Origin of the sequence: Streptacidiphilus cavernicola (genome assembly GCF_042510955.1) — a bacterium.
In the GTDB taxonomy this organism is placed as follows: Bacteria; Actinomycetota; Actinomycetes; order Streptomycetales; family Streptomycetaceae; genus Streptacidiphilus; species Streptacidiphilus cavernicola.
Genome location: NZ_JBHFAB010000026.1, coordinates 1 through 56807 on the forward strand (window position 1 = coordinate 1; position 56807 = coordinate 56807).

The 56807-nt window shown below is 72.5% G+C and carries 54 protein-coding genes and 5 tRNA genes (1 of these 59 running past the window's edge); 38 read left to right on the plus strand and 21 right to left on the minus strand.

Translation table 11 applies throughout. The features are described 5' to 3' along the window. From ACEZDE_RS27610 to ACEZDE_RS27645, 8 genes are all read right to left on the minus strand, one after another. Positions 1–330 (minus strand): GTP-binding protein (locus ACEZDE_RS27610; RefSeq protein WP_380541523.1); only part of this gene is annotated, 330 nt, incomplete at its 3' end. Continuing rightward, positions 311–970 carry a DUF742 domain-containing protein gene (locus tag ACEZDE_RS27615; RefSeq protein WP_380541526.1) on the minus strand — a complete coding sequence of 220 codons (660 nt, stop codon included), beginning with the start codon at positions 968–970 and terminating at the stop codon, positions 311–313. The genes ACEZDE_RS27615 and ACEZDE_RS27610, both read right to left, overlap by 20 nt. An 81-nt stretch (positions 971–1051) precedes the next feature. Continuing rightward, positions 1052–1465, minus strand: coding sequence for a roadblock/LC7 domain-containing protein (locus ACEZDE_RS27620; RefSeq protein WP_370084116.1), 414 nt, complete (start codon positions 1463–1465; stop codon positions 1052–1054). Between the two features lie 11 nt (positions 1466–1476). Then, positions 1477–4485: a sensor histidine kinase gene (locus ACEZDE_RS27625; protein ID WP_380541528.1), complete on the minus strand. Its 3009-nt coding sequence runs from the start codon at positions 4483–4485 to the stop codon at positions 1477–1479. Between the two features lie 289 nt (positions 4486–4774). Next, complete coding sequence (locus tag ACEZDE_RS27630) at positions 4775–5386, minus strand: GTP-binding protein (protein ID WP_380541531.1); 612 nt, start codon at positions 5384–5386, stop codon at positions 4775–4777. Further along, positions 5367–5792: a DUF742 domain-containing protein gene (locus ACEZDE_RS27635; protein WP_380541534.1), complete on the minus strand. Its 426-nt coding sequence runs from the start codon at positions 5790–5792 to the stop codon at positions 5367–5369. The genes ACEZDE_RS27630 and ACEZDE_RS27635 overlap by 20 nt, the downstream gene beginning before the upstream one ends. An 85-nt stretch (positions 5793–5877) precedes the next feature. Further along, the gene (locus ACEZDE_RS27640) at positions 5878–6300 is read right to left on the minus strand and encodes a roadblock/LC7 domain-containing protein (protein ID WP_034090093.1); all 423 of its coding nucleotides are present in this window, start codon (positions 6298–6300) and stop codon (positions 5878–5880) included. Positions 6301–6305: 5 nt separating this feature from the next. After that, entirely contained in the window at positions 6306–9857 is a 3552-nt protein-coding gene (locus ACEZDE_RS27645) for a sensor histidine kinase (RefSeq protein WP_380541537.1), read from the minus strand. Positions 9858–10389: 532 nt separating this feature from the next. Between ACEZDE_RS27645 and ACEZDE_RS27650 the strand changes: the two genes are divergently transcribed. From ACEZDE_RS27650 to ACEZDE_RS27695, 10 genes are all read left to right on the plus strand, one after another. Next, entirely contained in the window at positions 10390–10590 is a 201-nt protein-coding gene (locus ACEZDE_RS27650; protein WP_380541540.1) for a hypothetical protein, read from the plus strand. A gap of 109 nt (positions 10591–10699) precedes the next feature. Continuing rightward, on the plus strand, positions 10700–11482 hold the full coding sequence (locus ACEZDE_RS27655) for a fumarylacetoacetate hydrolase family protein (RefSeq protein ID WP_380541543.1): 783 nt from the start codon (positions 10700–10702) through the stop codon (positions 11480–11482). Next, positions 11475–12989, plus strand: a complete 1515-nt coding sequence (gltX, locus tag ACEZDE_RS27660) for a glutamate--tRNA ligase (protein ID WP_380541546.1) — start codon at positions 11475–11477, stop codon at positions 12987–12989. Before ACEZDE_RS27655 ends, gltX begins: the two co-directional genes overlap by 8 nt. Positions 12990–13162: 173 nt before the next feature. Next, positions 13163–13234 (plus strand) — tRNA-Gln (locus tag ACEZDE_RS27665). Between the two features lie 11 nt (positions 13235–13245). Beyond that, positions 13246–13318 (plus strand) — tRNA-Glu (locus ACEZDE_RS27670). A 38-nt stretch (positions 13319–13356) separates the two neighbouring features. Beyond that, a tRNA-Glu gene (locus ACEZDE_RS27675) sits at positions 13357–13432 on the plus strand. Between the two features lie 67 nt (positions 13433–13499). Beyond that, positions 13500–13572, plus strand: a tRNA-Glu gene (locus tag ACEZDE_RS27680). Between the two features lie 127 nt (positions 13573–13699). Then, positions 13700–13771 (plus strand) — tRNA-Gln (locus tag ACEZDE_RS27685). A gap of 76 nt (positions 13772–13847) precedes the next feature. Then, complete coding sequence (locus ACEZDE_RS27690; protein WP_380541549.1) at positions 13848–14576, plus strand: ABC transporter ATP-binding protein; 729 nt, start codon at positions 13848–13850, stop codon at positions 14574–14576. After that, entirely contained in the window at positions 14573–16261 is a 1689-nt protein-coding gene (locus ACEZDE_RS27695; protein ID WP_380541552.1) for a hypothetical protein, read from the plus strand. The genes ACEZDE_RS27690 and ACEZDE_RS27695 overlap by 4 nt, the downstream gene beginning before the upstream one ends. Before the next feature lie 75 nt (positions 16262–16336). On the opposite strand, the gene ndgR is transcribed toward ACEZDE_RS27695, so the two are convergent. Beyond that, positions 16337–17050, minus strand: a complete 714-nt coding sequence (gene ndgR / locus ACEZDE_RS27700; protein WP_030263993.1) for an IclR family transcriptional regulator NdgR — start codon at positions 17048–17050, stop codon at positions 16337–16339. A 159-nt stretch (positions 17051–17209) separates the two neighbouring features. Here ndgR and leuC point away from each other — a divergent pair, with 159 nt between their 5' ends. The 4 genes from leuC to ACEZDE_RS27715 all read left to right on the plus strand — a co-directional run bounded on the left by leuC (position 17210) and on the right by ACEZDE_RS27715 (position 20580). Further along, the gene (leuC, locus tag ACEZDE_RS27705; RefSeq protein WP_380541555.1) at positions 17210–18634 is read left to right on the plus strand and encodes a 3-isopropylmalate dehydratase large subunit; all 1425 of its coding nucleotides are present in this window, start codon (positions 17210–17212) and stop codon (positions 18632–18634) included. Positions 18635–18639: 5 nt separating this feature from the next. After that, positions 18640–19236 carry a 3-isopropylmalate dehydratase small subunit gene (gene leuD / locus ACEZDE_RS27710; protein ID WP_380541558.1) on the plus strand — a complete coding sequence of 199 codons (597 nt, stop codon included), beginning with the start codon at positions 18640–18642 and terminating at the stop codon, positions 19234–19236. A gap of 181 nt (positions 19237–19417) precedes the next feature. Further along, positions 19418–19696 carry an SCO5555 family protein gene (locus tag ACEZDE_RS33780; protein WP_449341717.1) on the plus strand — a complete coding sequence of 93 codons (279 nt, stop codon included), beginning with the start codon at positions 19418–19420 and terminating at the stop codon, positions 19694–19696. 131 nt (positions 19697–19827) lie between these two features. After that, positions 19828–20580, plus strand: coding sequence for an HU family DNA-binding protein (locus ACEZDE_RS27715; RefSeq protein ID WP_380541561.1), 753 nt, complete (start codon positions 19828–19830; stop codon positions 20578–20580). A gap of 134 nt (positions 20581–20714) precedes the next feature. Here ACEZDE_RS27715 and ACEZDE_RS27720 read toward each other — a convergent pair whose 3' ends face one another. Both ACEZDE_RS27720 and cofC read right to left on the minus strand, forming a co-directional pair. Then, positions 20715–20918, minus strand: coding sequence for a hypothetical protein (locus tag ACEZDE_RS27720; protein WP_380541564.1), 204 nt, complete (start codon positions 20916–20918; stop codon positions 20715–20717). Between the two features lie 46 nt (positions 20919–20964). Beyond that, positions 20965–21600 carry a 2-phospho-L-lactate guanylyltransferase gene (gene cofC / locus ACEZDE_RS27725; RefSeq protein WP_380541566.1) on the minus strand — a complete coding sequence of 212 codons (636 nt, stop codon included), beginning with the start codon at positions 21598–21600 and terminating at the stop codon, positions 20965–20967. 119 nt (positions 21601–21719) lie between these two features. Here cofC and ACEZDE_RS27730 point away from each other — a divergent pair, with 119 nt between their 5' ends. The 3 genes from ACEZDE_RS27730 (at position 21720) to ACEZDE_RS27740 (ending at position 24764) form a co-directional block, all read left to right on the plus strand. After that, positions 21720–22499, plus strand: a complete 780-nt coding sequence (locus ACEZDE_RS27730) for a lysophospholipid acyltransferase family protein (RefSeq protein WP_380541569.1) — start codon at positions 21720–21722, stop codon at positions 22497–22499. Beyond that, positions 22496–23500 (plus strand): NAD(P)H-dependent glycerol-3-phosphate dehydrogenase, encoded by a 1005-nt coding sequence (locus ACEZDE_RS27735; protein ID WP_380541572.1) that lies wholly within the window; start codon positions 22496–22498, stop codon positions 23498–23500. The genes ACEZDE_RS27730 and ACEZDE_RS27735 overlap by 4 nt, the downstream gene beginning before the upstream one ends. Before the next feature lie 100 nt (positions 23501–23600). Next, entirely contained in the window at positions 23601–24764 is a 1164-nt protein-coding gene (locus ACEZDE_RS27740; protein ID WP_380541575.1) for a D-alanine--D-alanine ligase family protein, read from the plus strand. 21 nt (positions 24765–24785) lie between these two features. Here ACEZDE_RS27740 and ACEZDE_RS27745 read toward each other — a convergent pair whose 3' ends face one another. Beyond that, positions 24786–25307 carry a DUF3515 family protein gene (locus ACEZDE_RS27745; protein WP_380541578.1) on the minus strand — a complete coding sequence of 174 codons (522 nt, stop codon included), beginning with the start codon at positions 25305–25307 and terminating at the stop codon, positions 24786–24788. 19 nt (positions 25308–25326) lie between these two features. Then, a complete protein-coding gene (locus ACEZDE_RS27750) occupies positions 25327–25560 on the minus strand; it encodes an Lrp/AsnC ligand binding domain-containing protein (protein ID WP_380541581.1) in 234 nt (77 codons plus the stop codon). A gap of 209 nt (positions 25561–25769) precedes the next feature. On the opposite strand from ACEZDE_RS27750, the gene ACEZDE_RS27755 reads away from it, so the two are divergent. The 3 genes from ACEZDE_RS27755 to thiD all read left to right on the plus strand — a co-directional run bounded on the left by ACEZDE_RS27755 (position 25770) and on the right by thiD (position 28676). Next, positions 25770–26735, plus strand: a complete 966-nt coding sequence (locus ACEZDE_RS27755) for a thiamine-phosphate kinase (RefSeq protein ID WP_380541584.1) — start codon at positions 25770–25772, stop codon at positions 26733–26735. An 87-nt stretch (positions 26736–26822) separates the two neighbouring features. After that, positions 26823–27848, plus strand: coding sequence for an ATP-dependent 6-phosphofructokinase (locus ACEZDE_RS27760; protein ID WP_380541587.1), 1026 nt, complete (start codon positions 26823–26825; stop codon positions 27846–27848). A gap of 24 nt (positions 27849–27872) precedes the next feature. Next, the gene (thiD, locus tag ACEZDE_RS27765; protein ID WP_380541590.1) at positions 27873–28676 is read left to right on the plus strand and encodes a bifunctional hydroxymethylpyrimidine kinase/phosphomethylpyrimidine kinase; all 804 of its coding nucleotides are present in this window, start codon (positions 27873–27875) and stop codon (positions 28674–28676) included. A 91-nt stretch (positions 28677–28767) separates the two neighbouring features. Here the strand turns inward: thiD and rpmB are convergent, their stop codons facing one another. Beyond that, a complete protein-coding gene (gene rpmB, locus ACEZDE_RS27770) occupies positions 28768–28953 on the minus strand; it encodes a 50S ribosomal protein L28 (RefSeq protein WP_380541593.1) in 186 nt (61 codons plus the stop codon). A 247-nt stretch (positions 28954–29200) separates the two neighbouring features. Here rpmB and ACEZDE_RS27775 point away from each other — a divergent pair, with 247 nt between their 5' ends. The 12 genes from ACEZDE_RS27775 (at position 29201) to ACEZDE_RS27830 (ending at position 40787) form a co-directional block, all read left to right on the plus strand. Beyond that, on the plus strand, positions 29201–30844 hold the full coding sequence (locus tag ACEZDE_RS27775; RefSeq protein WP_380541596.1) for a DAK2 domain-containing protein: 1644 nt from the start codon (positions 29201–29203) through the stop codon (positions 30842–30844). A 46-nt stretch (positions 30845–30890) separates the two neighbouring features. Further along, a complete protein-coding gene (recG, locus tag ACEZDE_RS27780; protein ID WP_380541598.1) occupies positions 30891–33113 on the plus strand; it encodes an ATP-dependent DNA helicase RecG in 2223 nt (740 codons plus the stop codon). Between the two features lie 130 nt (positions 33114–33243). After that, positions 33244–33759, plus strand: coding sequence for a hypothetical protein (locus tag ACEZDE_RS27785; protein WP_380541601.1), 516 nt, complete (start codon positions 33244–33246; stop codon positions 33757–33759). A gap of 101 nt (positions 33760–33860) precedes the next feature. Beyond that, entirely contained in the window at positions 33861–34445 is a 585-nt protein-coding gene (rsmD, locus tag ACEZDE_RS27790) for a 16S rRNA (guanine(966)-N(2))-methyltransferase RsmD (protein WP_380541605.1), read from the plus strand. A gap of 30 nt (positions 34446–34475) precedes the next feature. Next, a complete protein-coding gene (coaD, locus tag ACEZDE_RS27795) occupies positions 34476–34958 on the plus strand; it encodes a pantetheine-phosphate adenylyltransferase (RefSeq protein WP_380541781.1) in 483 nt (160 codons plus the stop codon). Positions 34959–35025: 67 nt separating this feature from the next. After that, positions 35026–36126, plus strand: coding sequence for a DivIVA domain-containing protein (locus ACEZDE_RS27800; RefSeq protein ID WP_380541608.1), 1101 nt, complete (start codon positions 35026–35028; stop codon positions 36124–36126). Positions 36127–36358: 232 nt separating this feature from the next. Beyond that, positions 36359–36916 (plus strand): YceD family protein, encoded by a 558-nt coding sequence (locus ACEZDE_RS27805; RefSeq protein ID WP_380541611.1) that lies wholly within the window; start codon positions 36359–36361, stop codon positions 36914–36916. Between the two features lie 2 nt (positions 36917–36918). Further along, a complete protein-coding gene (gene rpmF / locus ACEZDE_RS27810) occupies positions 36919–37092 on the plus strand; it encodes a 50S ribosomal protein L32 (RefSeq protein ID WP_380541614.1) in 174 nt (57 codons plus the stop codon). Between the two features lie 19 nt (positions 37093–37111). Beyond that, entirely contained in the window at positions 37112–37951 is an 840-nt protein-coding gene (gene rnc / locus ACEZDE_RS27815; RefSeq protein ID WP_380541784.1) for a ribonuclease III, read from the plus strand. An 8-nt stretch (positions 37952–37959) separates the two neighbouring features. Then, entirely contained in the window at positions 37960–38847 is an 888-nt protein-coding gene (gene mutM / locus ACEZDE_RS27820) for a bifunctional DNA-formamidopyrimidine glycosylase/DNA-(apurinic or apyrimidinic site) lyase (RefSeq protein ID WP_380541617.1), read from the plus strand. Positions 38848–38901: 54 nt separating this feature from the next. Continuing rightward, on the plus strand, positions 38902–39402 hold the full coding sequence (locus ACEZDE_RS27825; protein WP_380541620.1) for a GNAT family N-acetyltransferase: 501 nt from the start codon (positions 38902–38904) through the stop codon (positions 39400–39402). A 92-nt stretch (positions 39403–39494) separates the two neighbouring features. Next, complete coding sequence (locus ACEZDE_RS27830) at positions 39495–40787, plus strand: protein kinase domain-containing protein (RefSeq protein ID WP_380541623.1); 1293 nt, start codon at positions 39495–39497, stop codon at positions 40785–40787. On the opposite strand, the gene ACEZDE_RS27835 is transcribed toward ACEZDE_RS27830, so the two are convergent. Continuing rightward, positions 40777–41862 (minus strand): aldose epimerase family protein, encoded by a 1086-nt coding sequence (locus ACEZDE_RS27835; RefSeq protein ID WP_380541626.1) that lies wholly within the window; start codon positions 41860–41862, stop codon positions 40777–40779. The two genes, ACEZDE_RS27830 and ACEZDE_RS27835, sit on opposite strands and share 11 nt — an antisense overlap. A gap of 105 nt (positions 41863–41967) precedes the next feature. On the opposite strand from ACEZDE_RS27835, the gene ACEZDE_RS27840 reads away from it, so the two are divergent. Then, positions 41968–42990 carry a LacI family DNA-binding transcriptional regulator gene (locus ACEZDE_RS27840; protein ID WP_380541629.1) on the plus strand — a complete coding sequence of 341 codons (1023 nt, stop codon included), beginning with the start codon at positions 41968–41970 and terminating at the stop codon, positions 42988–42990. 17 nt (positions 42991–43007) lie between these two features. Here the strand turns inward: ACEZDE_RS27840 and ACEZDE_RS27845 are convergent, their stop codons facing one another. From ACEZDE_RS27845 to ACEZDE_RS27865, 5 genes are all read right to left on the minus strand, one after another. Further along, on the minus strand, positions 43008–44015 hold the full coding sequence (locus ACEZDE_RS27845) for an ABC transporter permease (protein ID WP_380541632.1): 1008 nt from the start codon (positions 44013–44015) through the stop codon (positions 43008–43010). Continuing rightward, entirely contained in the window at positions 44012–44986 is a 975-nt protein-coding gene (locus ACEZDE_RS27850; RefSeq protein ID WP_380541635.1) for an ABC transporter permease, read from the minus strand. Before ACEZDE_RS27850 ends, ACEZDE_RS27845 begins: the two co-directional genes overlap by 4 nt. After that, positions 44983–46623 carry a sugar ABC transporter ATP-binding protein gene (locus ACEZDE_RS27855; protein WP_380541787.1) on the minus strand — a complete coding sequence of 547 codons (1641 nt, stop codon included), beginning with the start codon at positions 46621–46623 and terminating at the stop codon, positions 44983–44985. Before ACEZDE_RS27855 ends, ACEZDE_RS27850 begins: the two co-directional genes overlap by 4 nt. Positions 46624–46748: 125 nt before the next feature. Beyond that, positions 46749–47864 carry an ABC transporter substrate-binding protein gene (locus ACEZDE_RS27860; protein ID WP_380541638.1) on the minus strand — a complete coding sequence of 372 codons (1116 nt, stop codon included), beginning with the start codon at positions 47862–47864 and terminating at the stop codon, positions 46749–46751. A gap of 394 nt (positions 47865–48258) precedes the next feature. After that, positions 48259–49266 (minus strand): glycosyltransferase family 2 protein, encoded by a 1008-nt coding sequence (locus tag ACEZDE_RS27865; RefSeq protein ID WP_380541641.1) that lies wholly within the window; start codon positions 49264–49266, stop codon positions 48259–48261. A 123-nt stretch (positions 49267–49389) separates the two neighbouring features. Between ACEZDE_RS27865 and ACEZDE_RS27870 the strand changes: the two genes are divergently transcribed. Then, positions 49390–50646 (plus strand): hypothetical protein, encoded by a 1257-nt coding sequence (locus ACEZDE_RS27870; RefSeq protein WP_380541644.1) that lies wholly within the window; start codon positions 49390–49392, stop codon positions 50644–50646. Next, on the plus strand, positions 50646–51092 hold the full coding sequence (locus tag ACEZDE_RS27875) for a GtrA family protein (RefSeq protein ID WP_380541647.1): 447 nt from the start codon (positions 50646–50648) through the stop codon (positions 51090–51092). Before ACEZDE_RS27870 ends, ACEZDE_RS27875 begins: the two co-directional genes overlap by 1 nt. A 34-nt stretch (positions 51093–51126) precedes the next feature. Here ACEZDE_RS27875 and ACEZDE_RS27880 read toward each other — a convergent pair whose 3' ends face one another. Continuing rightward, the gene (locus tag ACEZDE_RS27880; RefSeq protein ID WP_380541650.1) at positions 51127–51972 is read right to left on the minus strand and encodes a CAP domain-containing protein; all 846 of its coding nucleotides are present in this window, start codon (positions 51970–51972) and stop codon (positions 51127–51129) included. Between the two features lie 145 nt (positions 51973–52117). On the opposite strand from ACEZDE_RS27880, the gene ACEZDE_RS27885 reads away from it, so the two are divergent. The 3 genes from ACEZDE_RS27885 to ACEZDE_RS27895 all read left to right on the plus strand — a co-directional run. Further along, positions 52118–52396 carry an acylphosphatase gene (locus ACEZDE_RS27885; RefSeq protein WP_380541654.1) on the plus strand — a complete coding sequence of 93 codons (279 nt, stop codon included), beginning with the start codon at positions 52118–52120 and terminating at the stop codon, positions 52394–52396. Between the two features lie 313 nt (positions 52397–52709). Next, a complete protein-coding gene (locus ACEZDE_RS27890) occupies positions 52710–52913 on the plus strand; it encodes a hypothetical protein (RefSeq protein ID WP_380541657.1) in 204 nt (67 codons plus the stop codon). A gap of 228 nt (positions 52914–53141) precedes the next feature. Next, positions 53142–56807, plus strand: partial view of a chromosome segregation SMC family protein gene (locus ACEZDE_RS27895; RefSeq protein WP_380541660.1) — the 5' portion only. 267 nt of this gene lie beyond the right edge of the window; 3666 of the gene's 3933 nt are visible here — the first part of the coding sequence; the start codon lies at positions 53142–53144; its stop codon lies beyond the right edge, outside the window.

The window sequence follows — 56807 nt, forward strand, 5'->3', positions numbered from 1 at the left end:
GCGGACCAGGTCGTCCCACATGAACCAGAAGCGGTCCTGGCCGGGGGTGCCGAAGAGGTAGAGGATCAGGTCCTCGTCCAGGGTGATCCGGCCGAAGTCCATCGCCACCGTGGTGGTGGTCTTGTCGGCGACATGGCTGAGGTCGTCGATCCCGGCCGAGGCGGAGGTCATCACGGCCTCGGTGCGCAGCGGGTTGATCTCGGAGACCGCGCCGACCAGGGTCGTCTTGCCCACGCCGAAGCCGCCGGCCACGACGATCTTGGCCGAGGTGGTCGTACGGCGGGCTCCGGTGGCCGCCGGTGGAGCGGGCCTAGAGCTTGCGAAGTCCACTGAGCACCCTTTCGAGCAGTGTCACGTCTGGCGTGCCACCGGATTCGCCTCCGGCGGCGGGTTGGTGAATCGCGACCAGGCCGGATTCGGCGAGGTCGGCGACGAGGATGCGGGCCACGCCGAGCGGCATGGAGAGCAGCGCGGAGATCTCCGCCACGGACTTGATGTCCAGGCAGAGGTTGCAGATGCGCTGGTGTTCGGGCAGCAGCGAGACGACCCGCTCCGGCGAGGCGGTGGTGGAGACCAGGGCCTCGATCGCGAGCTGGTAGCGCGGACGGGTCCGGCCGCCGGTCATCGCGTACGGGCGGATCAGCGGCTCCTCGTCCGGCTCGGCCTCGGGGACCGGCTGGTGCTTCCAGTCGTCCGCGTACGAGGGCCGGCTGGGGTAGCCGGAGCCGGTGCCGCTGGTGGTGGGGGCGTTGGGTGCCGGATTGGCGGTGCCGCCGTTGGCGTACGGGTTGTCCTGGTACGCGGGGTTTCCATAGCCGTGGCGCTGGTCCTGGTCATGGCCCTGGTAGCTGCCGGAGTATCCGGGCACCGACGGGTAGCCACCGCCGCCGCCCGGACCACCGAACGCGTCGTGGCCTGTACCGGGATAGCCGGTGCCGTACTGACCGTTCTGGTCCTCGGGCGGTGTCACGGTTCCTCCTCACAGTGGAGCGACAGGGGCGTTGCGGCTCTTGCTGGTGGTGCGGCGGAAACTGGGCGGACGGGCGGGGCCCTAGTGAAGCAGGCTGCCCTGGAGCTCCGCGCGGAGTGCGGGGGTGAGTACCGTTCCGGCGCGGTCGACCAGGAGGGCCATTTCGTAGCCGACCAGGCCGATGTCGCTGTCGGGTGAGGCGAGGACGGCGAGGGAGGAGCCGTCGGAGACGGCCATGATGAACAGGAAGCCGCGTTCCATCTCGACCACGGTCTGGGTGACCCGGCCGCCTTCGAAGATGCGCGAGGCGCCCTGGGTGAGCGAGGTCAGCCCGGAGGCCACGGCGGCGAGCTGGTCGGCACGGTCCCGGGGGAAGCCCTCGGACATGGCGAGCAGGAGGCCGTCGGCGGAGACCACCACCGTGTGCGACACCCCGGGGGTGTTGTCCACGAAGTTGGTGATCAACCAGTTGAGGTTCTGTGCCGCCTGGGACATCTGACTCACTGCTAACGCTCCGGGTGGTTCGGGCTGCCGAAGAGGTCGGCGCCGCCGTGCTGGTCGGGGGAGGGTGCGTCGCCCGCGTTGTGTCCCTGCTGGATGCCGCGGCGCAGGTTGGTGAGCCGGCCGCGGACCTCCTCGGGGGATCGGGACAGCTGCGGGGAGACGGCGGGTCCTGCGTTGCTGGGCTCCGCGACGTTGCCGGGGAGCAGGTTCTGCCGGGGCACCCGGCGCGGGAGCCCGGCCTGGGTGGTCCCCCCGGTGGCCGGCTCCGCGGGCGCGGCGGGCGCGTACGCCGGAGCGGCCGGCTCGGCGGGGGTGTGCTGGTCCCCCTCCTCGCGGGCGCCGGTGAACCAGTTGGGACGCTCGCCGGCCTCGCGGTCGCCGATCGCCCGTCCGCCGCCGAGGGCCTGGCCGGGACGGCGGGTGGGCAGTGCGCCGAAGTCGTTGGCTGCCGGGGCGGGCGCGGGGGTCGGCCGCTGCGGCAGCGCGGGCGGGGTGGTGGAGGCGGGTCGGGGAGCGGGGGGCTGGGGGGCCACGGGCGCCTCGGGTGCGGGTGCGGACTGCTGGGGCTCCGAGTAGTACGGGTGGCCGTACTGGGGCTCGGATTCGGGCTGGTACTGCCGGTACTGCTCGTGGCCGTACTGCTCCGCGCCGTACTGCTGGGCGCCGTACCCCTGCGCGGGGTACGGGTCCTGGGGCGCGAAGGGGTCGTGGGCGCCGGGCTGGTCGTAGCCGGCGGCGGGGTAGCCGGGAGCGGGCTCGGGGTAGCCGCCCTGCTGCGGGCCGCCGAAGGCCTGGTCGAACGCCCGCTGGTCGAACTCGGGGACGTAGGACTGCTCGTCGAACTGGGCCTGGGCGGGCTCCGGCACCGGCGGCTGCTCCGGCGTCGGGGGCTCCAGCGCCACCTGCTCGCGGCGCTGGCCGAGCCGCATGGTGCGCTGCATCAGGTCCGGTCCCGAGCCGATCTCGGCCGCGGGCCGGTCGTAGCGGCTGTCGTCGAAGCCCAGCTCGCTCGCGGTGCGGTTGTCCGGGTCGGAGTAGGTGCCGTTCTCCGGCTCGCCGTAGATCCGGGAGACGGTGAACTGCTCCTCCGGCTCGGTGATCCGCGGCAGTTGGGTGAGGTGGTCCGGGATCATCACCAGCGAGGTGGTCCCGGCCGACTCGCCGGAGGGGCGCAGCTGGACCCGGATGCCGTGCCGCTCGGCCAGCCGGCCGACCACGAACAGGCCCATCTGCCGGGAGACCGAGGCGTCCACGGTCGGCGGGTCGGCCAGCTTGCTGTTGATCGCGGCGAAGTCCTCGGCGGTGAGGCCGATGCCCTTGTCGTGGATCTCGACCAGCACCCGCTGATCCGGCAGCCGGGTCGCGGTGACCTTCACCCGGGTCTGCGGGCTGGAGAAGGTGGTGGCGTTCTCCAGCAGCTCGGCGAGCAGGTGCACCAGGTCGGTGACGGCGGGGCCGATCACGTCGGTCTCCGGGATGCCGCTCAGCTCGATCCGCTCGTACTGCTCCACCTCGGAGGCCGCCGCGCGGAGCACGTCCACCAGCGGGATCGGGTCGGTCCAGTCGCGTCCGGCCGACTCGCCCGCGAGGACCAGCAGGTTCTCGCCGTTGCGGCGCATACGGGTGGCCAGGTGGTCCAGCTTGAACAGGCTCTCCAGCTGGTCCGGGTCCGCCTCGTTGTTCTCCAGGTCGGTGATCAGCGCCAGTTGGCGTTCGATCAGGCCCTGTGAGCGGCGCGAGAGGTTGGTGAAGATCGCGTTGACGTTGCCCCGCAGCAGGGCCTGCTCGGAGGCCAGCCGGATCGCCTCGCGGTGGACGTCGTCGAAGGCCCGCGCCACCTCGCCGATCTCGTCCCGCCCGGTCAGCGGGATCGGGCGGACGGTGGTGTCGACCTGCTCGGGGTCGGTCTTGGAGAGCTTGCGGACCAGGTCGGGCAGCCGCTCGGCGGCGATGTCCTGGGCGCTGTCGCGCAGGGTCCGCATCCCGCGGACCATGGAGCGGCTCATCAGGTAGACCAGGATGCCGGCCAGCAGGATCAGCGCCAGCGCCTCGGCGGTGATGGTCAGCGCCTGCCGGTTGGCGTCGCTCTGCGCCTGCTTGGCGTCGGCGACGATCTGGTCGGTGACGGTCGTCTCGACCTTGCGGATCTGCTTGGTGCGCACGGTGGCGGTGGCGTACCAGGACGCGGCGGTGATGCCGGAGGGCTTCAGCGACTTGGCGTTCATCATGCCGACCAGGGTGTTCTCCTGGGCGTCGATGTCCTGGCCGATGACGGTCCTCTTGTAGAGCGCCGCGTCCGCGGGATTGGCGGCGAGCTGGAACTGGCCCACGGTGGTCGCGGTCAGCCGGTTGGCGACCTGGATCGCCACCGACAGGTCGGCCGGCATCTTGTCGTACATCAGCGCGATGGTGACCAGGTTGCGCTCGGTCGCGGTGGACTCCTTGCCCAGGGACAGGGTGTAGAGCTCACGGCCGCGGCTGTTGATGTTCTTGTCGCCGAAGCCGAGCTCGTTGTCCAGGCCCAGCAGCCCCAGGTAGATGTTGGAGTACAGCACCTCGGTGTCGACCGGGTCGTAGGTCGTGCTGCGGACGTTGTTGCCCTTGCTGCGCAGATCGCCGAGGTTCTTGGTGACCTGGTCGTTGAAGGTGCTCAGGTCGGCGGTGATCTGGTGGTCCGGCTTCACCTTCGCGGCGTCGGCGTTCATCACCCCGATGTCGGCGTTGGTCTGCTTGCGCGCGGCCAGCACCTGCGGGTCGTCCTGGATGCCCTGCATCTGCGGGATGACCGCGAGGTCGCGCTCGGTCTGCATGTCGTCCGCGACCGTGGTGGCGTCGCGCACCAGCACGGCGACCTTCTCGTTCGCAGCGGCGGCGCTGGCCAGGTCCAGCTGGTCCTTGACGCGCAGCCCGGCGAAGGCGGTCCCGGTGATGACCGGGACGAGGACGATGGCGGTCAGCCGGGTGGGCACCCTCCAGTGCCGGAGCCCCCAGCGGGAGCCTCCGTCGTCCACGGGGAGGGGAACGGCCTGCCGCGGTCCGGGGTCTGCCTTCTTCTGCCTCACTCGACAACAACCTCTCGGCCGGGCGGCCATTTCTGACGTGCTACTGATCTGCGCGGATCGCTGGAATTTCAGCACGTGCGCGCTGTGCGGGCCAAACACCCCTGGGGGACCCGCATCCTGACAATAAATGGGACATAAAGCCCCACCTGCGGCGAATGCCCTCACAATGGTGAACACTGTGTGCGCATCCGCTCACAAGGGGTGAAACTCGTGGAGGAAATGCCTGTCGAAATGTTATCTAGCGCAGTCGTGCCAGCAGTGCGTGTTCGACCAGGGTGATCAGGGCGGACTTGGCGCTGTCGCGGCGGCGGGCGTCGGTGGTGATGACGGGGGTGTCGGGGCCGAGTTGGAGTGCTTCGCGGACTTCTTCGGGGTTGTGGGTCTGGTTGCCGTCGAAGGCGTTGAGGGCGACGACGAAGGGCAGGCCGCTGTTCTCGAAGTAGTCGATGGCGGGGAAGCAGTCGGCGAGGCGGCGGGTGTCGACCAGGACGACGGCGCCGATGGCACCGCGGACCAGGTCGTCCCACATGAACCAGAAGCGGTCCTGGCCGGGGGTGCCGAAGAGGTAGAGGATCAGGTCCTCGTCCAGGGTGATCCGGCCGAAGTCCATCGCCACCGTGGTGGTGGTCTTCCCGCTGATGTGGGTCAGGTCGTCGATCCCGGCCGAGGCGGAGGTCATCACGGCCTCGGTGCGCAGCGGGTTGATCTCGGAGACCGCGCCGACCAGGGTCGTCTTGCCCACGCCGAAGCCGCCGGCCACGACGATCTTGGCCGAGGTGGTGGCCCGCCGGGCGGGCTCGGGCGGCCCGGGGGCGAAGGGCGACGCGGGCCTAGAGCTTGCGAAGTCCACTGAGCACCCTTTCGAGCAGTGTGACGTCCGGTGTCCCGCCGGTCTCGGAGGCGGCGGCCGGTTGGTGGATCGCGACCAGGCCTGCTTCGGCGAGGTCGGCGACGAGGATGCGGGCCACCCCGAGCGGCATCGGCACCAGGGCCGACACCTCCGCCACGGACTTGACCTCGCGGCACAGTTGGACGATCCGGGCGTGCTCGGGGAGCAGCGACCCGGCCCGGTCGGCCTGCGCCGTGGTGGAGATCAGCGCCTCGATCGCGAGCTGGTAGCGCGGACGGGTCCGCCCTCCGGTCATCGCGTACGGCCGGACCAGCGGCTGTCTCGCGGGGTTCTGCGCACTGGCGTGCGAACCGCCGCTGCCGTACGCGTTGCCGTACGGACCGGTGGAGCCTTGGGGCGGGGTCATCTGTCCTCCTTTGAGCTGCAGCGGTCCGTCGTGCCACTCCGCGGCTGGATGGTGGTGCGGTGAGGGTGTGGTGCGGTGGCGCGGATCAGTGGAGCAGGCTGCCCTGCAGCTCGGCCCGCAGGGCCGGGGTCAGGACGTCGCCCGCGCGGTCGACCAGGAGGGCCATTTCGTAGCCGACCAGGCCGATGTCGCTGTCGGGTGAGGCGAGGACGGCGAGGGAGGAGCCGTCGGAGACGGCCATGATGAACAGGAAGCCGCGTTCCATCTCGACCACGGTCTGGGTGACCCGGCCGCCTTCGAAGATGCGCGAGGCGCCCTGGGTGAGCGAGGTCAGCCCGGAGGCCACGGCGGCGAGCTGGTCGGCACGGTCCCGGGGGAAGCCCTCGGACATGGCGAGCAGGAGGCCGTCGGCGGAGACCACCACCGTGTGCGACACCCCGGGGGTGTTGTCCACGAAGTTGGTGATCAACCAGTTCAGATTGTGTGCCGCTTGGGACATCTGGCTCATCTGACTCAACGCTCCTGGGGGTTGCTGCCGTACGGGCCACTGCGCTGGTTCGGCTGGTCGGCCTGGTGGTGGGGGTCACTTCCTGCCTGGCGGCCCTGCTGGATGCCGCGGCGCAGGTTGGTGAGCCGGCCCCGGACCTCCTCGGGCGAGCGTGACACCTGGGCCTGCGGGCCCTCGGCGGGGGCGGACTCGGCGGTGCCGGGGACCAGGTTGGCCTGCGGCACCCGGCGCGGCAGACCGGACGGCAGCACGCCGCCCGCGCTGGGCTCGCGCACCTGCTCGGCCCTGCGCCACACCTCGTCGTTGGCCGAGGCACGCCACGGGCTGGCGCCGCCCGCCGGAGCGGACGCACCGTCGGGAACGCCGCGCTGCGGCATCGGGCGCTGCGGGGGAGCACCGAACAGCGACTGCTCCTGCTGCGCCCCCGGCGCCGGAACGGCCGAGGTGGACGGGCGCTGTGGCTGGTACGGCTGCGGCCGCTGCGGCGCGGGCTGCTGCCCCCGCTGCGGCGGCTGGCCCTGGGCCTGGCCTTCGGCGGGGTTCGCGGAGGCGCCGTAGACCTGCACGGCGCGCATCCGGTCGGCCCGTCCGCTGCGGAACCAGTTGGACTCCATCGCCTCGAAGATCGGCGAGCTGCCGGCTCCGGCCTCGGCCGGCGGCAGGGCCCGGGTCAGCGGGTGGTTCGCCGGGTCCTGCGGGGCCGACGGCAGGGCCATCGGCTGCTGCTGCGGCATCGGCTGCTGCGGCGGCCGGACCTGCTGGGGCTGCTGCGGGGCCATCGGCTGCTGCGGCATGGGCTGCTGCGGCAGCGGGGGCATCTGCGGGGTGTAGCCCTGCGAGGCCTGCTGCGGGGCCGGACGCGGCGGCAGCGGCCGGGCCGGCTCCTCGTCGAAGTGCGGCCGGGCGAACTGCGCGGTGCTGTCCAGGGCGTCCGCGGGCTGCGGGCGTCCGGGCGCGGGGGAGCCGTGCTGGGGCTGCTCGGCCCACAGCTGGCGCTCGTCCAGCGGGGCGGCCGGCTGCTGCCGCGGGCTCTGCTGCGGACCGGTCGGGGCCTGGGCCTGCATCGGCTGCTGCGGTGCGGGGGCCTGCGGCTGGCGCGGGCCGCCGGGCTGGCCGCCCTGCTGCGGGCCGCGGGGTCCGCCCATCGGCGAGGAGCCCTGGGGCAGGCCGGGCGCGGTGTCCCGGCGCGGGAGGCCGGCCTGCTCGGACTGCTGCGGCGGCAGCGAGGGCCGCGGGTCGCCGCCGGGGCCGCCGCTCAGCGGGGTACGGCCGGGGGCCTGCGGCATCGCGCCGCGCTGCTGCGGACCGCGGACCGGCGGGGCGCCCTGCGGCGAGCCCTGCATCGCGCCCTGCTGGCCGGGCCCCTGCGGGCGCTGCTGGCCCGCCTGGCCCGGGGTGGCGCCGCCGCGGCGCTCGGCCGCGTTGGTGACGTCCACCGGCAGCATGACCAGCGCGGTGGTGCCGCCGGAGTCGCTGGGGCGGAGCTGGATCCGGATGCCGTGGCGGAGCGAGAGCCGACCGACCACGAACAGGCCCATCCGGCGGGAGACGGAGACGTCCACCACCGGGGGGTTGGCGAGGCGCTCGTTGATCTCGGCCAGGTCGTCGGGGGAGAGGCCGATGCCGGTGTCGTGGATCTCCACCAGCACCCGGCCGTCCGGCAGGGCGTGCCCGGTGACCCGGACCCTGGTCTGCGGGCTGGAGAACGACGTGGCGTTCTCCAGCAGCTCGGCGAGCAGGTGGACGAGGTCGTTGACGACGCGTCCGGCCACGTCCGCGGTGGGCACCGAGGCCAGTTCGATCCGCTCGTACTGCTCCACCTCGGAGGCGGCGGCGCGGAGCACGTCGACCAGCGGGACCGGGCGGGTCCACCGGCGGCCCGGGTCCTCACCGGCGAGGACCAGGAGGTTCTCGCCGTTACGGCGCATACGGGTGGCCAGGTGGTCCAGCTTGAAGAGGCTGGCCAGCTGGTCCGGGTCGGCCTCGCGGCTCTCCAGCTCGGAGATCATCGACAGCTGACGCTGGATCAGGCCCTGCGAGCGGCGCGAGAGGTTGGTGAACATCGCGTTGATGTTGCCTCGGAGCAGGGCCTGCTCGGCGGCCAGGCGCACCGCCTGCGCGTGGACCTGGTCGAACGCGCGGGCCACGTGGCCGATCTCGTCGGTGGTGTTGATGCCGATCGGCTCGACCGAGGTGTCGACGTCCTGCGGGTCCGACTCGGAGAGCACCCGGACCAGTTCGGGCAGCCGGTGCTCGGCGACGTCCTCGGCGGCGGACTGCAGCGTGCTCAGGGTGCGCACCATGGAGCGGGCCACGATGGCGGCGCCGATCACGGCGACCAGCAGGACCAGGGCGATCAGCGCCGCGTTCAGGATCACGTCCTGCTGGGCCTGGTCCTTGAGGGCCTTCACCTTGGCGTTGAGCTGCTCGACCAGGATCGACTCGTCACTGGTCATCGCGGTGATCTGGGCGGTCGCCAGGCCGTCCCAGGTGGTGAAGGACGGCGGGGCCTCGTTGCTGCCCCAGCCGGTCTGCGCGGCAGTGATGTTGGAGACCAGCTCCTTGGCGCGGGTGATCTGGATGTTGCTGGTCCAGGCGCCTTCCAGGGCCGCGGCGCCGGAGCCGTAGAGGCGGTCGAAGGTGGTCTTGGTGCTCTTGGCGTTGTTGAAGGCCGAGGCGGTGTACGCCCGGTCGTCGGCGCTCAGCGAGGTGGCCGGACCGCCGCCCTTGACCGACTTCTGGGAGCTGGCCAGACCCGCCGAGACCACCGCGCGGATGACCGACTGGTCGTCCTTCCACTTGGAGAACTCCTGCAGCGAACGGGTCGCCTGGACCAGTTCGGTGTTGCTGGAGGCGAGGGCCAGGTCCTGGGAGAGCGCCAGCAGCGGCTGGATCAGGTTCTCGTAGGCGTTGACCGAGGCCAGCGCCTGCGCGTCGGAGCCGCCGACCTGCGCGAACGCGTTCTCGCGGACCGACTGCAGGGTGTTGAGCTTGGTGTTGATGTCGAGGATGTCCGCGCCGTGGCCGGGCAGGTTGGCCAGCGTCAGCTGCTCGGTCAGCTTGGTGAACGCGGTCATCTTCGTGGTGGTGGTCTTCTGGTCGTGCACGATGGTGTCGTCGCTGCTGTCACCGTTGTAGGTGATCGTGCCGGCCATCGCGTCGCGCTCGGTCTCCAGCGCGGTCGCGAGTTCGGTCGCCGACTGCGCCACGTCACCGAGCTGGGCGACCTTGGTCAGCTGGTTCTGGGTCTCCAGCGAGGTCTGGATCCGGAACCCGCCGAGCACGATGGCGGCTGCGACGGGCAGCACCAGCAGCGCCAGCAGACGGGTCCGGATACGCCAGTTGCTCAGGGCGTAGCGCTTCGCGCCGGAGACCCGCTTCGGGGCGAGGCGTCCTATTCGGGCCTTCGCGGCGTCCGCCGACTTCTGCCGGCTGTCCGTCGCGCCGTCCCGACCGGTGTCGTTCGGGGGCGTCGCCGATGACTGCCGGCGAACGGCCGCTTCGCGGTCCGCCGGGTCGCCCGGGCCGCCGCCACCCCTCTTGATACGTCCCTGCACTAGCGTCGCAACCTCTGGACCAGGCGCCCCCCCGCGAGAACGCGGACAGGACGGTGTCGAGTTTCGGGCGGGCATGGATCCTGATCTGGACCCTGTTGAGTGCCCGTGTGCCGCCTGTGGAGTGGGCCCCGGCGCCGGCAGTGGCGCAGTGGAGGGGTGGCCTCCGGCGGTCCGTGGAATTTCAGCACAGTGCCGGACCAGCAACAAGGGGCGACACAGGGTAGCCGCTTCCGCTACTCTCCGCATCGCCCTCTTGACAGGCTGTGCGAAATGGCCCCCGGAATACTGCACCTTTCGGACAGGCGGCCGATCCGCGCACGCCAGGGCAGGTGACGCCCTGTGATGATTTTGTCCGGTCTGCGTAAGTTGTCGGACTTTTCGGACAGGCCACAATGTCGTAACTGTCGGAACTCACCCCCACATAAGTGACCAAAATCACAGGAGGGTGGGTAGTGCGAGATGGTCCGGATGTGGAATGAGATCCTGATACGCAACCTGTCCGCACCCCTCTGCCCCCTGTGAGGTAGTCCGCGTGTCCTCCAAGACGACGATGAGCTTCCGTCCGACCGCCAACCCGCGCCGGACGACTCTCGCCTCCCTGCCCGCCGACGGGGCGCCCGCCCCGCACAGCTCCGCCGCCGCCCCGGCCGAGCTGCCCCGGCAGACCGCGAACCCGCGGCGCACCAACCTCATGGTGGCACCGGAGCGGGAGGCCGTCGCCGGAACGGTCTGAACGATTCCGGACACGGGCCCTGCCGGGGATATCCGGCAGGGCCCGCGCCGTGCCTGCGGATAGGCTGGCCGTGCTCCACCAGCCAGCGAGTCCGAGGGGACGGCAACACGTGCGTATCGCCAGGTTTTCCAGCGAGGGGACCGTTTCCTTCGGCGTCGTCGAGGGCGACGCCGCCCAGCCCGAGGCGCTGACCCTGCACGTCCTCTCCGGTCACCCGTTCGGCGAACTGCAGCCCACCGGCCAGGTACTGCCGGTGAAGGACGTCCGGCTGCTGCCGCCGATGCTGCCCAACAAGATCGTCGCGGTCGGCCGCAACTACGCCGCGCACGCCGCCGAGCTGGGCCACGAGGTGCCCGAGGTGCCGCTCACCTTCTTCAAGCCCTCCACCGCGGTCGTCGGCCCCACTGAGAACATCGCCTACCCGCCGTTCTCCAGCGACGTCCAGTACGAGGCGGAACTGGCCGTGGTGATCGGCCGGATGTGCCGCGAGGTCCCGCTGGAGCGGGTCCCCGAGGTGGTCTTCGGCTACACCTGCGCCAACGACGTCACCGCGCGCGACGTGCAGCAGCGCGAGGGCCAGTGGGCCCGCGCCAAGGGCTTCGACACCTCCTGCCCGCTCGGCCCGTGGATCGAGACCGACCTCGACCCGGCCGACCTGGCCGTCACCTGCACCGTCAACGGCGAGCTGCGGCAGGCCGGGCGCACCTCGCAGATGATCCGCTCGGTCGGCGAGCTGATCGTGCACATCACCGAGGCGATGACCCTGCTCCCCGGGGACGTCGTCCTCACCGGCACGCCCGCGGGCGTCGGACCCCTGAACGTCGGCGACGAGGTCGCCGTCTCCATCGAAGGCATCGGCACTCTCAGCAACAGGGTGATCAAGCGTGGCTAACACCGCCCCCACCGAGCTCGACCCGGCCGTACGGGTCCGCTTCTGCCCCTCCCCGACCGGGAACCCGCACGTCGGCCTGGTCCGCACCGCCCTCTTCAACTGGGCCTTCGCCCGCCACCACGGCGGCACGCTGGTCTTCCGGATCGAGGACACCGACGCGGCCCGCGACTCCGAGGACTCCTACAACCAGCTGCTCGACGCCATGCGCTGGCTCGGCTTCGACTGGGACGAGGGCCCCGAGGTCGGAGGACCGCACGCGCCGTACCGGCAGTCGCAGCGGATGGACCTCTACGCCGACGTCGCCGCCAAGCTGCTCGCGGCCGGCCACGCCTACCGCTGCTACTGCTCCACCGAGGAGCTGGACGCCCGCCGCGCCGCCGCCCGCGCCGCGGGCAAGCCGTCCGGCTACGACGGCCACTGCCGCGCGCTGACCGCGGAGCAGGTCGCCGGGTACGAGGCGGAGGGCCGCGCGCCGATTGTCCGCTTCCGGATGCCGGACGGCGCGATCACCTTCACCGACCTGGTCCGCGGCGAGCTGACCTTCACCCCGGACAACGTGCCCGACTACGGCATCGTCCGGGCCAACGGCGCACCCCTCTACACCCTGGTCAACCCGGTGGACGACGCACTGATGGGGATCACCCACGTGCTCCGCGGCGAGGACCTGCTCTCCTCCACCCCGCGGCAGATCGCGCTCTACGCCGCGCTCGCCGAGATCGGCGTGGCCACCGGCCCGGCCCCGCAGTTCGGACACCTCCCCTATGTCATGGGCGAGGGCAACAAGAAGCTGTCCAAGCGTGACCCCGAGGCCTCGCTCAACCTCTACCGCGAGCGCGGCTTCCTGCCCGAGGGCCTGCTCAACTACCTGGCGCTGCTGGGCTGGTCGCTGGCCGAGGACCGGGACCGCTTCTCCATGGACGAGATGGTCGCGGCCTTCGACATCGGCAAGGTCAACGCCAACCCGGCCCGCTTCGACCTGAAGAAGGCCGAGGCGATCAACGCCGAGCACTTGCGTGCTCTGGCCCCGGCCGAGTTCGTCCGCCGGCTGGTCCCGTACCTGGTCGCCTCGGGCCACTTCGCGGCCGAGGGGCCGACCGACGCCCAGCTCGACCTGCTGATCGCCGCCGCGCCGCTGACCCAGGAGCGGATGGTGGTGCTCGGCGAGGTCTCCGGGATGCTCGGCTTCCTCTTCGTCGCCCCCGAGGACTTCGCCCTCGACCCGGCCGACGCGGAGAAGGTGCTCACCGCCGACGCCGCCCCGGTGCTGACCGCCAGCATCGCCGCGCTGGACGCGCTGGAGGGCTTCGACCCCGACGACATCCAGGCCGCGCTGCGCACCGCGCTGGTCGAGGGCCTGGGCATCAAGCCCAAGTTCGCCTTCACTCCGCTGCGGGTGGCGGTCACCGGCCGCCGGATCTCCCCGCCGCTGTTCGAGTCGATGGAACTGCTCGGCCGGGACGAGACCCTGCGCCGCCTGCACGCGGCGCTGGAGCGGACGGCGGGCTGACCGCGGCCCCGGGAGAGAAGGGGGCCTGCTCCGCGCGTCCGACGCCCGGAGCAGGCCCCCTTTATCGATTTTGGTGCGATGCCCGCCATCAGGTAATGTTCTTCTTGTTGCGCCGCCCGGGAGGGACGGGGAGAGAACCAGAAACTCTCACCAAGATCACCTGGACAGGCCGATGGGGTATGGTGTAATTGGCAGCACGAGTGATTCTGGTTCATTTAGTCTAGGTTCGAGTCCTGGTACCCCAGCGTAAGATCTCGCCCCCGTTGTGTAGCGGCCTAGCACGCTGCCCTCTCACGGCAGTAGCGCCGGTTCGAATCCGGTCGGGGGTACGCAGTAACCGCAGGTGGAAGTAACAGCAGTACGACAAGCCCCCGTTGTGTAGCGGCCTAGCACGCTGCCCTCTCACGGCAGTAGCGCCGGTTCGAATCCGGTCGGGGGTACCAGATCCTCCACCCTCACCATCGGGTCGAACGACTCCCCGAGGCGACGAAGCAGGATCACCAAAAGCTTGCCCCCGTTGTGTAGCGGCCTAGCACGCTGCCCTCTCACGGCAGTAGCGCCGGTTCGAATCCGGTCGGGGGTACGTGACGACAGGCCCCCGGCTCAGGCCGGGGGCCTGTCGCGCTTCACCGCCCAGCGGTGTTAGGGATCATGTCGCTGATCAGGTACTGTTCTCCCTGGAGCAGCCACCGGGAACGGTGGATTTTCCTTGGGGTATGGTGTAATTGGCAGCACGAGTGATTCTGGTTCACTTAGTCTAGGTTCGAGTCCTGGTACCCCAGCAGCAACAAGCCAGTGTGGCAAGCAAAGTGAAGGCCCGAGAGGGCCTTTTCGTGTTTTGAGAGGCCGGCAGCGCGCATGGCTAAGGGCAAGAAGGTCGCACGTCCGTCCCTGCTGGCGCTGCGTCAGGTCAGCCGCCACTACGGCGGCCGGGTGGCGCTGCATCCGATCGACCTCGACCTCGCCGCGGGCGAGTGCGTCGCCCTGGTCGGCCACAACGGCTCCGGCAAGTCGACGCTGCTGCGCCTCGCGGCCGGCCGGGACACCCCCACCAGCGGCACGGTGCGGCTCGACGGCGCGCCCCTGGACGAGAACGACCCCCGGGTCCGGGCCAGGCTCGCCGTGGTCGGCGACCTCTCGGCCTGCTACCCGGATCTGACGGTCCGTGAGCACCTGGCCCTGGTCGCCGTCTCGCACGGCGTGGAGGAGCCGCTGACCTGGGTCGACCGCGCCCTCGCCGACCGCGGCCTGGCCGAGCACGCCGAGGCGCTGCCCAACTCGCTCTCCTCGGGCCAGCTCCAGTCGCTGCTGCTGGCCTGCGCCCTGGTCCGCCCGCGCGACCTGCTGATCCTGGACGAGCCGGAGCAGCGGCTCGACCCCGGCGCCCGGCAGCGCCTGGCCGACCTGCTCAAGGCCGAACTCGCCGACGGCGTCGCGGTGCTGTTCGCCACCCACCACCCGGACCTGGCGCTGCACGTCGCCGACCGGGTGATCCTGCTGGAGGACGGCGTGCTGCTGGCGCAGGGCGCCCCGGAGGCCGTCCTGCCCACCGCGTTCCCCGGGCTGGCCGCGGGGAGCGCGCGGTGAGCCTCGCCGACGAAGCCTCCCCGGGCGACCCGCCGCAGCAGGAGCTGCCGGCCGAGCCGGAGCCGTGGACCGACTGGACCGACGACACCCTGGCCCTGCTGCGCGCCCTGCGCGCCCCGCACCGCCGGTCCCGGGCCGGCCAGATCGGCTACACCGTCTACGTCGGCATGATGCTGGTGCTGGCCTGGGGCGGGATGTTCTCGCTCGGCGCGTTCGCCAACGCCTCGATGGGCGCCGACTACACCGGCCACGACACCCAGCTGCTGGCCGCGCTGCCGGCCGGGGTCTGCGCGGTCAGCCTCGGCCTGATCCTGGTCGTCGCCAGGGACGCGCTGTGGCGCGGCCCGGTGGTGGCGCCGCGGGCCACCGTGGACTGGCTGCTGAGCCAGCCGGTCCGGCCGGGCCCGGTGCTGCGGCCCTGGTTCTGGGTCTCCTGCGCGATCGCGCTGGTGCCGGGGCTGCTGGCGGCGGCCGGGGCCGGGGTCGCGCTCGGCCTGGTCGACAAGGCGGGCTTCCTGCCGGCCTTCGGCTGGGCCCTGGTCGGCGGGGTCTGCGTCCCGCTGCTGGCGACCTGCTGCGGGGTGGCGGTCGAGCGCTACGCCGGGGCGGCCCGCTTCGTCCGCCGGGCCACCCCGTTCGTCGCGGTGCTGGTGCTGCTGCTGGCGGCGCAGAGCGTGCTCGGCTGGACCGGCCACGACTTCGGCGCGCTGCGCACCGCCGAACTCTGGTCCGGGCCCTGGGGCTGGGCCGCGCTGGTCGGGCTGGTGCCCAGCAGCGCCGCGGTGCACGGCGGCGCGCTGGCGGCGATCCCGCTGGTGGCGCTGACCCTGGTCGCGATGGTGCTGGCCTACCGGGGCGCGGCCGGTATCCGGCTCGGCAGCCTGCGGCAGCGGGCCAGGACCGCGGCCGGGGTGGCCGCCGCGCTGCGCACCGCCGAGCTGCGGTCGGCCCGGATGGTGCTGGCGCAGTCCGAGCAGCGCAGCCGCCGGGCCCGGCTGCGGATCCCGCCGCCCAGCCGGGCCTGGCTGGCCGTCCCCTGGCGGGACGCCACCGCGCTGCTGCGCGCGCCGTCCCGGATCGGCCGCGCGGTGCTGTTCTCGGTGCCTGCGCTACTGCTGGTGCCCGCGGCCTCGGCGGCCAGCGGGATCGACCGGCTGCTGCTGACCGCGGTCGCGGTCTGCTTCGGCTACCTGTCTGCGACCCAGCTCGCCGAGCCGGCCCGGGTCGAGGCCGACGACCCGCGCCGGGCGGGCTGGTCCCCTTACCCCTACGGCGAACTGATGCTCCGGCACGCCGTGCTGCCCGCGCTGGCCAGTGCGCTGCTGGCGGCGGTCGGCGCGGGCGTCGCGGTGCTGCTCGGCGCCGGTCCCGCGGTGTGGCTGGCCCCGGTGGCAGCGCTGCCGCTGACCGCCGCGGCGATGGTGAACGCCTGCCGCGGGCCGTCCCGGGTGGAGCTGATGTACAGCCCGACCGGGATGGGCAGCATGGGCCCGTTCATCTTCCTGGCCTGGTACGCGGCCGGTCCCGTGGTGCTGGTCCCGTCGATGGCGCTGGCGCTGGGCCTCGGCCACGGCCCCAGCCCGGTGACCGGGGTGCTGTGGTGCCTGCTGTTCGCCGGGGTGCTGCTCTACTGGGCCTACCAGCGGGCGCTGACCCTCTCCGGCCGGCACCGCCCCAAGGACTGACCCGGCCAGCGGCAGACGTGATTGAGGGCCCGTCCGCAGCCGGACGGGCCCTCGTGGTCGTGAGTGGTCGGTTTCTCAGGCTCTCCGCAGGGCCTCGGTCAGTCTGCCCGCGGCCTCGATGATGGCCTGGGCGTGCAGCCGTCCCGGGTGCCGGGAGAGCCGCTCGATCGGTCCGGAGACCGAGACCGCCGCCACCACCCGGTTGGACGGGCCGCGGACCGGCGCCGAGACCGAGGCCACCCCGGGCTCGCGCTCGCCGATGGACTGGGCCCAGCCGCGCCGCCGGACGCCGGACAGCGCGGTCGCGGTGAACCGGGCCCCCTGCAGGCCGCGGTGCAGCCGCTCCGGCTCCTCCCAGGCGAGCAGCACCTGCGCGGCGGAACCGGCCTTCATCGGCAGGGTGCTGCCGACCGGCACGGTGTCGCGGAGCCCGGAAAGGCGCTCGGCGGCGGCCACGCAGATCCGCAGATCGCCCTGGCGGCGGTAGAGCTGGGCGCTCTCGCCGGTGACGTCGCGCAGGTGCGTCAGCACCGGTCCCGCGGTCGCCAGCAGGCGGTCCTCGCCCGCCGCGGCGGAGAGTTCGGAGAGTCGGGGGCCGAGGATGAAACGGCCCTGCATGTCACGGGTCACGAGTCGGTGGTGTTCCAACGCGACGGCCAGTCGGTGCGCGGTGGGCCGCGCGAGACCGGTGGCGGCCACCAGTCCGGCCAGGGTCGCGGGGCCTGACTCCAGCGCGCTCAGCACCAGAGCAGCCTTGTCGAGAACGCCGACGCCACTAGAGTTGTCCATGCGCTGATATTGCAGTCTCAGATCGCGAGACGCAAGTTCAATCTTCTGGGATCTGCGCCACTCTTGGCTGTGCAGCCCGATGACGTCGCCGCAAGACGCCGTCCGGAGGCGGCCAAAACGACACGTAGACCGACATAGTTGCCGGTCGGAGGGATTGTGATGGGACGCACACTCGCGGAGAAGGTCTGGGACGACCATGTCGTCAGGCGCGCCGAGGGCGAGCCGGACCTCCTCTTCATCGATCTGCACCTGCTGCACGAGGTGACCAGCCCGCAGGCGTTCGACGGCCTGCGGCTGGCCGGGCGCAAGGTCCGCAGGACCGATCTGACGATCGCCACCGAGGACCACAACACCCCCACCCTGGACATCGACAAGCCGATCGCGGACCCGGTCTCCCGGGTCCAGCTGGAGACGCTGCGCGCCAACTGCGCCGAGTTCGGCGTACGGCTGCACTCGCTGGGCGACGTCGAGCAGGGCGTGGTGCACGTGGTCGGCCCGCAGCTGGGCCTGACCCAGCCCGGGACCACGGTGGTCTGCGGCGACTCGCACACCTCCACCCACGGCGCGTTCGGCGCGCTGGCGTTCGGCATCGGCACCAGCCAGGTCGAGCACGTGCTGGCCACCCAGACGCTGCCGCTGGCCCCGTTCAAGACCATGGCGATCACGGTCGAGGGCGAGCTGCAGGAGGGCGTGACCGCCAAGGACCTGGTGCTGGCGATCATCACCCAGATCGGTACCGGCGGCGGCCAGGGCTACGTCCTGGAGTACCGCGGCTCGGCGATCCGCAGCCTCTCCATGGAGGCACGGATGACCATCTGCAACATGTCGATCGAGGCCGGCGCCCGCGCGGGCATGATCGCGCCGGACCAGACCACCTTCGACTACCTGGAGGGCCGCGACCACGCGCCCAAGGGCGGCGACTGGGACGACGCGGTGGCCTACTGGAAGACCCTGGGCACCGACGAGGACGCGGTCTTCGACGCCGAGGTCTTCATCGACGCCAACGCGCTGACCCCGTTCGTGACCTGGGGCACCAACCCCGGCCAGGGCGCCCCGCTGAGTGCGAACGTGCCCGACCCGGCCTCCTTCGAGGACCCGCAGGAGCGCATCGCCGCCGAGAACGCGCTGCGCTACATGGGCCTGACCGCCGGCACCCCGCTCCGCGAGGTCCAGGTGGACGCGGTGTTCGTCGGCTCCTGCACCAACGGCCGGATCGAGGACCTGCGCGCCGCCGCCGCGATCGTCGAGGGCCGCAAGGTCGCCGACGGGGTACGGATGCTGGTCGTCCCCGGCTCGGTCCGGGTCGCCCTGCAGGCGATCGACGAGGGCCTGGACAAGGTCTTCACCGCCGCCGGCGCCGAGTGGCGGCACGCGGGCTGCTCGATGTGCCTGGGCATGAACCCGGACCAGCTGGCCCCGCAGGAGCGCTGCGCCTCCACCTCCAACCGCAACTTCGAGGGACGGCAGGGCAAGGGCGGACGCACCCACCTGGTCTCCCCGCAGGTGGCCGCCGCCACCGCGGTGCTGGGCCGTCTGGCCTCGCCCGCCGACCTGTCGACCGCCCGTACGACCGTGGAGGTCTGAGCACCATGGAGAAGTTCACCACCCACACCGGCCGGGCCGTCCCGCTGCGCCGCAGCAACGTCGACACCGACCAGATCATCCCGGCGCACTGGCTGAAGAAGGTCACCCGCACCGGTTTTGAGGACGGCCTGTTCGAGGCCTGGCGCAAGGACGCGGACTTCGTCCTCAACCAGCCGCAGTACGCGGGCGCGTCCATCCTGGTCGCCGGGCCCGAGTTCGGCACCGGCTCGTCCCGCGAGCACGCGGTCTGGGCGCTGGAGAACTACGGCTTCCGGGTCGTCGTCTCCTCCCGCTTCGCCGACATCTTCCGGGGCAACTCGCTGAAGAACGGCCTGCTCACGGTGATCCTGCCGGTCGAGACGGTGGAGCGGATCTGGGCCCTGGTCGAGGCCGACCCGAGCACCGAGATCACGGTCGACCTGGAGGCCCGCGAGGTGCGCGCCGACGGCGTCACCGCCTCCTTCGAGTTGGACGAGAACGTGCGCTGGCGGCTGCTCAACGGCCTGGACGACATCAGCATCACGCTGTCCCAGGACGCGGAGATCGCCGCCTACGAGGCGCGCCGCCCGGCCTTCAAGCCGAGCACGCAGCCGGTTGCCTGAGAGAACGACGAAAAGCCCCCGCGGACACGGTTGAGAGAGCGTCACCAACCGTTCCGCCCACGGCCCCCCGCCCGGTCAGAGGACCTGGGAGGGGGGCCGCTGTCATTCCCGATGTGACTCTGTGTAAGGTCGAGGGAAGTGTGCGGAGGGTGCAACTCACCGCAGATGGCACAATCAGTACATGAGCCCGACTCTTCCTCCGCCTCCCGCACCCCCCTCGGGGGAGCCCGGGGAGCCTACGGAGGTCGAGCTCTACGCGCTTGTGGCCGCACGGCTGAAGGAGGCGCACGCCCGAGTGCGTGCGCTGGACGTGTCGGCCGCTACCCGGGCCTCGCTGACCCGTTCGTTGCTCCTGGTAACCGAGGCGGCGAAACGCGATCTCCCGGAAGCAGCAAGGAGGTTGGCGATTTTCGTGGACCGCCTCGACGGTGGGGACCACCCTCCGTCGAAGGCGCACTGAAAGCCGAATCCATTGCGACACAAGGGTGATTCGGACGTTTGGTATTTGAATTGCCGCATATACATGCCTAACGTGCGAAAAGCCCGGATCGAAACAGAATCGTCCGGGCATGGGTTTCCGAAGGGGAAGACGTGAACAAGGCGCAGCTTGTTGAAGCGGTGGCCGAGCAGCTGGGTGGCCGCAGGGCCGCCGCAGAGGCAGTGGACGCTGTGCTCGACACCATCGTCCGTGCCGTGACCGCCGGAGACCGGGTATCGGTCACGGGTTTCGGCACCTTTGAGAAGGTCGACCGCTCAGCGCGGTTCGCCCGCAACCCCCAGACCGGGGAGCGGGTCAAGGTCAAGAAGACGGCGGTCCCGCGGTTCCGTCCGGGGCAGGGCTTCAAGGACCTGGTCAGCGGCTCCAAGAAGCTGCCGAAGACCGGCCCGTCGGTGAAGAAGGCCCCCAAGGGCTCGCTCACCCCCGGCAAGAGCGGGATGGCGGCCCCGGCCGGCTCCCCGGCCGCGAAGAAGGCCGCCGCGAAGAAGACCACGGTCAAGAAGGCCACGGCCACGGTCAAGAAGGCGGCGGCGAAGAAGACCACCGCTGCCGCCGCGGTGAAGAAGACCGCCACGTCGCCGGTGAAGAAGGCCGCGGCCAAGAAGACGACGGCCAAGACCGCCGCTGCCAAGCGGGCTCCGGCCAAGAAGGCCGCCACCACGGCGGTCAAGAGCACCGCCAAGAAGACCACCGCCAAGAAGACCTCGGCCGCGGCCAAGTCCCCGGCGAAGAAGACGGTCACCGCCTCGACCCGTCCGGCCGCCAAGAAGGCCGTCACGGCCGTGAAGAAGACCGCGGTCGCCAAGAAGGCTCCGGCCAAGCGGGCCACCGCCAAGAAGGCCTGACCCGCCGTAGGCACCGCAGGACCGCACCACCCGCAGGACCGCACCACCCGCAGGGCGCTGGCGAACGGGCCGGGTGCCGGGAGCTCTCCCGGCACCCGGCCCGTTCGTCCTCTTCCGGATCGGTCGGCCCCGGATCAGAAGGTCTGCAGGGTCACCAGGAGCACCCGGCGCTCCGCGCCGTCCCCCGCGGTCTCGATCCGCACCCGCTGGCCGGGGCGCAGCAGCCGCAGCCCGCCCGCGTCGAACGCGGCGGCGTCGAAGGGCAGCGGGGTGCCGTCGTCGAGCAGCACCGAGCCGCTGCGGGTCTCGGGGGAGTACGTGAACGCGGTGGCCTGCATGCGCCCAGGCTAGGGCCTGCCGGCGGCTCGGCCCGCCACCGGGCCGCTACGGGGCCACCAGGCCGGCCAGCGCGGCGGTCCGCGGCCCGGTGCCGAGCGCGAGCGCCGCGCGGAGGTCGTCCGGGGTGTCCACGTCCCTGCGGACCGAGGGGACGTCGTCCAGGGCCAGCTCGTGCGCGCCGGAGGCCGCGTGGCGCAGCCGGGAGCCGCCCTCGAAGCGCGGGCCCAGCGCCGACCCGGCCGCGGCGGCGAGCAGCGTGGTGCCGATCCGCTGGGTGTCGGCCAGGAACGCCCGCGGGTGCGCCGCGGCGGCCAGCAGCACCCGTTCCAGCTCGGACGGCCGCAGCGCGGGCAGGTCGGCCGACATCGCCGCCACCCGTCCGGCGCCGTAGCGGGCCCTGGCCACCTCGGCGCCGTGCGCCAGCGCCGCGTTGAGGCCCGCCCCCGGCCGGTCCTGGACCGGCTCCGCGCCCAGCGCCGCCAGTTCCGCCGCCGCCGCGCGGTCGTCGGTGACCACCAGCACCCGCGCCACTTCCGCACAGGCCAGCGCGGCGACTACGGTGTCCTGCGCGAACGCCAGTGCCAGCTCCGGCCGGAGGGCTCCGGCCGCCCCGGCGAGGCGGCTCTTGGCCTCCGCCAGCGGCTTCAGCGGTACCAGCAGGGTCCAGCGGGGAAGGCTCACGGGACGTCATTCTGCCCCCTCCGCGAACCCCTCGGCGGGGGTGCCTCGACAGTGCGTCCGGGCCCGGGAGACACTTGTACGGTTCGGACCAGGTGAGATGTGTGCAAGGAGGAGTGCGCGTGCCAGGCAGGAGTACGAAGGCGGACCGTCGCGGATACGGCTTCTGGTACCGCCTCGCGGCGGCCATCGGCAAGCCGCCGCTGTTCCTGCTGACCAAGCGCGACTGGAGCGGGACGGAGAACCTGCCGGAGTCCGGCGGCTTCCTGACCGTGATCAACCACAACTCCTACCTGGACCCGCTGGTCTACGGCCACTTCCAGTACGACTCCGGCCGCCCGGCCCGGTTCCTCGGCAAGGCCGGGCTGTTCAAGGTCCCGGTGATCGGCCGGATCCTGCACGGCGCGGGCCAGATCCCGGTGTACCGGGGCTCCTCCGACGCCGCCCACGCCTTCCGGGCCGCGGTGGCGGCGGTGAACAACGGCGAGTGCGTCGCCTTCTACCCCGAGGGCACGCTCACTCGGGACCCCGACCTGTGGCCGATGAACGCCAAGACCGGCGCGGCCAGGGTCGCGCTGATGACCGGGGCGCCGGTGATCCCGATCGCGCAGTGGGGCGCGCACGAGATCATCCCCCGCTACGCCAAGGGCGGGAAGGGCGACCGCAGGTTCCAGCCGTTCCCCCGGCACACCGTGCAGGTCAAGGCGGGACCGCCGGTCGACCTCAGCGCCTTCGCCGACAAGCCGATCACCGGCCCGGTGCTGCGCGAGGCCACCGACGTGATCATGGCCGCGATCACCGCCCTGCTGGAGGAGTTGCGCGGCGAGAAGGCGCCCCCCGTACGCTACGACGTGCAGCGCGCCGCGACCGAGCAGCGCCGGGAGAGGGAGGCCGGTCGGTGACGACCCGTTGCGCCGTGTTCGGAACCGGGTCCTGGGGAACGGCTTTCGCCATGATCCTTGCCGACGCGGGCTGCGAGGTCTCGCTCTGGGGACGCCGTCCCGAGCTGACCGCGACCATCAACAGGACCCGACGGAACCCGGACTACTTCCCCGACCTGGAACTGCCGCCCGGGGTGACCGCGACCAGCGACCCGGCCGAGGCCGCCGCGGGCGCGGAGTTCGCGGTGCTGGCGGTGCCCTCGCAGACGCTGCGGGCCAACCTGGAGGCCTGGAGCGGGGCCATCGACCGGAGCACGGTGCTGGTCAGCATGATGAAGGGGGTCGAGCTCGGCAGCGTCAAGCTGATGAGCGAGGTCATCGCCGAGGTCACCGGCGCGGGGCCGGAGCGGATCGCGGTGGTCTCAGGGCCCAACCTGGCCCCGGAGATCGTCCGCAGGCAGCCCGCCGCGAGCGTGGTGGCCTGCGAGGACGAGGCGGTCGCCAAGCGGCTCCAGGCGGCCTGCCAGACCGGCTACTTCCGCCCCTACACCAACACCGACGTGGTCGGCTGCGAGCTGGGCGGCGCGGTCAAGAACGTGATCGGGCTCGCGGTCGGCATCGCCGACGGGATGCGCCTGGGCGACAACACCAAGGCCTCGCTGATCACCCGCGGCCTGGCCGAGACCACCAGGCTGGGCCTGGCGATGGGCGCCGACCCGTACACCTTCGCCGGTCTGGCCGGGATGGGCGACCTGGTGGCGACCTGCTCCTCGCCGCTGTCCAGGAACCACACCTTCGGGGTGAACCTCGGCCGGGGGATGACGCTGGCCGAGACCATCGCCGCCACCAAGCAGACCGCCGAGGGCGTCACGTCCTGCGAGTCGGTGCTCGACCTGGCCCGGCGGCACGGGGTGGACATGCCGATCACCGAGACCGTGGTGGACATCGTGCACGGCGGGAAGCCGCCGCTGGTGGCGGTCAAGGAACTGATGTCCCGTTCGGCGAAGCCCGAACGCCGCTGAGGCGCCGTCGGTTCGGCCGGTCCGGCCGGGGGCGCGCCGGTTCGGCCGAATGCGCCCCGTGCGGCAACCGAAACACCCGAACGGTAGTCTCCATGGGGATATGAGCACTGAGCCCTTCTCCCCAGTCCCGGCTGCCGCTCCCGCCGCAGCCAGCAAGCCGCGTGTGGCGATCGTCTTCGGCGGTCGCAGCTCCGAGCACGCCATCTCCGTGTCCACCGCCGGAAGCGTGCTGCGGGCGATCGACCGCAGTGCCTACGAGGTGCTGCCGATCGGCATCACCACCGACGGCCGCTGGGCGCTCACCGCCGACGAGCCGTCCCGGATGGCGATCACCGACGGGCGGCTGCCCAGCGTCGAGGACATCGCCGAGTCCGCCGAAGGCCAGGTCACCCTGCCGATGAACCCGGTGGCCCGGGGCGAGGTCGTCTACACCGAGCCGGGCTCGGTGCCCAAGGCCCTCGGCGAGGTCGACGTGGTGCTGCCGCTGCTGCACGGCCCCTGGGGCGAGGACGGCACCGTCCAGGGCCTGCTGGAGCTGACCGGGGTGCCGTACGTCGGCTCCGGGGTGCTCTCCAGCGCGGTCGGCATGGACAAGGAGTACACCAAGCGGGTGCTCCAGTCCTTCGGCCTTCCGGTCGGCCCGTACACCGTGGTCCGCCCGCGGGAGTGGGCCGACGAGCCGCGTCGCGCCGAGGTCCGGGCCAGGATCGCCGAGTTGGGCTTCCCGGTGTTCGTGAAGCCGGCCCGCGCGGGCTCCAGTATGGGCATCACCAAGGTCTCCGACCCGGCGCTGCTGGACGCGGCGATCGAGGAGGCCCGCCGGCACGACCCCAAGCTGATCGTCGAGGCCGGCCTGACCGGGCGTGAACTCGAATGCGGCGTCCTGGAGTTCGAGGACGGGCCACGGGCCAGCCTGCCGGCCGAGGTGCTGGTCGGCGCGGGCTACGACTTCTACGACTTCGAGGCCAAGTACATCGACTCCAGCGATGTGCAGATCCCGGCCGACCTGACCGGGGACGAGACCGAGCGGCTGCGCGCCCTCGCGGTCGACGTGTTCGAGGCGCTGGCCTGCGAGGGCCTGGCCCGGGTGGACGTCTTCCTGCAGCCGGACGGCTCGTTCGTGGTCAACGAGATCAACACCATGCCCGGCTTCACCCCGATCTCGGCCTACCCGCGGATGTGGGAGGCCACCGGAGTCCCCTACCCGGAGCTGATCGACCGGCTGATCCAGGCCGCGCTGCGCCGCAGCACCGGGCTGCGCTAGCCCGGCCGGCCCGCCGAGCGGCTAGTCGCAGCTGAACGGCCGGCTCCGGTCGACCGGGTCGGTCCGCTGGATCGGCCCGGCCAGGCCGCCGATCGGCGACTGCAGGTGCGCGTACGCGCCCGGGACGGTCACCTCGACGTAGGCCTGCTGCTGCAGCGTGGTGTAGCGGAAGCCGCCGCCGTCGACCGGCTCCGAGGTCCAGCAGACGCCGTTGACCTCCTCGGCGTCGTGGGAGTCCATGTGCGGGTCGTACGCGGGGGAGTGCGGGTCCAGCACGTCCGGCTGAGGCACCCCGCAGCGCAGCACGATCGCCGGGTCGCCCCAGGCGGCGGCGGTGGCGGCGGCCGGGCTGGTGCCGCGGCGCTTCTTGCCGTCCAGGGTGGCCGGCAGCGCCGCCTTCAGCGCCGCGCACTGCTTCCCGGCGGCGCCGGTCGTCGCCGGGGCGGCGACCCGCACCGAGCCGCCCGAGCAGGCGGCCAGCAGCAGCGCCGCGGCCAGGGCGGCGGCGGACAGCAGGGCGTGGCGTGCGGGAGTCGGGGTCACCCGGCGATGGTAGACGCCGCTACAGATGGACCACCGGGCAGGTCAGGGTTCGGGTGATGCCCTCCACCTGGTGGATCCGGCCCAGCACCAGCCGGGTGAGGTCGTCGACGGTCTCCCCTTCGGCCCGGACGATCACGTCATAGGGCCCGGTGACGTCCTCGGCCCGGATCACTCCGGCGATATCGCCGATCACTTGACTGACAGCGGTCGCTTTTCCGACTTCGGTCTGGATGAGGATGTAGGCCTGGACCACGGTGGGACCTCCCGGCGGCTCGGGTACGGAGATCGTGCGAGGGCTTTGGTTCCCCGGTTGGGCGCCCCACAATCCCCCGCGGGGCGCCTGATTCGCGCCCGAGCAGCGAGGGGGACCCGTAGCGTACGGGCCGAGGGCGTACGCTGCGCGTGAAAGTTGGCATTGCTGGTGATGTCGGCTGGTGATGCCGGAAGGCCGGAAGGACACTCATGCAGGGCACCGTCGGCGAACTCGGCGAGTTCGGACTGATCCGCGAGCTGACCTCCCGGCTGCCGCGCACCGCGGCCGTGGAACTCGGCCCCGGTGACGACGCCGCCGTGGTCTCCGCGCCGGACGGCCGGGTGGTCGCCAGCACCGACGTCCTGCTGGAGGGGCGGCACTTCCGCCGGGACTGGTCCACCGCCTACGACGTGGGCCGCAAGTCCGCCGCGCAGAACCTCGCCGACATCGCCGCGATGGGCGCGGTGCCGACCGCGCTGCTGCTCGGCCTGGTCGCCCCGGCCGAACTGCCCGCCACCTGGGTGCTGGAGCTGATGGACGGCATCAGGGACGAGTGCCAGGTCGCCGGGGCCGCCGTGGTCGGCGGCGACGTGGTCCGCGGCGACACCATCACCGTCGCCATCACCGCACTCGGCGACCTGCAGGGCCGCGCCGCGGTGACCCGCTCGGCGGCCCGTCCCGGCGACCTGGTGGCGGTGACCGGCTGGCTCGGCTGGTCCGCGGCCGGGTTCACCGTGCTCTCCCGCGGCTTCCGCTCGCCGCGGGCCTTCGTCGAGGCGCACCGCCGCCCGGAGCCGCCGTACCACGCCGGCCCGGCCGCCGCGCGGCTCGGCGCCACCTCGATGATCGACGTCAGCGACGGCCTGGTGGCCGACCTGGGCCATGTCGCCGAGGCCAGCAACGTCCACATCGACCTGCGCGCGGCCGACTTCGACATCCCGGCGCAGATGGCCGACATCGGCCAGGCGGTCGGCGTCGACCCACTGACCTGGGTGCTCTCCGGCGGCGAGGACCACGCCCTGGTCGCCACCTTCCCGCCGGACACGCATCTGCCGTCGCGCTGGCGGGTGGTCGGCGAGGTCACCCGCCCGGCCGGGCTCTCCCGCACCGGGACGGTGACGGTCGACGGCGCCCGGTGGGACCGCGCGGGCGGCTGGGACCACTTCGGCGGCTGAACCGGGGCTCCGCCGACGGCGGGCCTGCGGCCGTGTCAGGGGTTGGACGAACCGGCGTGCGGCAGTGCTTCTGCATAGGCTTGGGCCATGCGAATCGGTGTGCTGACCAGCGGCGGCGACTGTCCCGGACTCAACGCGGTGATCCGCTCGGTGGTGCACCGCGCGGTCGCCGACCACGGCGACACCGTGGTCGGCATCGAGGACGGCTTCCTCGGCCTGATCGAGGGCCGGGGCCGCCCGCTCGCCCTGGACGACGTGCACGGCATTCTCACCCGCGGCGGCACCGTCCTCGGCTCGGCCCGGGTGGAGCGGGACCGGATGCGGGAGGGCGTCGCCCGGTCCGCCGAACTGGCCGAGAACCTCGGCATCGACGCGCTGGTCGCCATCGGCGGCGAGGGCACGCTGACCGCCGCCCAGCTGTTCAGCGACGCCGGACTGCCGGTCGTCGCCGTCCCCAAGACCATCGACAACGACATCGACGCCACCGACGTCACCTTCGGCCACGACACCGCCGTCCATGTCGCCACCGAGGCCATCGACCGGCTGAAGACCACCGCTGAGTCACACCAACGGGTGATGGTGGTCGAACTCATGGGCAGGCACACCGGCTGGATCACCCTGCACGCCGGGATGGCCGGGGGCGCGCACGGCATCCTCATCCCGGAACGGCCCTTCGACATCGAGGAGGTCTGCCGGATGGTCGAGGAGCGCTTCTCCCGCGGCAAGAAGTTCGCCATCGTCGCGGTCGCCGAGGGCGCCGCCCCGCTCCCCGGCACCATGCGCTTCGCCCACGGCGAGGCTGACGCCTTCGGCCACCAGACCTTCGGCGGCATCGGCACCCGGCTGGCCGGGGAGATCGCCCAGTGGCTCGGCAAGGAGTCCAAGCCGGTGATCCTGGGCCATGTGCAGCGCGGCGGGACGCCCACCGCGCAGGACCGGGTGCTCGCCACCCGGTTCGGCTGGCACGCCGTGGAGGCCGTCCACAAGGGCGCCTACGGCCATATGACCGCGCTGTGCGGCACCGAGATCCGGATGGTGCCGATCGTGGACGCGGTGACCCGGCTGAAGACCGTCCCCGAGGAGCGCTGGATCGAGGCCGAGGCGGTGCTCTGAGCGCCGACCGATAGGTTGGTGGCCATGTCGACCTCCACCATCGCCCCGCCCCGGGTGCTCACCGTCGCCGGCTCCGACTCCGGCGGCGGCGCGGGCATCCAGGCCGACCTGAAGACCATGCTCGCCCTCGGCGTGCACGGGATGAGCGTGATCGCCGCGGTCACCGCGCAGAACTCGCTCGGCGTCCAGGGCTACTGGGAGCTGCCCGCCGAGGCGGTCAGGGCCCAGTTCCGCAGCGTCGTCGACGACATCGGCGTGCAGGCGGTGAAGACCGGGATGCTGGCCTCGGCCGAGCTGGTGGAGACGGTCGCCGAACTGCTCGGCCCGGTCCCGGTCCCGGTGGTGGTCGACCCGGTCGGGGTGTCCAAGCACGGGGACGCGCTGCTCGCCGCCTCCGCGGTCTCGGTGCTGCGGGACCGGCTGCTGCCGGTCGCCACCGTGGCCACGCCCAATCTGCACGAGGTCGAGCAGCTCACCGGACGGTTGGTGACCCGGGAGAGCGAGATGCCCGACGCGGCGCGGGCGCTGCAGGACCTGGGCCCGGCCTGGGCGCTGATCAAGGGCGGCCACCTGGACGGCGAGGCCGCCGACCTGCTGCGCGGTCCGGACGGCGCCGAGCACTGGTTCCGCGCCCCGCGCCACGACAACCGGCACACCCACGGCACCGGCTGCACCCTGGCCAGCGCGATCGCCGCGGAACTGGCGCTGGGCCTGCCGGTGCCGGAGGCCGTCGCCGCGGCCAAGGAGTACATCACCGGCGCCATCGCGGCCGGCTTCGCGCTCGGCGCGGGCATCGGCCCGGTCGACCACGGCTGGCGCTTCCGCTAGGCCCGGGACCGGGCAGGCCCCGGGGCAAGACAGAAGCCCGGCCCACCGAGAGGTGGACCGGGCTCCTGGAAGCCTGAGCTAGGTGGCCGCGTCAGCGCGACACCTTGCCGGCCTTGATGCACGAGGTGCAGACGTTGAGCCGCTTCGGCGTACGCCCGATCGTCGCGCGCACCGTCTGGATGTTGGGGTTCCAACGACGACGGGTACGGCGGTGCGAGTGGGAAATACTGTTGCCGAAGCCCGGCCCCTTGCCGCAGACGTCGCAGTTGGCAGCCACGGGAGTCACTCCAAAGACTTCAGATGCACTTACGTTGACAACCCCTGGCACGAGGACCGTGCGGTGCACGGCTACCGAGGGGCGGCCCGGAGGGATCCGGGCAACCGGAGCAGCATACATCGGCTCACTCCGTACAACGAAACTACCACGGTGACCCCGATAGCTCCGCATCCTCTCCCCGCGGACGCTACGGATAACCTGCCAGCACACCTCGCAGCAACGCCGCGTACCCAAGGAGACAGCACAGGTGCTTGACACCCTCGACGCGCCCGCCGTGCGCACCTGGTGCCGCCTCTCCCTCGCCGCCCTCGGCCAGGCCCGCGAGGAGATCGACGCGCTCAACGTCTACCCGGTCCCGGACGGCGACACCGGCACCAACCTCTACCTCACCGTCGAGTCCGCCGCCGAGGAGCTCGACCCGCTGTTCGCCCCCGGCGCCGAACCCCCCACCCCGGCCCAGGCGCTGCGGGCGATGGCGCACGGCGCGCTGCTCGGCGCGCGCGGCAACTCCGGAGTGATCCTGGCCCAGCTGCTGCGCGGGATCGCCGCCTCGGTCGGGGACGCGCCCGCGGACGGCGCCGCGCTCTGCCGCGCCCTGCGCCGGGCCGCCGACGCCGGCTACGAGGCGGTCGCCAAGCCGGTCGAGGGGACGGTGCTCACCGTCGCCGCCGCGGCGGCCGAGGCCGCGGAGGCCGCCGCGGCGGCCGATCCCGGGCTCTCACTGGGCGCCGCCGCCGAGGCCGCCTACGAGGCGGCCAGGGTCGCACTCAGCCGAACCCCGCTGCTGCTCGAGGTGCTGGGCCGGGCCGGAGTGGTCGACGCCGGGGGCCGCGGCCTGGTCACCGTGCTCGGCGCGCTCGCCGACGCGGTCACCGGGCACACCCCGATGGGCCCGCTGGCCCTGGCCGGGACCCGCGCGGCGGCGCCCACCCCGTCCCACACCGAGGTGCACCTCGCCGCCGAGGGCGGACCCGGCTACGAGGTGATCTACCTGCTGGACGCCGAGGACGGGGAACTCCCGGCGCTGCGCGGGCGGCTGGCCGAGCTGGGCGACTCGCTGGTGGTGGTCGGCGGCGACGGCCTGTGGAACGTCCATGTGCACGTGGACGACCCCGGCGCCGCGGTCGAGGCCGGGATCGCGGCCGGACGGCCCTACCGGATCAGGATCACCCACTTCGCCTCCGCCGCCGCGACCGCCGCCGCCAACCCGGACGCCGACGCCCCGGACGGCTCGCGCGGGGTGGTCAGCGTGGTGCACGGCGCCGGCCTGGCCGGGCTGTGCACCGACGCCGGGGCCACCGTGCTGCTGGCCGACCCGGACCGGCCGCCGTCCAGCACCGAACTCGCCTCCGCGGTCCGCCGTTCGCACGCCCGCGAGGTGGTGCTGCTGCTCAACGACGCCGAACTGCGGGCGGCGGCGGGCGCCGCGGCCGAGCAGCTGCGCAAGGAGGGGGTGCGGGTCGCGGTGATCCCGACCCGCTCCCCGGTGCAGGGCCTGGCCGCGCTCGCGGTGCACGAGCCGGCCCGGCGCTTCGACGAGGACGTGGTCGCGATGACCTCCGCCGCCGGGGCCACCCGGCACGCCGAACTCGCGGTCGCCGAGGGGGAGTCCTGGACCATGGCCGGGGTCTGCCAGGCCGGGGACGTGCTCGGGCTGATCGACGGCGACGTCGCGGTGATCGGCGGCGAGACCGGCGAGACCGCCGCCGTGGTGCTGGACCGGATGCTCGCGGCGGGCGGCGAGATGGTCACCCTGATCCTCGGCGAGGGCGTGCCGGACGAGGTCGCCGACCGGCTGATCGCGCATGTGCGCCGGGCCCACCCGGTGGTCGACACCCTGGTCTACCGGGGCGGGCAGCCGCTGCTGCCGCTGCTGATCGGTGTCGAATGAGCCCGGTGGGCCCGATTGTCAGCCGCGTGGTGTAGGAGGTGGGAGCATGTCCACGCTCGACGAACCCCTGAAGAAGCTGGTGGGCGGCACCACCGCCAAGGTCCTCGGCGACAGCCTCGGCCTGCACACCAACGGCGACCTGCTGCACCACTACCCGCGCCGCTACGTCGAGCGCGGCGAGCTGACCAGCCTGGACGAGCTGGAGCTGGACGAGCACGTCACGGTGATGGCCAGGATCGAGAAGACCGAGGTGATCCCGTTCCGGGGCCGCAAGGGCAACCGGCTCCAGGTGGTGGTCACCGACGGCCGGGGGCGGCTCACCCTGGCCTTCTTCAACCAGGCGCACCGCGCCCACGAGTTGCGCCCCGGCCGCCAGGGGATGTTCGCCGGGAAGGTCGGCGTGTTCAACCGGGTCCGCCAACTCGCGAACCCCGACTACCAGTTGATGGACGATGAGGACGCCGGGGCAGCCGCGGACTTCGCCGGGCGGCTGATCCCGGTCTACCCCGCCTCGGCGAACATGCCCTCCTGGAAGCTCTCCAAGGCGGTGGACGCCCTGCTCGGCGGCCTGGACTGGACGCAGGTGCTCGACCCGCTGCCCGAGCCGCTGCGCGAGGCCAGGAAGCTGCTGCCGCTGCGGGACGCGCTGCAGCAGATCCACCGCCCGCGCACCAGGGCCGAACGCGAGGACGCCGCCGCCCGGCTGAAGTGGGACGAGGCCTTCGTGCTCCAGGTCGCGCTGGCGCAGCGCCGCGCCGCCGACTCGGCCCAGCCGGCCGTGCCCCGGCTGCCGCGCCGGGGCGGGGTGCTGGATGCGTTCGACGCCCGGCTGCCGTTCACCCTGACCGAGGGGCAGCAGCAGGTCTCCGCCGAGATCTTCGCCGACCTGGCCCGGGAGCACCCGATGCACCGGCTGCTCCAGGGCGAGGTCGGCTCCGGCAAGACCATGGTCGGGCTGCGCGCCATGCTCGCCGTGGTCGACACCGGCGGCCAGGCGGCGATGCTGGCGCCGACCGAGGTGCTGGCGCAGCAGCACCACCGGTCCATCGTGGAGATGATGGGCGACCTGGCCGACAGGGGGAGCCTGCGCGAAGCGCAGGCTGGCAAGGGTGGTGGTGGGCGACGGGAGGGCGGGATGCTCGGCGGGTCCGAGCACGGCACCAAGGTGGCGCTGCTGACCGGCTCGATGGGGGTCCCGGCCCGTCGGCAGACCCTGCTGGACCTGGCCGTCGGCGACGCCGGGATCGTGATCGGGACGCACGCCCTGATCGAGGACAAGGTGCAGTTCCTCGACCTCGGTCTGGTGGTGGTGGACGAGCAGCACCGCTTCGGCGTGGAGCAGCGGGACGCGCTCCGGGCCAAGGCCGAACGCCCGCCGCACCTGCTGGTGATGACCGCCACCCCGATCCCGCGCACGGTCGCGATGACCGTGTTCGGCGACCTGGAGACCTCGGTTCTCGACCAGCTCCCGGCCGGGCGCTCGCCGATCGCCTCCCACGTCGTCCCGGCCCTGGAGCGGCCCAACTTCCTGGCCCGCGCCTGGGAGCGGATCCGCGAGGAGGTCGGCAAGGGCCACCAGGCCTACGTGGTCTGCCCGCGGATCGGCGACGAGGACGAGAAGCCCGCGAAGAAGTCCGGCGACGGCGAGGACCGCCGCCCGCCGCTCGCGGTGCTGGACGTCGCCGCCGAGCTGGCCGCGGGACCGCTCACCGGCCTGAGGGTGGAGGTGCTGCACGGCAGGATGCAGCCGGACGCCAAGGACGACGTGATGCGCCGCTTCACCGCGGGCGAGCTGGACGTGCTGGTGGCGACCACGGTGATCGAGGTCGGCGTCAACGTGCCCAACGCCACCGTGATGGTGATCATGGACGCCGACCGCTTCGGCGTCTCCCAGCTGCACCAGCTCCGCGGCCGGGTCGGCCGCGGCTCCGCGCCCGGACTGTGCCTGCTGGTCAGCGAGATGCCGGCGGCCAGTGCGGCCCGGCAGCGGCTGGACGCGGTGGCCGCCACCCTGGACGGCTTCGAGCTGTCCCGGATCGACCTGGAGCAGCGTCGCGAGGGCGATGTGCTGGGCCAGGCCCAGTCCGGGGTGAAGTCCTCGCTGCGGGTGCTCTCGGTGCTGGAGGACGAGGAGGTGATCGCCGCCGCCCGGGAGGAGGCGGTCCGGCTGGTCGCCGCCGACCCGGCGCTGGAGGGGCAGCCGGGGCTGCTGAGCGCCCTGCGCAGCCTGCTCGCCGCGGACCGCGCGGACTATCTGGAAAAAGGTTGAACCCGCTGCTCCGCAGGGCCTCCCAGACCCCGGAACTGTCAGTGCCGCGCGCGACAATAGAGGTGTTCAGGACGCTGTTTCACCAGCACGTTTGTGGTGTTCAGTCCCAACGAGCACTGGGGGCACCCGTATGGCATTCCGTCACCTCAACGAACTTCCGCTCGGCGACAAGGTCTTCCGGATCGAACTCACCAGTGACGACGACCGCGAGGTCGTGATCGGCCTCACCGGTTGGCGCGAGGGCCACCCCGACCGCCCCATCGCCTCCGGCGAGTTCCGGCTGCCGGTGGAGGACGTCGCCTCGCTCCGGATCGCGCTCAACCGCGCGCTGCGGGCCCTGGCCATCGTCGCCGACGTCTCCGAGCCCATCCCCGACCGCGACGTGCTGCGCGAGCTCTACCCCGGACACGGCGCCCCCTGGGTGCCGGTGCACGAGGAGGAGCTGGTCCGGCGCTTCCACGACAACGAGACGGTGGCCCGGATAGCGGCGCGCTTCGGCCGCACCCCGGACTCCGTCCGCACCAAGCTGCGCGAGCTGGGCCACGACCCGCGCCGCCCCGAGTACTGCCCGCCCGACGGCTGCCTGTCCTGGTCCCGCTACGCCTCGCCGGCGCTGCTGGGCGCCAGCCCGGCGGTCGAGGTGTAGCCGCCGGTCGGCGGTCCCGTGCGGTCGCCCTCCCCGGCTCCGGCTAGCGTGGAGGGTGACCGTGCTCACCACCAGGCCCAGCGCCAGCAAGGACCGCACCCATGACCCGCGTCATCGCCGGATCGGCCCGTGGCCGCCGCCTGGCCGTCCCTCCCGGCGAGGGAACCCGCCCGACCTCCGACCGGGCCAGGGAGGGCCTGTTCTCGACCTGGGAGTCGCTGCGCGGCTCGTTGGCCGGGGCGCGGGTGGTCGACCTCTACGCCGGCTCCGGCGCGGTCGGCCTGGAGTCGCTGTCCCGCGGCGCGGCCACGGCGCTGCTGGTGGAGGGCGACCCGGCGGCGGTGAAGGCGATCCTGGCGAACGTCAGGACGCTGGCGCTGCCCGGCGCCGAGGTGCGCCCCGGCCAGGTCGAGAAGGTGGCCGCAGGGGCCGCCCCGGCGCAGCCCTACGACATGCTGTTCGCCGACCCGCCGTACGTCCTCGGCGACGCCGAGCTGGGCGAGATCCTGATCACACTCCGGGCCGGGGGCTGGCTCGCGGACGGCGCTGTCGTCACCGTGGAGCGCAGCACCAGGGGCGGGGAGTTCGCCTGGCCCGAGGGCTTCACGGCGCTGCGCGAGCGCCGCTACGGCGAGGCCACGCTCTGGTACGGTCGCGCCGCCGCCAACGACGACGGGAGCGAATGAGGCATGTCCGTGGAGCAGCAGAAGAGCGTCATCCGCCGTGCAGTCTGCCCGGGTTCCTTCGACCCGATCACCAACGGGCACCTCGACATCATCGAGCGCGCCTCGCGGCTCTACGACGTGGTCCACATCGCGGTCCTGATCAACAAGTCCAAGCAGGGCCTGTTCACGGTCGAGGAGCGGATCCGGATGATCGAGGAGGTCTCCGCCCGCTACGGCAACGTGGTGGTGGAGTCGCACCACGGCCTGCTGGTCGACTACTGCCGGGAGCGCGACATCCCGGCCATCGTCAAGGGCCTGCGCGCGGTCAGCGACTTCGACTACGAGCTGCAGATGGCGCAGATGAACATCGGCCTGTCCGGCGTGGAGACGCTGTTCGTGCCGACCAGCCCGACCTACAGCTTCCTGTCCTCCTCGCTGGTGAAGGAAGTGGCCGCGTACGGGGGCGATGTGTCCCATCTGGTCCCGGATCTGGTGCACCGCCGCCTGGTGGCCAGGATCGCCGAACGCCGTTAGTCGGGGCGGGTGGCAGTAGAGTGCAGCATCCAGTCCAATGCCTCCCCTCGGAAGACGTGAGCTACAGGTGGACGTGCAGCAGAAGCTCGACGAGATCACCGCGACGGTCGAGAACGCCCGCTCGATGCCGATGTCGGCATCCATCGTGGTCAACAAGTCCGAGCTGATCGCCCTGCTCGCGGAGATCAGGGAAGCCCTGCCGGGTGAACTGGCCCAGGCGCAGCAGACGGTGCAGCAGGGCGACCAGGTGGTCGAGGGGGCCCGCCGCGAGGCGGAGCGGATCGTCCAGGAGGCGCAGGGCGAGCGGGCCCGGCTGATCTCGGGCACCGACGTGGCCCGGCACGCGCAGGCCGAGGCGGACCGGATCCTGGCCGAGGCCAGGTCCGAGTCCGAGGAGGAGCGCCGCGAGGCCGACGACTACGTCGACAGCAAGCTGGCCAACTTCGAGGTGGTGCTCACCAAGACGCTGGGCGCGATCGGCCGCGGCCGGGCGAAGCTCAGGGCCGGCGGCGCCCCGGTCGAGGGCGAGGACGGCGAGGAGTTCGCCCAGGACGAGTTCCGCTCGCCCAGCCCCGAGGTGGACGAGTACGTCGACGTGAAGCTGGCCGCGCTGGAGACCGCGCTCAGCAAGACCCTGGACGCGGTCGGCCGGGGCCGGGACAAGCTGCTCGGCAAGGCCCCGATCGACGACCTGGGCGCCTACCTGGCCGCCGCGGACCACGCCTCGGGCGTGAACCAGGGCGCCGAGCGCGAGGCGGCCGTGGCCGCCGAGCTGGCCAGGGCCGGACTGCTGCCGGAGCAGCAGCGGGGCCAGGAGCAGCAGGGCCAGCAGTTCGCCCCGCCGGAGGAGCAGCCGCAGTACTGGCAGCCGGTCGAGGTGGACGCCAACGGCTACCCGTACCCGCCGCAGCCGGTGCAGCAGTACGACGCCTACGGGCAGCCGCTCCAGCAGCAGCAGTTCGACCCGTACGGCTACCAGCCGCAGCAGCTGGAGCAGCAGTACGACCCCTACGGCTACCAGCCGCAGCCGGTGCCGCAGCAGTACGACGCCTACGGGCAGCCGGTGCCGCAGCACGCGCCGCCGCAGGGCCTGGACGAGACCAGCTTCTTCGACACCGGTTTCATCGACGTCAGCAAGCTGCGCGAGCTGGGCGGCGGGCACCAGTAAGGTGCGCGAGTTGGGCTGCGGTCCGTGCGTCCGGTAGTCTGACCTCTCCGGCCTGTTCAGTGTCGGGGATTGTCGGCTGCCCGCAACGTTCCGTACCTGCGGCGCCGACGGCCAGACCGCATCGCAGCCGTCGCACGACGCGCGCCGTAGAGAGCAGGAAACCCTGAACCGCCTCGACCACCGTGACCCGCTTGTGTTTGACACACACGAGCTGGGACGTCGGCCTGGTTCGATGCGCAAGGTTTCCCGTTCCCTCCCGGCGCCGGAGGGCTTCGGCATCGAGGTGATCGGGGTCCCCGAGGGAAGCGCTGTCGAGCTGGACCTCCGTCTGGAATCGGTGGTCGAGGGCGTGCTCGTCACGGGCACGGTCGAAGCCGACCTCAAGGGCGAGTGCGTGCGGTGCCTGGAGCCGGTCGAGCAGTCGCTCGAAGCGGACTTCCAGGAGCTGTACTACTATCCCGAGGCCGACATGACCCGGTTCGGTCCCTCCACCAAGAGCGACGACGACGAGGACGAAGAAGCTTCCCGGCTCGAGGGCGACCTGTTCGACCTTGAGCCGGTGCTGCGTGACGCGGTGGTGCTCGCACTGCCGCTGCAGCCGGTGTGCCAGGACGACTGCCTGGGTCTGTGCTCCGCATGCGGGGCACGGCTCACGGACGACCCGGACCACCACCACGAGGCCGTCGACCCCCGGTGGGCGGCTCTGCAGGGACTCTCGGCACTCGGATCTGAGGCCGGAAGCGAAGACAGCGGTACCCGTGAGGGTGCCGCCGAGAACCAGGAGAAGTAGCCGTGGCTGTTCCGAAGCGGAAGATGTCGCGCAGCAACACGCGCCACCGCCGTTCGCAGTGGAAGGCTGCGGTCCCCGCCCTGGTGGCTTGCGACCGCTGCCACGAGCCCAAGCTGGGCCACCTCGCGTGCCCGAGCTGCGGCACGTACAACCGCCGTCAGGTCATCGCGGTCTGATCGGCTGGTGACCAACACGATGTCAGCGTCTGCGCTGCAACACGCCGACACCGGGTACGCCGTCCTGGAGGGGCGGCTCGGGTACACACTCGAGCCGGCCCTTCTGGTACGTGCGCTCACCCACCGCTCGTACGCGTACGAGAACGGTGGGCTGCCCACCAACGAGCGTCTGGAGTTCCTGGGCGACTCGGTGCTGGGCCTGGTGGTGACGGACACGCTGTACCGGATCCACCCCGACCTCCCGGAGGGGCAGCTGGCGAAGCTGCGCGCCGCGGTGGTCAATTCGCGCGCCCTCGCCCAGGTGGCGCGCGGCCTCGAACTCGGCGCCTTCATCAGCCTCGGGCGCGGCGAGGAGGGCACCGGCGGACGCGACAAGTCCTCCATCCTCGCCGACACCCTTGAGGCGATCATCGGCGCCGTCTACCTGGACCAGGGCCTCAGTGCCGCCGACGAACTGGTGCACCGGCTGTTCGACCCGCTGATCGAGGAGTCCTCCAACCTCGGCGCCGGTCTCGACTGGAAGACCAGCCTGCAGGAGCTGACCGCCTCGGTCGGCATCGGCGTGCCCGAGTACGTCGTCTCCGAGTCCGGCCCGGACCACGAGAAGACCTTCATCGCCGCGGCCCGGGTGGCCGGCGACGACTACGGCTCCGGCACCGGCCGCTCCAAGAAGGAAGCCGAGCAGAAGGCGGCGCAGAACGCCTGGCACTCGATCCGGGAGAAGCACGGCCTGGCCGACCCGGCCGAGACCGCCAAGCCCGACGCCGCCAAGGCCGAGGCCGCACCGGCCGGGTCCGACGCCGCACCGGCCTCCGCCGGGTCCACCGCCTCGACGGACGACCAGCCCTCCGGCAGCTGAGGGCATCCGTGCCCGAGCTGCCCGAGGTCGAGGTCGTACGCCGCGGTCTTGACCGCTGGGTCAGCGGACGCACCGTCAGTTCCGTCACCGTGCTGCACCCGCGCGCGGTGCGGCGGCACGCGGCCGGGTCCGAGGACTTCGCCGCCCAGCTCGCCGGACGGACCCTCGGTCCGGCGCAGCGCCGCGGCAAGTACCTGTGGCTCCCGCTGCCCGGCACCGGCACCTCGCTGCTGGGCCACCTCGGCATGAGCGGCCAGCTGCTGGTCCAGCCGGAGGACGCCCCGGCCGAGACCCACCTCCGGGTCCGGATCCGCTTCGCCGGCGCCGACTCCGCGCCGGGCGACCTGGCCAACACCGAGCTGCGCTTCGTCGACCAGCGCACCTTCGGCGGCCTCGCGGTCGAGGACGCCGATCCCAGCGACCCGGACGCGGCCCCGATGTCGCTGGCGCACATCGCCCGCGACCCGATGGACCCGCGCTTCGACGACACCGCCTTCCTGGCCGCGCTGCGCCGCCGCAGCACCGGGGTCAAGCGCGCGCTGCTGGACCAGACCCTGATCAGCGGCGTCGGCAACATCTACGCCGACGAGGCGCTGTGGCGCTCCCGACTGCACTACGAGCGCCCGGCGGACACCCTCTCCAGGGCCCAGGCGGCGCTGCTGCTGGCGTCGGCCCGCGAGGTGATGGGCGCGGCGCTGGCGGTCGGCGGCACCAGCTTCGACAGCCTCTACGTCAACGTCAACGGCGAGTCCGGCTACTTCGCCCGAGCGCTGGACGCCTACGGCCGCGAGAACGAACCCTGCAACCGCTGCGGCACCCCGCTGCGCCGCGCCCCGTGGATGAACCGCTCCAGCTACTTCTGCCCCCGCTGCCAGAAACTCCCCCGCCCGCGCTGAGCGTCGGCGGAAACCCAGGTGACCTCGGCGCACCCGGCTGCGTAGAGTCGGGCGGTGCCCGAACTGAAACAGCTGGACGCTGACCACGCCCCGGCGGTCCTGGCCTTCGAGCTGGCGAACCGCGGCTACTTCGCCGCCTCGGTCACCGACCGCGGCGACGCGTTCTTCCTCCAGTTCGCGGAGCGGTTCCGGGCGTTGCTGGCCGAGCAGGAGGCCGGTGTCTGCGCCTTCTACCTGCTGCTCGCCGAGGACGGCTCGGTGCTGGGCCGGTTCAACCTCTACGACCTGGCGGACGGCGCCGCCGACCTCGGCTACCGGGTCGCCGAGCACGCGTCCGGCCGCGGCCTGGCGACCGCGACCGTCCAGGAACTGTGCCGACTGGCGGCGACCCGGCACGGCCTGCACAGCCTGCGGGCAGCCACCACCCATGCCAACGCCGCGTCCCAGCGGGTGCTGGCCAAAGCCGGCTTCGTCCCGGTCGGCCCAGCAGCCCCCGCCGCCCTCGGCGGCAAACCGGGCACCCGCTACCAACGCGACCTGGCCGCCCGGCAGTAGGCCCGATCTGACGTCCGATCACAGGGATTCCACAAGAACTGCCCCTACCGTCCGGCTCGCGAGCTGCTGTGAGGACGAAGGGACCGTGGCTGGTGAAGGACCGTGTGCTGAACGGGCGCTACACCGTCTCCGGGCTGCTCGGGCGCGGCGGCATGGCGGAGGTGTACCTGGCCCATGACCTGCGGTTGAACCGGCTGGTCGCGGTGAAGACGCTCCGTCCGGACCTCGCCGCGGATCCGACCTTCATGGCCAGGTTCCGCCGCGAGGCGCTGTCGGCAGCCTCGCTGAACCACCCCGGCGTGGTCTGCGTCCACGACTGCGGCGAGGACGGCACCGAGAGCACGGTGCTGCCGTACCTGGTGATGGAGTACGTCCAGGGGGTCACCCTGGCGGAGCTGCTGGAGCAGGGCCGACCGCTCCCCGCCCGCCGGGCCCTGGAGCTGACCGGCAGGATCCTGGACGCGCTCGGCTACGCCCACACCCACGGGATCGTCCACCGCGACATCAAACCCGCGAATGTGATGCTCACCCACGAAGGCCGGACCAAGATCATGGACTTCGGCATCGCCCGCCCGCTCGCCGCGGACGGGAGCACGCTGACCCAGACCGCGATGGTCATCGGCTCGGTGCACTACCTCTCGCCGGAACAGGCCAGGGGCCAGACCGTGGACGCCCGCTCCGACCTCTACTCCGTCGGCTGCCTGCTCTACGAACTCCTCACCGGGCGACCGCCGTTCACCGGTGACACGCCGATGCAGGTGGCCTGGGCGCGACTGGAGTCCGCGCCCGAACCGCCCTCGGTCCACGCACCCGCGCTGAACCGGGAGTTCGACCGGCTGTTGGCCCTGGCCCTGGCCGTGGACCGGGACCAGCGCTTCCAGAGCGCCCCGCAGATGCGCGCCGCCCTGGACGAGACGGCCCGCGCCCTCGGCCCGGCGGGCCAGGTGTCCGGACCCGAGCCGGTCCAGCTCCGAACCGCACCCCGCCGCCCGTTTCCGGTCCGCCCCGGCAGTCCCGCACCGGCCCCGGCTCCCGTCACAGCCTCGGCTCCCGTACCGGCCCCCACCCCCGCGCCGAGCCGCCGCAAGCGCCGACGGGCGGTGACGGCGGCCACCGCCGGGGCCGCGGTGCTGGCAGCGGCCGTGGTCCTGGCCGTCGCCCCGGCGCTGCACCACCACCCCGGCTCGGCTCCGAACCTCACCGGCAAGACCCTGCTGGAAGCCCGGCTGAGCGCCCGCGCCTCCGGGCTCCGGGTCGGCGGCGTCAGCACCGGCGGCTGTCCCGCCGCCGGCACCGCGTCGGCCCACCACGTCTGCGGCCAGTCCCCGGCCGCGGGATCCAGCGTCACCCCGGGCACCAGGATCACCCTGCGGCTCAGCCCCTGAAGTCGAGGACCGTGGTGGAGCGGTACTCCTCGCCGGGGCGCAGCACCGTCGAGGGGTAGTCGGGGCGGTTGGGGGAGTCGGGGAAGTGCTGGGTCTCCAGCGCGATCCCCGCGTGCGGCCCGTACGGGCGTCCGGACGGGCCGGTGAAGCCGCCGTCCAGGGCGTTGCCGGTGTAGACCTGGATGCCGGGTTCGGTGGTGGAGAGGGTCAGCACCCGCCCCGAGGCCGGGTGCCGTAGGACCGCGACCCGGCGCGGGTTGCTGGTCCGGCCGCCGTCCAGGGCCCAGCAGTGGTCGTAGCCGCCGGTGATCCGCAGCTGCTCGTCGGCGGCGCCCAGCGGTCCGGCCAGCTGCTCGCCGAGCTGCCGCGGGGCGGTGAAGTCGAACGGGGTGCCGGCCACCGGGGCCGGGCCGCCGCCGAGCGGGCGCAGGTCGGCGTCCACCGGCAGGTAGGCGGCGGCGGCCAGGGCCAGTTCGTGGTCGAGGGCGCTGCCCGATCCCTCGCCGCCCAGGTTGAGGTAGGAGTGGTTGGTCAGGTTGACCACGGTCGGGGCGTCGGTCTCGGCCCGGTAGTCGATCCGCAGCCGTCCGACCTCCAGGGTGTAGCGGACGGTCGCCCGCAGCGTGCCGGGGAAGCCCTGGTCGCCGTCCGGGCTGAGCAGGGTCAGCTCGACCCCGCCGTCGACCGGCTCCGCGGTCCACCGGCGGGTGTCGAATCCGGCCGTGCCGCCGTGCAGCGCGTTGGGCCGGGGCTGGTCGCTCAGCGGGACCTGGTGGGTGCGGCCGTCCAGCCGGAACCTGCCGTCGGCGATCCGGTTCCCGTAGCGGCCGATGGTCGCGCCGAAGTAGGGTGCCCGACCGAGGTATCCGGCCAGGTCCCGATGTCCCAGGGCGACGTTGGCGGTCCGGCCGGACGGATCGGGCACGTGCAGCGCCTGCAGGATCGCGCCCTGGGTGAGGACGGAGGCGGTGATCCCGGCGCCGTCCGTGAAGGTCCACCGGTGGACCTGGGAGCCGTCGGGGAGTGTGCCGTAGTCGTCGCGGACGGGGCTGGAGGACTGGGCGGGAGAGAGCACGGGCAGGACTCCTGATCCGATATTCTAACGTTGTAACGCAGCAGCTGATGCCGCCGTGGCCTCAGAGCCTGAACGGGACGGAAGGTCGACTCAATGGTCGGACGAATGGGGGGATCGGCCGCACCCCGGCTGAAGGACGTGGCCGAGGCCGCCGGGGTGTCGGTGAAGACCGTCTCCAACGTGGTCAACGGCTCGGTGCACGTCGCCGAGGACACCCGGGCCCGGGTCCAGCAGGCCATCGACACCCTGGGCTACCACCCGAATGTGATGGCCCGTCGGCTGCGCACCGGGCGCAGCGGGGTGATCGCGCTGGCCTTCCCCGAACTGCCCTCGCCGTACTTCGCCGAGCTGGCGGTCGAGGTGATCGCGGCGGCCCGGCGGCACGGCTGCACCGTGCTGATGGACGACACCGCCGGCGACCCGGGCGCCGAGCTGCGGATCGCCTCGGGCCTCGGCGACCCGATGATCGACGGGGTGATCCTCAGCCCGCTGGGCCTGGACCAGGCCGAACTGGTGGCCAGGGAACGGCCGATCCCGCTGGTGCTGCTGGGCGAGGCCGACTTCGGCCCGGTCGCCGACCGGGTGCACATCGACAACGTCGCCGCCGCCCGCGCCGCGACCCAGCACCTGATCGACGAGGGCTACCGCCGGATCGGCGCAATCGGCTGGCAGGACCCCAAGCCCCGGGCCACCGCCCAGCAGCGGCTGCTCGGCTACACCCAGGCCCTGGAGCGGGCCGGACTGCCGGTCGAGCAGGCGCTGTTCCCGCCGGTGCGCTCCTACTTCCGCCCGGACGGGGCGGCGGCGATGCGCAGGCTGCTGAAGCTGCCGGAGCGCCCGGACGCGGTGTTCTGCTTCAACGACCTGATGGCGCTGGGCGCCATGCGGGCCGCGCACGAGGCCGGGCTGAGCGTCCCCGGCGACATCGCCCTGGTCGGCTTCGACGACGTGGAGGAGGCGGAGTACGCGATCCCCTCGCTGTCCACGGTGGCGCCGGACAAGACGAAGATCGCCGAGGCGGCGGTGGCGGCCCTGCTGGACCGGATCGCCAACGGCTACACCGAGCCCAGCCGCATGATCACCCCGGGCTTCCGGCTGGTGGTCAGGGAGAGCAGCCGCCGTCGCTGACGCCTGCGGGCCCCCGCTCAGCTCAGCCGCCGCGCTCGGCTGAGCAGGGTCTGCAGCAGCACCACCACGGCCAGGAACGCCCCGTTCACGGTGTCGGTGAAGGCCGACCCGTACTGCGAGAAGTAGTGGTCGATCAGGTTGTGGATGACCGCGAGCAGCAGCACCCCGCAGACCGTGCCGCCGATCGAGCCCGCGCCGCCGGTGAGCAGCGTCCCGCCGATCACCACCGCGGCGATGGCGGTCAGTTCGTAGCCGACGCCGATGGTGGTGACGCCGGAGCCGAGCCGGGAGCCGGCCAGCGCGCCGGCCGTCCCGGCCAGGGTGCCGGAGAGCAGGTAGACCAGCACCTTGGCGCGGACCACCGGCAGGCCCATCAGCACCGCGGCGTTCTCGTTGCCGCCGAGCGCGGTCAGCGTCGCCCCGTACCGGGTCCTGGTCAGCAGCAGTGCGCCCAGGCCGAACAGCGCCGCCACGATCAGCACCGGTGGCCAGACTCCCGCGCCCAGGTCGCGGAAGACCGAGTGCTGCGGGATCAGGTAGGTGGTCGAGCCCTCGTTCGTCAGCGCCTGCAGCAGCCCGCGGGCGCCGAGCAGCCCGGCCAGGGTGACGATGAACGGCGCCATCCCCGCCCTGGCGACCAGCAGTCCCTGCACGGCGCCCCAGGCGGCGCAGACCACGATCGGCAGCAGCACCGCCAGCCAGGTCCCGGTCTGCGCGCCCCTGGCGGCGAGCACCCCGCCGAGGGCGTAGAGCGAGCCGACCGAGAGGTCGATCCCGCCGGTGGTGATGACGAAGGTCATGGCCAGCGCCAGCAGCCAGACGAAGGCGTTGTTGCCGAGGATGCTGCTGATGTTGGACCAGGTCGGGAAGGCGCTGGAGGTCGCCGAGGCGATCACGCAGACCAGCACCAGGACGGCCAGCGCGCCGCGGCGCTGGATCTGCCCGGACAGCTGCTCCAGCCGGGTCGCCGTGGTGGCGGCCCCCGCTGACGGTGCGTCGGGGGCGACGAGGGTGGTGGAGCTCATCGGGTACCACGCTCCCGGGAGGCGTAGACGGCGAAGCAGATGATGGCCGCTTCGACGAGTTGGGTGTAGGAGGCGGGCACGTTGTGCTGGGTCAGCACCGCGGTGATCAGCTGCATGAACAGCGCTCCGGCGACGGTCCCGGCGACCCGGACCTTGCCGCCGCTGAGCGGGGTGCCGCCGACCACCACCGCGGTGATGGCGCTCAACTCCATGCTCAGGCCCTGGTTGGCGGGGTCGGCCTCGGCCCCGTGGCCCACGATCAGGATTCCGGCCAGCGCCGAGAGCACCCCGGAGACGATGTAGACGGTGACCAGCACCCGGCGCACCGGCAGCCCGGCCAGCCGTCCGGCCTGCCGGTTGTCGCCGATCGCGACCAGCTGCCGGCCGAAGGTGGTGCGTCGCACCACCAGCCCGACCAGCACCGCGGCGAGCAGCGCGATCCAGGCCATCAACGGCACCCCCAGCACGCTGTTCTCGCCGAGGGCGAGCAGGTCGGGGTCGGTGATCGGCTTCGCCGACGAGCCGTTGACCAGCTCGGCCAGCCCGCGCACGCCGATCATCAGCGACAGCGTCGCCACGATCGGCTGCACTCCGGCGAAGGCCACCATCGCCCCGGCCACCAGGCCGGAGGCCGCGCCCAGCAGCAGCGCCAGCGGGATCGCCAGGCCCAGGCCGTAGCCGAGGTAGAGCGGGACGATCGCGGCGGACAGCGCGATCACCGCGCCGACCGAGAGGTCGATTCCCTCGGTGCCGATGACCAGGGCCATGCCCAGTGCCACCAGCAGGGTCGGGGCCAGTTGGAACAGCTGCACCCGGGCGTTGCTCGCGGACAGGAAGGTGCCGTCCAGGGAGACCGCGACCACCAGCAGCACCAGCAGCGCCGCGTAGACGCCGTACTCCTGGAGCAGCCGCAGCAGCCGGGGGCGGTCCAGCGCGGGCAGTCCGCCGCGCTCCGCAGTGGTGGTACTCAACGGACGTTCTCCTCGGGCTCGGACGGTTCGGGCTCGGGCTGCTCGGGCTGTTCGGGCTCGGGCTGTTCGCCGGTCGGCGCCAGCGGGCCGGTGGCCAGGGCGGCGAGCAGCGCGGGCTCGTTGACCTGGTCGCCGTCGAGGTGGCCGGCCATCCGGCCCTCCTTGAGCACCAGCACCCGGTCCGAGCCCTCGATCAGCTCCTCCAGCTCCGAGGAGATCAGCACCACGGCCATCCCCTCCGCCGCCAACTCCTCGATCAGGCCCTGCACCTCGGCCTTGGCGCCGACGTCGATGCCCCGGGTCGGCTCGTCCAGCAGCAGCACCTTGGGGTTCATGCAGAGCCACCGCGCCAGCAGCACCTTCTGCTGGTTGCCGCCGGACAGGTCGCTGACCTTCTGCTCCGGGCTGGAGGCTTTGATCCGCAGCCGCTCCATGAACAGCTTCACCACCGCGTCCTGCTTGGCGGTGGAGACCACTCCGCCGCGGGACAGCCGCGGCAGCGCCGCCAGCACGATGTTCTCCCGCACCGAGAGGCTGGGCACGATGCCCTCCACCTTGCGGTCCTCGGGCAGCATCACCACCCCGGCCCGGATCGCCGCGGCCGGGCTGCGCCGACGCAGCTCCACGCCGTCCACGGCGACCGTCCCGGCGTCGCTGGGCAGCGCGCCGACGATGGCCTTGGCGGTCTCGCTGCGCCCGGAGCCGAGCAGCCCGCCGAGGCCGAGCACCTCACCGGCCCGCACCTCCAGGTCCACTCCCCGAATGCGGTGACGGACAGTCAGATCCCGCGCGGTGAGCACGGGTTCGGTGTCGTCCCGGGTGTGCTCGGCGTTGCCGAAGGCGGTGGCGCCCTGTTGCTTCACGGTGGACATCTCCCGGCCCAGCATCAGCGAGACCAGCCGCAGCCGGTCCAGCTCCGCCATCCCGCCGGTGTGTACCACCTCGCCGTCGCGGAGCACGGTGACCCGGTCGCAGATCCGGTACAGCTCCTCCAGCCGGTGGCTCACGTAGACCACGGCGATGCCCTGCGCCCGCAGTTCGCCGATCACCCCGAACAGGGTCTCCACCTCGCGCGGCTCCAGCGACGAGGTCGGCTCGTCCATGATCACCACGCGGGCGTCGATGCCCACCGCGCGGGCCAGCGCGACCATCTGCTGCGCGCCGAGGCCCAGCGTGTGCAGCGGGCGGCCGACGTCGCCGTGCACGCCGTAGCGGGCCAGGGTCTCGGCGGCCTCGCGGCGCATCCTGCGCTCGTCGACCAGGCCGAAGCGGCGCGGCTCGCGGCCGAGGAAGAGGTTCCGGGCCACCGACATCAGCGGGACCAGGTTCACCTCCTGGTAGATGGTCGAGATCCCGGCGGCCTGCGCCTCCAGCGGGCTGTGGAAGGCGAACTCCTCGCCCGCGAGCCGCATGCTGCCGGTGTCCGGCCGGTGGACCCCGGTGACCACCTTGATCAGGGTCGACTTCCCGGCGCCGTTCTCGCCGATCAGCGCGTGCACCTCGCCCGCGCGCAGGCTGAAGTCGACGCCGCGCAGCGCGTGCACCCCGGCGAAGCTCTTGCCGACGCCGGACACCTCCAGCACCGGTGCGTCCGGGTCCGCGCGGCCGGGGGAGCCGGGAGGGGCGGCGGCGGATATGTCGGGTCGTGTCTCGGGCACCGTGTGCCTCCTTCGTGGAACTGGGGGGATCACGCGGGAGGCCGCCCGTGCGCCGAGGGGTCTCCCCTGCGCACGGGCGGTCGTCCCAGGACGGCTGGTCCGGGTCAGTAGACCAGGCCCTGGGCCAGCGCGTCCTTGGCGTTGGCCGAGGTGAAGTGACCGTCCTTGATGATCACGTTCGGCTGGACCCCGGTGGTCCCGAAGAAGTTCTGCAGCGACTGGAAGGCCAGCGGGCCGAACCGCGGGTTGGTCTCGATGTCGGCGACCAGCTGGCCCGCCACGACATCCTGCACCGCCTGCTGGGTCCCGTCGATGGAGACCACCTTGATGTCCTTGCCGGGGGTCTTCCCGGCCGACTTGATCGCCTGCAGCGCGCCGAACGCCATCTCGTCGTTCTCGGCGTAGACGGCGGTGATCCCCGGGTGGGCCTGGAGCAGCTGCTCCATCACCTTCTGCCCGTCGGTCTGGTCGAAGTTGGCGGTCTGCGAGGCGACCACCTTGAGGTTGGGGTACTTGGACGCCAGCTCGTCGGTGAAGCCCTTGGTGCGGTCGGTGGAGACGTTGTTGCCGGGGGTGCCGGAGAGGATCGCGACCTGGCCGGTGCTGTTGGTGGCGGTGGCGAGGTCGTCGGCGGCTATCTGCGCCTGGCCGTAGAAGTTCGAGCCGATGAAGGCGATGAAGTCGGAGCAGGCGGTGCCGGTGACGGTGCGGTCGATGGTGAGCACCGGGATCTTCTTGGCCTTGGCCTGGGCCAGCGCCGGGCCGAGGCCGTCCGAGTTCTCCGGGGCCACGATCAGCACCTTGGCGCCCTGCGCGATCATGTCCTCGATCTGCGAGTTCTGGGCGTTGACGTCGGCATTGGCGTTGCGCTCGATCAGCTTGACGCCCAGTGACTTGGCCTGGTCCTCGATCGACTTGGTCTCGGTGGCGCGGAACGGGTTGCTGGTGGACTCGGACTGGGAGAAGCCGACGACGGTCTTGCCGTCGGTGATGTTCAGCGCGGGAACGCCGCCGGCGTAGGTCGAGGCGGTGCAGCCGGGGCCACTGGCCGAGGCGGACGGGGTGACCACCTGCTGGGCGGCGGCCGTATTGGCGGACGAGGCGCCGGAGGACGAGCCGTCGGTGGTGGTACTGGCCTTGGTGCAGGAGCTGAGGCCCAGGCAGAGGACGGCGGCGAGGGCGGTGACGGGGACTGCCTTGCGCAGCGGGGTGGCGTTCATGCGCCGATCACATCCTTGTGAGGGTGGGGGCGGAAGGGGCGGGCGAGAGGCTCATTCCAACGATGTAACGGGGATATTGAGGCACCAGTCCCCAGGGGTGTCAAGGGCTTTGGTCGGTATCTGGGGAGTTCTGTGCTCGACCGAGACCTGAAGCTGTTCGAAAAAGCGGCTCCGGGCTGCGAAGTTGTCATTTTCGGTGCACTTTGCCGGGTTTGGTCGATCGGTTCTGTTGGGTCTTGACGGTTCCTGGTGGCGGTGCCTCAATGTCCGTTACAACGATGTGCATCGGCGGCGACGACAGTCACCGCATCGTCAACCGCGACAGCGGCAAGGCGCGCGCACGTTCAGTGGTACCGGGACAACGGCGCCCCGGACCACCTGTGGAAGCCGCGGGTCAGTCCCGGGTCTCGTCGACCGTGGCCGCGCGGACGCTCCGCGGAGCGTCCGCGGAGTCGTAGCCGACGAAGAAGGTGGGCCTGCGCTGCACCGCGGTGTAGATCCGGCCCACGTACTCGCCGAGCAGGCCCAGGCAGATCAGCTGCACCGCGCCCAGGAACAGGATCCCGATGAACAGCGAGCTCCAGCCGGGGACGACGTGCCCGGCCGCGAAGGCGCCCAGGGTGAACACGATCAGCAGCAGGCAGACGAAGAAGCTCAGCACGCCGAGCCAGGTCGCCACCCGCAGCGGCGCGGCGGAGAAGCCGGTGACGCTGTCCACGCCGAGCCGGATCATCCGGCTCAGCGGGTACTTGGTCTCCCCGGCCACCCGCTCCTCGCGCTCGTAGCTGACCTGTCCGCTGGGGAAGCCCAGCCAGGGCACCAGCAGCCGGTACACCTGCTGCTGGTCCGGCAGCTCCTTCAGCGCGTCCACGGCCTGGCGGCTCAGCAGCCGGAAGTCGCCCGCCTGGGACGGCATCCGGTCGCCGACCAGACGGCGCATCAGCCAGTAGTAGACCCCGGCGGTGCGGCGCTTGAAGCCGGTGTCGGCGCTGCGGTCGGTGCGGACGCCGTAGACGATGTCCAGGTCCCCGGACCTGGCCAGCTCCAGCATCTCCGGGATCTTCTCCGGCGGGTCCTGCAGGTCCGCGTCGATGCTGACCACGTAGTCGCCCACGGCCCGGTGCAGGCCCGCGGTCAGCGCGGCCTGGTGCCCGGAGTTGCGGCGCAGCCGGACCACCCGCAGCTCGGGCCAGCCGATCCGGAAGTCCTCCAGCAGCGCGGCGGTCCGGTCCGAGCTGCCGTCGTCGACCGCGACCACCTCGTACCCGGCGCCCCCGTACCCGGCGCCGATGCCGTCCAACACCGGACGCAGCCGGGCGACCAGGGCCGGCAGCGCGCTCTCCTCGTTGAACATCGGGATGACGACCGACAACACCGTCCCAGCTCCGGGCACAGCACTCATTGACTCATCCCGCTTCGCCTGGTCCCGGCACCGATCCGGTCACGTTACACTCGCCTGGCCGCCCAACATATAACGTGTCCGGGTGACCGAGGCGACCATCGGCAGGCAGGGCCGCAGACACTCATGACCACTTCCACCACGGCTCTGCCCGACTCCGACGACGTCCCCGACCCGGAGCCGCGCCCGGACGCGGTCCGCGAGCGGGCCCTCGGCCTGGCCCGGCGCGCGGCCCCCGCGCTGGCGGTCTACGGAGTGCTGAAGCTGATCGGCTTCGCCGTCTTCATGGCCCTGGCGAACGCCTCCGGCGCCTACAAGCAGCAGGCCGCGCAGTTCGCCGCGGGGGACCGGGTCTGGAACATCCTGGAGTTCTGGGACGGCGGCTGGTACAAGAAGGTCGCCCTCTACGGCTACCACCCCCAGCACCTGCCGCCGCACTTCACCGGCGGCAGCCTGCCGCAGAACTCCACCGCCTTCTTCCCGCTCTACCCGGGCATGATGCGGCTGGTCATGGACTGCACCGGGCTCGGCGTGTTCGGGGCGGGCGTGCTGGTCTCGGTGGTCAGCGCGTTCGCCGCCGCCGCCGGGATCTACGCGGTCACCGCACTGATCGGCGGCCACCGGGCCGGGCTGGTCGCCGCCGCGATCTGGGCGGTCTTCCCCGGCTCCGGGGTCGAGTGGGCGGTCTACTCCGACGCGATCTTCGTCGCCCTCGCGGCCTGGACCGGCTACTGCCTGATGATCAGGCGCTGGGTTGCCGCCGGGCTGCTCGCCCTGGTCGCCGGACTGAGCCGGCCCACCTCGGTCGCGATCATCGCCGCGGTCTGCCTGACCGCGCTGCTCTCCCTGCTGCGCGGACGCGAGGACGGCGTGCTCCGGCCGCTGTTCGCGATGCTGGTGGCGCCGGTCGGCCTGGCCGGGTACCTGCTCTGGGTCGGCATCGGGATGGGCAGCCCCACCGGCTACTTCACCCTGGAGCACGACGCCTGGGACCACTACTTCGACTTCGGGCAGCACACCTGGGACGTGCTCGGCCGGATCGCGCTGGGCCAGTTCGACTACAGCTACGCCTTCCCGGTCGAGGACACCATCGGGGCCGCGGCGGTGCTGATGCTGCCGATCCTGATCGCCTTCTTCCTCCGGCTGCGGCCACCGCTGTGGATGGTGGTCTACACCCTCATCACCATCGCCTCGGCGCTGGGCAGCATGCAGATCTTCGGCAATGTCTCGCGCTACCTGCTGCCGGTGTTCCCGCTGTTCATCGCCCCTGCGGTGGGGATGAAGGCGCTGAAGTGGCCGGTGCTGGCCACGGTCTTCCTCACCCTCGCGGTGACCTCCGGCTGGTACGCCGGGTACGCCCTGTTCGAACTGGGCATCCCGTAGTGCCGCAGGACACGGCGGCGCCGGACCGCACCACGGCACAGCGGCGGGTGACCCGGCAGGCCCCGGTGTTCGCCGTCGTCGGCGCGGTCAGCACGGTCGCCTACCTCGGCCTCTACCTGCTGCTCCAGCCGCCGCTCGGGGCGCAGTGGGCCAACTTCACCGCGCTGGCGGTCACCGCGGTCGGCAACACCGCCGCCAACCGCCGCTTCACCTTCGGCGTGACCGGCGCCCGCGGCGCGGCCCGGCACCAACTCCAGGGCGCGGTGGCCTTCCTGGCCGGCCTGGCGCTGAGCAGCGGCGCGCTCGCCCTGCTGCACCGCTGCGACGCCCACCCGTCCCACCTGGTCCAGCTCACCGCCCTGATCGCCGCCAACGCCGCGGCCACGCTGCTCCGCTTCGTGCTGCTCCGGCTCTGGGTCTTCCGCCCGCCCCGCGAAAGCCCCTGACTCGGGGCGAGGCGGCGGTCGGCGGCGGGGCAGCTCAGAAGCCGAAGTCCTGGGTCCACCAGGGGCCGCCGGTGGCGGCGTAGTAGACGCCCACGCCGAGGGAGTGGTAGGTGCAGTTGAGGATGTTGGCGCGGTGGCCCGCGCTGTTCATCCAGGCGGTCATCACGTCGTCGGGGGTCTGCTGGCCCATGGCGATGTTCTCGCCGCCGAGGTCGGTGATGCCCAGCGCCTTGGCACGGTCCCACGGGGACTTGCCGTCCGGGTCGGTGTGGTCGAAGAAGTTCCGGACCGCCATCTCCTGGCTGAAGTTCTGGGCCAGCGTGTTCAGCGGCGTGGAGGCGGTGAGCGCCTTGCAGCCCGCCTTGGCGCGCTGGATGTTCACCAGGTCCAGGATCTGCGCCTGGTCGGTGGCCACCACCGCCGCGTTCTGCCTGGTCGGGGCGGTGGTCGTGGGCGGCTGGGAGGCGGTGGCGCTGGGCGACGCGGTCGCCGTCGCCGAGTGCGTCGCGCCGGGCGTCGCGGTCGGCGTGGGCGACGGGCGCGCCGAGGGGCTGCCGCTGCTCCCCGCCCTCGCGCCGGGGGCGGCGGCGCCGGCCGCCGCACCGCCGTTGTAGGCGGGACCCGCGGCGGTCGATATCGCGGTGCCGCGGTGGACCACCGGGGTACGGCCCGCGGCCGGGTCTCCGGCCACCACGACGCTGGCCGGCACCCCCGGCGGCAGCGGCAGCACGCCGCTCAGCACACCGCCCGCACCGGCCGCCAGCGCCGTGCAGCAGACCGCGAACAGGACCCGCGGCCCCCGTCGCCGACGGCGTCGCGGGGCGCCCGCGCGCGAGCCTCTGCGGTGCGAGGCGTGGCTGCTCTGAGCGTGACGGGGCATGGCTGCCGCTGTCCTTTCCTGGCCCCCCGGCCGGACACTGACATGCGTCGCACACCCGAACGGGTGCGGCAGGAGAGGAGCGTAGGGCATCAACCGGGGCACGCGCGGGCATGTGGGGCAACGCGCAGGTGAGAGACTCGTGGCCATGGGTGACGAGGTCCGGATGACCGCATGGGTGCGCGGCGCGGTGCAGCAGGTCGGATTCCGCTGGTGGACCCGTTCCCGGGCGCTGGAGATCGGGCTGCTCGGCTACGCGTCCAACCTCGGCGACGGGCGGGTGCAGGTGGTGGCGGAGGGCAGCAGGGAGCAGTGCCGGCTGCTGCTGGAGCTGCTGCGGCACGGCGACACGCCCGGCCGGGTGGACGGCGTCACCGAGATATGGGGCCCGTCCGGGGGCGGCTACGAGGGCTTCGCCATCCGCTGACCTGCCGTAGTCGGATGGTTGCGCTCTCGGCCGCGCCGTGGTTGACTGCGCACCGAGTGGTGATCGACCACTCCCCGCGGGAACCGCTCCGCAGCGTGATGAATCCGCTGCTCGGTGCCGCGGCAGAGGTTGCACGCTGTGATCGTGTTGACCCTTTTCGCGTTTGGTGAGACGCTGGAAGCCCGCGCACTCGCACGTACAGTCCAAGGCGTTCGGCCCCGAAAAGCCTGACAATGACTGCCCTCCCGGGTGCGTACCACAACCACGACCCCACCTTCATCGGTCGGTCACTCAGTGTGGAGGACCATCCATCATGGCAAAGGCGCTTCTCGGTTACGTCGGCGGCCCCGACCCGCGCGTGCTCTCCGAGATGCGACGTCTTCAGCAGCGTGTCCTGGACCTGGAATCCGAGCTCACCCGGATGCAGGCCGAGAACGACGCGCTGTCGTCCGTCGCGGACCACGAGCAGCTGCTCCGCAGCATCGACGTACCCCAGCCGGTGCCCGCTTACTCCTGATCCCTCACCGGTCCTCGGTCCGCAAGCCGAGGACTGCCCGGGTCTGGCGGGCGGCATCGCCGAGAGATAGTGCAAGGGACGCCCACCGTGGCGTCCCTTCGTCCTTTTCGCCTTCTCCGCATACCCCCGCCCGGTAACCCCTGCTCCTGGGATGCCCGCTCCCCCCGCAGGTGAAACCACGTCGCGCGGCTCCCGGTCACCCTCCCGCGCCGGGCTAGAGTTCCAGTCGTGCATCTCAAGAGCCTCACGCTGCGCGGATTCAAGTCCTTCGCGTCCGCGACCACGCTTCGCTTCGAGCCGGGGATCACCTGTGTCGTGGGACCGAACGGCTCGGGCAAGTCCAACGTGGTCGACGCGCTGTCCTGGGTCATGGGCGAGCAGGGCGCCAAGTCGCTGCGCGGCGGCAAGATGGAGGACGTCATCTTCGCCGGGACCAGCGGGCGCACCCCGCTGGGCCGCGCCGAGGTCGCGCTGACCATCGACAACACCGACGGCGCGCTGCCGATCGAGTTCAGCGAAGTCACCATCTCCCGGACCATGTTCCGCAACGGCGGCAGCGAGTACGCGATCAACGGCAGCACCTGCCGGCTGCTGGACATCCAGGAACTGCTCTCCGACTCCGGCATCGGCCGCGAGATGCACGTCATCGTCGGCCAGGGCCAGCTGGACTCGGTGCTGCACGCCGACCCGATGGGCCGCAGGGCGTTCATCGAGGAGGCGGCCGGCGTCCTCAAGCACCGCAAGCGCAAGGAGAAGGCGCTGCGGAAGCTGGACGCGATGCAGGCCAATCTGACCCGGGTCCAGGACCTGGTCAACGAGCTGCGGCGGCAGCTGAAGCCGCTGGGACGGCAGGCCCAGATCGCCCGCCGCGCGGCCACCATCCAGGCCGACCTGCGCGACGCCCGGCTGCGGCTGCTCGCCGACGACCTGGTGACGCTGCGGCGGGCGGTGGAGGAGGAGGTCGCGGACGAGATGGCGCTGCGGCTGCGCCGGTCCGGGGTCGAGCAGGAGCTGACCGCGCTGCAGCAGCGGGAGGCGGTGCTGGAGGCGCAGGTGGCCCAGCTCGGGCCGCGGGTCGAGCAGGCCCAGCAGACCTGGTTCGCGCTGTCCTCGCTGGCCGAGCGGGTCCGCGGCACGGTCGGCCTGGCCGAGGCCAGGGTGCGGCACGCGCAGAACCCGGGCGCGGAGGAGCGGCGCGGCCGGGACCCGGAGGAGATGGAGCGCGAGGCGGCCCGGATCCGCGAGGAGGAGGCCGAGCTCAAGGAGGCGCTGGAGGAGGCGCAGTACGCCCTCGCCGAGACGGTGGAGCTGCGGTCCGAGCTGGAACGGGCGCTCGCCGCCGAGGAGCAGCGGCTGCGCGCCGCCGCGCGGGCGCTGGCGGACCGACGGGAGGGGCTGGCCCGGCTGCAGGGCAAGGTCGCCGCGGCGCGGTCGCGCGCGGTCGGCGCGGGCGAGGAGATCGGACGCCTCGCCGAGGCCAGGGACGGCGCGCGGGAGCGCGCGGAGGCCGCGACCGAGGAGTACGAGCTGCTCAAGGAGCAGGTCGACGGGCTTGAGGCAGGCGACGAGGAGGCCGAAGGGCAGCTCCGCGGGGTACGGGCGGCGCTGGCCGAGGCCGAGGAGGCACAGTCGCGGGCCCGCGAGGAGCTGGCGGCAGTGGAACGGGAGCGCGCCGGACTCACCGCCCGCCGTGAGGCGTTGGCACTGGGCCTGCGCCGTAAGGACGGCACCGGCGCGGTGCTGGCCGCGGGGGCGGAGCAGCGGCTGCCCGGGGTGCTCGGCCCGGCCGCCTCCCTGCTCCGGGTCCGCCCCGGCGCGGAGGCGGCGGTGGCCGCCGCCCTCGGCCACGCCGCCGACGCCATCGCCGTGGACAGCCTCCCCGCCGCCGCGGCGGCACTGGGGCTGCTCCGCAGCACGGACGCCGGCCGCGCGGCCCTGCTCATCGCGGAGCGGGGCCCCGCCGCAGCGGCGGAACCGTCCCCCGCCACCACGCCGGAGACCGCGGCCACCACGACGCCGGGGCACCCCGGCCCAGCCGGCCACACCGCCGCGAGCCCCGCCGCCGCGAGCCCCGCGGAGGGCGGACGCACCGCGCCCACCGCCCCGTCCGACGGTGAAGCCCCCGCCCTCCCCGCCTCCGGCGCCAACACCGTGGCAACCAGCGGCCCCGCCCCCGAGCAGCCCGGCTCCGCTTTTACCGCCCCCGCCCCCGCGCCTGCCCTCCCCGCCTCCGGTGCCCCCGCTCCCGCTCCCCGTGGCGCCGTGGCGGTCGCCGCGCTGGTGGACGGGCCTGCGGAGCTGGTCGCGGTGGTGCGGGGGCTGTTGGGCGGCTACCTGCTGGTGGGGACGCTCGCCGAGGCGGCGGAGCTGGTCGCCGCGCACCCCGCGCACACCGCGGTGACCGCCGAAGGCGACCTGCTCGGGCGCGGCTTCGCATACGGCGGGTCGGCCGCCGCGCCGAGCCTGCTGGAGACCCAGGCGGCGGTGGACGAGGCCGCGGCCGGGCTCGACGCGCTGGCCGGGAGGCGGGACGAGCTGGCCGCGGCCCTGGAACAGGCCACCGCACGGCGGAAGGAGCTGGCCGCCGAGGCCGAGTCGCTGGCCGCCCGCCGCCGCGCCGCCGACAAGGAGAAGTCGGCCGTCGCCCAGCAGTTGGGCCGCCTCGGCGGCCAGGCCCGCGGTGCGTCCGGTGAGGCCGAGCGCCTCGCCGCCGCCGCCGCGAAGGCGGAGGCCGCACAGGTCGCCGCCGAGGCGGACCTCGCCGAGCTGGCCGAACGGCTGCTGGTCGCGGAGGAGATCCCGGCCGACGAGGAGCCGGACACCGACGCCCGCGACCGCCTCAACGAGGAGTCGGCCCGCTCCCGGCAGACCGAGATGGAGGCCCGGCTCGCGGTCCGTACCCACGAGGAGCGGGTCCGCGGCCTGGCCGGGCGCGCGGACTCGCTGGACCGGGGCGCGCGCGCCGAGCGCGAGGCCAGGACCCGTGCCGCCGCCCGGCAGCAGCGGCTGCGCCAGGAGGCGCGGGTGGCGGGCGCGGTGGTCGAAGGGGCCCGGCAGCTGCTGGCCTTCGTGGACTCCTCGCTCGCCGCCGCCGCGGCCGAGAAGCTCGGCGCGGAGCAGGACCGCGCCGTCCGCGACAAGGAGCTGGCGCAGGAGCGGGTCCGCAGCCGGGAGCTCAAGGCGGAGCTGGACAAACTCACCGACTCGGTGCACCGGGACGAGGTGCTGCGCGCCGAGAAGCGGCTGCGGATAGAGCAGTTGGAGCTCAAGGCGCTGGAGGAGCACGGCATCGAGGCGGACGGCCTGCTCGCCGAGTACGGCCCGGACCAGCCGGTCCCGCCCTCGGCCCCGGCCGACGGCGAGGAGCCGGAGGCGGCGGCCCGCCCGTACGACCGCGCGGAGCAGGAGAAGCGGCTGCGCGCCGCCGAGAAGGCGTACACCCAGCTCGGCAAGGTCAATCCGTTGGCGCTGGAGGAGTTCGCGGCGCTGGAGGAGCGGCACCAGTTCCTCAGCGAGCAGCTGGAGGACCTGAAGAACACCCGCCGCGACCTGCTCACCGTGGTCAAGGAGGTGGACGAGCGGGTCGAGCAGGTGTTCACCGCCGCGTACCACGACACCGCGGCCCAGTTCGAGGGTGTCTTCTCCCGGCTGTTCCCCGGCGGCGAGGGCCGACTGGTGCTGACCGATCCGGAGAACATGCTGACCACCGGCATCGACGTGGAAGCGCGCCCGCCGGGCAAGAAGGTCAAGCGGCTGTCGCTGCTGTCGGGTGGTGAGCGCTCACTCACCGCGGTGGCCCTGCTGGTCTCCATCTTCAAGGCCCGCCCCAGCCCGTTCTACGTCATGGACGAGGTCGAGGCGGCGCTGGACGAGACCAACCTGCGCCGGTTGATC

Coding starts and splice junctions, on each gene's coding strand:
- ACEZDE_RS27620 (WP_370084116.1), bottom strand. CDS start 1,465: ATGTCCCAGGCGGCACAGAACCTCAACTGGTTGATCACCAACTTCGTG.
- ACEZDE_RS27635 (WP_380541534.1), bottom strand. CDS start 5,792: ATGACCCCGCCCCAAGGCTCCACCGGTCCGTACGGCAACGCGTACGGC.
- ACEZDE_RS27640 (WP_034090093.1), bottom strand. CDS start 6,300: ATGAGCCAGATGTCCCAAGCGGCACACAATCTGAACTGGTTGATCACC.
- ACEZDE_RS27690 (WP_380541549.1), top strand. CDS start 13,848: ATGGCTAAGGGCAAGAAGGTCGCACGTCCGTCCCTGCTGGCGCTGCGT.
- ndgR (WP_030263993.1), bottom strand. CDS start 17,050: ATGGACAACTCTAGTGGCGTCGGCGTTCTCGACAAGGCTGCTCTGGTG.
- leuC (WP_380541555.1), top strand. CDS start 17,210: ATGGGACGCACACTCGCGGAGAAGGTCTGGGACGACCATGTCGTCAGG.
- leuD (WP_380541558.1), top strand. CDS start 18,640: ATGGAGAAGTTCACCACCCACACCGGCCGGGCCGTCCCGCTGCGCCGC.
- ACEZDE_RS33780 (WP_449341717.1), top strand. CDS start 19,418: ATGAGCCCGACTCTTCCTCCGCCTCCCGCACCCCCCTCGGGGGAGCCC.
- ACEZDE_RS27720 (WP_380541564.1), bottom strand. CDS start 20,918: ATGCAGGCCACCGCGTTCACGTACTCCCCCGAGACCCGCAGCGGCTCG.
- ACEZDE_RS27740 (WP_380541575.1), top strand. CDS start 23,601: ATGAGCACTGAGCCCTTCTCCCCAGTCCCGGCTGCCGCTCCCGCCGCA.
- ACEZDE_RS27755 (WP_380541584.1), top strand. CDS start 25,770: ATGCAGGGCACCGTCGGCGAACTCGGCGAGTTCGGACTGATCCGCGAG.
- ACEZDE_RS27760 (WP_380541587.1), top strand. CDS start 26,823: ATGCGAATCGGTGTGCTGACCAGCGGCGGCGACTGTCCCGGACTCAAC.
- thiD (WP_380541590.1), top strand. CDS start 27,873: ATGTCGACCTCCACCATCGCCCCGCCCCGGGTGCTCACCGTCGCCGGC.
- recG (WP_380541598.1), top strand. CDS start 30,891: ATGTCCACGCTCGACGAACCCCTGAAGAAGCTGGTGGGCGGCACCACC.
- ACEZDE_RS27785 (WP_380541601.1), top strand. CDS start 33,244: ATGGCATTCCGTCACCTCAACGAACTTCCGCTCGGCGACAAGGTCTTC.
- rsmD (WP_380541605.1), top strand. CDS start 33,861: ATGACCCGCGTCATCGCCGGATCGGCCCGTGGCCGCCGCCTGGCCGTC.
- ACEZDE_RS27805 (WP_380541611.1), top strand. CDS start 36,359: ATGCGCAAGGTTTCCCGTTCCCTCCCGGCGCCGGAGGGCTTCGGCATC.
- rnc (WP_380541784.1), top strand. CDS start 37,112: ATGTCAGCGTCTGCGCTGCAACACGCCGACACCGGGTACGCCGTCCTG.
- ACEZDE_RS27840 (WP_380541629.1), top strand. CDS start 41,968: ATGGGGGGATCGGCCGCACCCCGGCTGAAGGACGTGGCCGAGGCCGCC.
- ACEZDE_RS27845 (WP_380541632.1), bottom strand. CDS start 44,015: ATGAGCTCCACCACCCTCGTCGCCCCCGACGCACCGTCAGCGGGGGCC.
- ACEZDE_RS27860 (WP_380541638.1), bottom strand. CDS start 47,864: ATGAACGCCACCCCGCTGCGCAAGGCAGTCCCCGTCACCGCCCTCGCC.
- ACEZDE_RS27865 (WP_380541641.1), bottom strand. CDS start 49,266: ATGAGTGCTGTGCCCGGAGCTGGGACGGTGTTGTCGGTCGTCATCCCG.
- ACEZDE_RS27870 (WP_380541644.1), top strand. CDS start 49,390: ATGACCACTTCCACCACGGCTCTGCCCGACTCCGACGACGTCCCCGAC.
- ACEZDE_RS27880 (WP_380541650.1), bottom strand. CDS start 51,972: ATGCCCCGTCACGCTCAGAGCAGCCACGCCTCGCACCGCAGAGGCTCG.
- ACEZDE_RS27885 (WP_380541654.1), top strand. CDS start 52,118: ATGGGTGACGAGGTCCGGATGACCGCATGGGTGCGCGGCGCGGTGCAG.
- ACEZDE_RS27890 (WP_380541657.1), top strand. CDS start 52,710: ATGGCAAAGGCGCTTCTCGGTTACGTCGGCGGCCCCGACCCGCGCGTG.